This window comes from Prevotella sp. CAG:255 (assembly GCF_000431195.1).
GTDB classification, from domain to species: Bacteria; Bacteroidota; Bacteroidia; order Bacteroidales; family Bacteroidaceae; genus Prevotella; species Prevotella rara.
Window position 1 is genome coordinate 1 of the sequence record NZ_HF986784.1, and the last position, 44850, is coordinate 44850.

Consider the following 44850-nt stretch of genomic DNA (forward strand, 5'->3'; position numbering starts at 1 on the left):
AGTATAAGGATTTTCAATCCGATTACTTCCTATTTTTTGATTAAAAGGTATGAGTATCGGATTAAAAATCCTGATATTCAATGCTGTCGGATAGCATATCCGACAGAACATTAGCTTTGCTGTTTCGAAACAAAGATAGGAGTTTGTATCACCACAAGGCATTTGGATTTTTCACTTTTAACTTTTAGTTTTTTACTTTCGTAAGACGTTATTCACTTAACCGAGCAGAAAGTCTTTAACTATCTTCAGCGCCTCGGCCTTAGCTTTGTCCAGGTCGTCGTTGATAACCACCTTGTCGAACTTCGGGGCGAAGGTAAGCTCGAACGACGCACGGGCTATGCGGTCTTCTATCACTTCCGGGGCGTCGGTGCCGCGTCCTGTCAGACGGTTGCGCAACTCCTCTATCGACGGCGGCTGGATGAACACGCTGAGGGCACGGTCGCCATAATAGTTCTTTATGTTGCATCCGCCCTTCACGTCCACGTCAAAGACAACGTTCTCGCCTTTTTCGAGCTGTGCCTCCACCTGCTGCTTCAGCGTGCCGTAGTAGCGGTCTTTATATACTTCCTCATACTCGAGGAACTCGTCGTTGTCTATCCGGCGTCTGAACTCTTCGGGCGTAACGAAGAAATATTCAACGCCGTTGCGTTCTGTGCCTCTCGGGGCGCGGCTTGTGCATGATATACTGAAGGCCATGCGCAGCTCTTCGTGCGACATCAGCCAGTTGATTATTGTGCTCTTTCCGCTTCCGCTAGGAGCAGAGAAGATAATGAGTTTTCCGGGCATGGTTTTAAAAAGTAGTTAAAGGAGTTAGAGTAGTTAAAGAAGTTAAAGTCATTTGCGTTTCTCATCGGGAGTTAAAAGAGTCAGAAGTAGTTAAAGGAGTTAGAGCCATATGCTTTTATGCTTGCAGGTTAAAGTCATATATTCTTGACTTTATCTATATTTTTAAGCATCATACCCAAAAGCTTTCTTTATGATAAAGAACGTGCAATGGTAATGACTTTAACTACTATAACTACTTCTAACTACTTTAACTCCTAAAATTTAAAGTACATTAAGCACCTGTTCTTTTATCTGTTCCAGTTCGTCCTTCATCTTCACCACGATGTTCTGCATCTCGGCCTGGTTGCTCTTGCTGCCTGTGGTGTTTATTTCGCGTCCCATTTCCTGAGCTATGAAGCCGAGCTTCTTGCCCTGGCCTATGCCGTCGTTCATGGTCTCGCGGAAATATTTAAGATGGTTTGCAAGGCGCTGTTTCTCTTCGTTGATGTCGAGTTTCTCTATGTAATAGATAAGTTCCTGCTCAAGGCGGTTCTTGTCGTATTCTATTTCGGGTATGCTCTTCAGGCCCTCAACGATACGGCTGCGTATCTTCTCCACACGCGACTTCTCGTATGGCTCAATAGACGCCAGCAGACTGCCGATGTTGTCGAGCTTCTCGCTGAACTTGTTATAAAGGGCGGCACCCTCCTGCTTGCGGAACTCCACAAGCGCCTGCAGTGCCTGCTCAACGCCGCCGCGGGCAACGGCCCACTCCTCGTCGGTCAGCACCTCTGCCTCGGTCTTGCTCATAACGTCGGGCATGCGCACAAGTATGCTGAACCAGTCTTGCGGCTCAGGCATGCCGGTCTTGGCGGCAATGTCCTTTATCTGATGATAATAGTTCTCCACCAGCGCACTGTTGATAGGCGTGGCGTCGAGAGACGCGTCTTTCTCTATCCAGATTGAAAAGTCAACCTTTCCTCTTACGAGCGCCTTCGAAATCATCTGGCGCATCTCCATTTCCTTCTCACGGTATAGCGGCGCAATGCGCGTAGACAGGTCTAAGGCCTTACTGTTTAAAGATTTTATTTCTACATTAATCTTCTTCTCATTGAAGGTTACGACCGACTTGCCATAACCCGTCATAGATTGTATCATAACACTTTTGTAGTTAAATTTATGCAAAAGTACATATTTCTTCGGAAAAAAGCGTATTTTTGCACTTTATTTAAGAAGATATTTTTAATTATGTCGTGTATTTTGAATATTGAGACGAGCACCAACGTGTGTTCGGTAGCAGTAAGCCAGGACGGCGCCTGCATATTCAGCAAAGAAGACCACAGCGGCCCGAACCATGCAGTAAGACTTGGAACATTTATTGACGAAGCCATTTCGTTCGCCGACAGCCACGCCATTCCGCTCGATGCCGTAGCCGTGAGCTGCGGCCCCGGCTCATACACCGGCCTGCGCATAGGCGTTTCGATGGCCAAGGGCATATGCTATGGCCGCGACATCAAGCTGATAGCCGTGCCCACGCTCGAGCTGCTCACAGTGCCCGTACTGCTCACACATGAGCCCGAACCCGGAGCGCTGCTCTGCCCCATGCTCGACGCACGCCGCATGGAGGTCTACTCGGGCATATACGACCGCTCGCTCAAAGAGGTGAGAGGCGTGCAGGCCGACGTGGTGGACGCCGACACGTATAAGGAATTCCTCGACAAAGGCAAGGTGTATTTCTTCGGCAACGGCGCATGCAAGTGCATCGAAGCCATCAACCACCCCAACGCCGTGCTGATAAAAGGCATTGAGCCGCTGGCTAAGAACATGTTTCCGCTGGCAGAGAAGCGCATGGCCGAGGAGAAATTTGAAGACGTGGCCTACTTCGTGCCCTTCTATCTGAAAGACTTCGTGGCAAAGACACCGAAGAAACTGCTGTAAGCCACGGCGCAAAAGCGCACACGGGGCAAGGACAACAGAGACACATATCACACTACATTTAAACGGAATTTAAACAAAGAAGAAATGGAAATCGATGGATTAGACTACAATACACAGCGCAAGAAGCTCACGCTGCCCGAATACGGACGCGAGGTGCAGAAGATGGTAGACTACGCCATGACGCTCAGCGACAGAGAAGAACGTCAGAAATGCGCAGAGACCATAATATGCATCATGGAGCGCATGTTCCCGCAGAACAGAGAGAACATTGACTACAAGCAGAAGCTGTGGGACCATCTGGCCATAATGAGCGACTTCAAGCTCGACATCGACTATCCGGTAGACATCAACGAGGCAAAGAGCATAACCACAAAGCCTCAGCCCATGGAATATCCAAAACAGAAGAACCCCATAAAGCACTACGGCGGAATGGTGTTCGAGCTGTTTGAACAACTGATGAACATGGAGCCCGGACCCGAGCGCGACGAGCTTACGAGGCTGACGGCCAACCAGATGAAACGCAACCTGATACAATGGAGCCACGGCTCGAGCGACGACGAGAAAATAGCCTCTGACCTGGCACGCTTCACCAACGGGAAGATACAACTCGACCTCGACACATTCAAGTTTAATGTGGGAAGTCTGAAGGAACCCGGAGAAAGGAGAAGGAAAAGAAGATAACGCTAACAGCAACGTTAACCAAATCAAGACCCGAACATGGAATCTTTCATCATAGAAGGCGGACATTCGCTCAGCGGAACCATAACACCGCAAGGCGCCAAGAACGAGGCGCTTGAGGTGATATGCGCATCACTGCTTACGCCCGAAGAAGTAAGAATAAAGAACATACCTGACATTCTTGACGTAAAGAATCTCATTCTGCTGCTCACAGACATAGGCGTGGATGTAACCCGCATAAGCAGGAACGAATATTCGTTCAAGGCAGAGAACATCAACCTCGACTATCTGGAGAGCGACGAGTTTATACGCAAATGCGCTTCGCTCAGGGGCAGCGTGCTGATGATAGGACCGCTGCTGGCACGCTTCGGCAAGGCCGTAGTGACCAAGCCGGGCGGAGACAAGATAGGACGGCGACGCCTGGACACCCACTTCCTGGGATTCAAATATCTGGGCGCAAAGTTTCTGCACAACGACGAAAGAAACACATTCGAGATAAACGGCAAAGAACTTAAGGGCTGCTACATGCTGCTCGACGAGGCATCTGTAACCGGTACGGCAAACATCATAATGGCAGCCGTGCTGGCAAAAGGAACAACGACAATATACAACGCGGCATGCGAGCCCTACATACAGCAGCTGTGCCACATGCTCAACCAGATGGGCGCACGCATCAGCGGCATTGCATCAAACCTGCTGACGATAGTGGGCGTCGACTCGCTGCACGGAACCGAGCACAAGATACTGCCCGACATGATTGAGGTGGGCTCGTTCATAGGCATGGCAGCCATGGTGGGCGACGGCATACGCATAAAGAACGTGTCGCTGCGCAACCTCGGCATCATACCCGACGCATTCCGCCGCCTCGGCGTAAAGATAGACACTGAGGACGACGACCTCATCATACCGCACATGGACCACTACGAAATCGACTCGTTCATTGACGGCTCGATAATGACTCTGGCCGACGCCCCATGGCCCGGACTCACGCCCGACCTGCTATCGGTGCTGCTTGTTGTGGCCACCCAGGCAAGAGGCAGCGTGCTGTTCCACCAGAAGATGTTCGAGAGCCGCCTGTTCTTTGTAGACAAACTGATAGACATGGGCGCACAAATAATACTCTGCGACCCGCACAGAGCCGTGGTGGTAGGCCACGACCATAACGTAAGGCTGCGTGCCGGACGCATGACAAGCCCCGACATACGAGCCGGAATAGCGCTGCTCATTGCAGCCATGAGCGCCAACGGCACAAGCCGCATAGACAACATTGCGCAGATTGACCGCGGCTACGAGGACATTGAGGCACGACTGAACAACCTCGGAGCCAAGATTGAGCGCATAAGCTAAGCATAAAAGCGAAACAACAACAGCGATGATAAGACAAGAGGAAGTTTTCAAAATCGGCAAGATAGGCAAGCCCCACGGTGTGAAGGGCGAGGTGTCGCTAATGTTTGAGGACGACGTGTTCGACAGAGTCGACGCCGACTATCTCGTGCTGCTCATCGACAGCATACTCGTGCCTTTCTTTTTCGAGGAATACAGGTTCAAGAGCGGCGAGACAGCCCTTGTGAAGTTTTGCGACATCGACACCAAGGAGCAGGCGCAGGAACTCACCGGATGCGACGTCTACTTCAGCCGCAAGCTGGCAGAAGAGAGCCAGGACGCCATGTCGCTCAACGAGGCCGAAAACTTCAGCCTGCTCGACGCCAACAACGACAACCGCCTGATAGGCACGGTCAAGTCGGTTGACTATTCAACTGTAAACACTCTCTTTAACGTAGAGACACCTGACGGCAAGGAAATAATGATACCGGCATCGGAAGACTTCATCATTGACGTCGACACCGAGAGGCACATCATTGTGGTAGACCTGCCCGAAGGACTTCTCGACCTTGAATAAGCAGACGCCACGGCCCCACGGCCGCAAGGCGCGCCAAAGACGATACGGAACGACGAAAGACAAGAGAAACAAATTTAGAAGTTGGGAGAATTTAAGATTTTATGAAGAAACAGATAGCCATTCTCGGTTCAACAGGCTCGATAGGCACACAGGCACTGCAGGTGATTGACGAGCATCCAGACCTGTTTGAGGCTTACTGCCTCACGGCCAACAACAAAGTGAAAGAACTGGCCGAACAGGCACGCCGCTACAATCCGGCAGCAGTGGTGATTGCCAACGAAGACAAGTATGAAGAACTGAAAAGCCTGCTCGCCGACCTGCCCGACATAAAGGTGTATGCAGGCAAACAGGCCATAGACGAAATAGTGGAGGCCGGCCCGATAGACATGGTGCTCACGGCAATGGTGGGCTTTGCCGGACTTAATCCGACAATTCACGCCATCAAGGCACACAAGAAGATATGCCTTGCCAACAAGGAGACTCTGGTTGTTGCCGGAGAACTGATATGCGAGCTGGCGCAGAAATACCACGCACCGATAATACCCGTTGACAGCGAGCACTCAGCCATATTCCAAAGTCTGGCCGGAGAAGGCGACAACGAGATTGAAAAGATATTGCTGACGGCATCAGGCGGCCCGTTCCGCAACTTCACCAAGGAACAGCTTGCCACCGTAACCAAGGCCGACGCGCTGAAGCATCCCACATGGAGCATGGGCGCAAAGATAACCATAGACAGCGCCACGATGATGAACAAGGGCTTCGAGGTTATCGAGGCTAAATGGCTCTTCGGCGTTCCGGCCGACAAGATTCAGGTGCTTATCCATCCGCAGAGCATCGTGCACAGCGCCGTACAGTTTGCCGACGGAGCCGTGAAGGCACAGCTCGGAGTGCCCGACATGCGCCTGCCCATACAGTATGCACTGACTTACCCTGACCGCATTCACCTCAACGAAGACCGTCTCGACCTGTTCAAGCAGCCGCTGGAGTTCTTCGAGCCCGACTTAGACAAGTTCCGCTGCCTGGCGCTTGCCTTCGAGGCGATAAAGAAGGGCGGCAACATGCCGTGCATTGTCAACGCAGCCAACGAGATTGTCAACCGCGGATTCCTTGAGGACAAGTGCGGATTCACACAGATGAGCGACATCATAGAGAAGACCATGAGCCGCGTAAGCTTCAGCAGCGCGCCCGACTATGACACCTACGTAAGCACCGACGCCGAGGCAAGGCGCGTGGCTACCGAACTGCTCGGGGCACACTGATAAAGAAAGAATAAATAAAACAAGTAACATATTTTTATCCAAAAGCAAAACAATCCGACGGCGGCAACCGGCCGCAGAAAGAAAAATTAAGAAAACAGAGACATGGAAATATTTTTGATAAGACTGCTCCAGTTTATGCTGGCAATCTCTATTCTCGTGCTGCTGCATGAAGGCGGCCACTTCTTCTTTGCAAAACTTTTCGGCGTAAGGGTTGAAAAGTTTTACTTGTTCTTCGACCCATGGTTCCACCTCTTTGAATTTAAGCCCAAGAAAAGCGACACGACATACGGCGTGGGATGGCTTCCGCTCGGCGGCTACTGCAAGATTTCTGGCATGATAGACGAGTCGTTCGACACTGAACAGATGAAGCAGCCGGCGCAGCCGTGGGAGTTCCGCTCCAAGCCGGCATGGCAGCGACTGCTGATAATGGTGGGCGGAGTGCTCGTAAACTTCCTGCTTGCGCTGTTTATCTATTCGATGGTGCTCTACACATGGGGCGACTCTTACTACCGTCTGGACAAGATGACGATGGGTATGAAGTTTAACGACGCTGCCAAGAAGATAGGCTTTAAGGACGGCGACGTGCTGCTGCGAACCAACGAGAACACGCTGACAAAGTTTGACGTCGACATGTACCGCGACATAGCCAACGCGCAGACCGTAACCGTGATGCGCCAGGGCAAGGAGATACAGCTCACCATGCCCGAAGACATGAGCCTGCTGACCATGCTAAAGGAGCAGCCCGTGTTTGTAAAGCCGTTCATCCCGGCCGACATAGACAGCGTGATGCCAAACTCTCCGGCAGCAAAGGCAGGCATGATGAAGGGCGACAAGCTGCTGGCGATAGGCGGCAAGAGCATTGACTCATGGAACGAATTTGACGACCAGATGGCCGTAATGGGCGACATGCTCAGCGTGGCCAAGACCACAAAAGACAGCATGAAGGTGCGCACAACCACGGTAGTGTTCTGCCATAAGACCTCGCCCGAGAAGCGCGACACGGTGAAAATGGTGCTCAACCCTGACCTTACGTTAGGCGTAGGCCGCACATATCTGGCTACATACTACAAGCCCGAAACCGTAGAATACGGCTTCTTTGAGAGCTTCCCTGCCGGAATAAAATACGGTATCGGCGTGCTCCGCGGATATGTAGACGACATGAAATATGTGTTTACAGCCGACGGTGCCAAGTCGTTGGGCGGCTTCGGATCTATCGGCAGCCTGTTCCCGCCGACATGGGACTGGATGATGTTCTGGCGCATGACGGCATTCCTAAGCATCATCCTTGCGTTTATGAACATCTTGCCTATCCCGGCTCTCGACGGCGGCCACGTGCTCTTCCTGCTCTATGAGATGATTACGCGCCGCAAGCCGAGCGAGAACTTCCTTATAAGGGCTGAATATGTAGGCTTCGGCATACTGATTCTGCTGATGGTTGTAGCCAACCTGAACGACATTCTCAGATGGCTGGGATACATGTAATAATATTGATTAGGAGTTAAAGAAGTCAGAGCAGTTAAAGGAGTTAAAGCCATATGCCTTGTGGACTATTATAAACCACTTTGCACATATCTTTCCACTCCTGAATCTTAATCAGCTGACGCAGAACTTCGCCTGCGCTCTACACATGATCTTAACTTTATTCTGACGCGAATTAAAATAAAACGCCTTGAATATAACGAAACAAGAAAAAATGCCAAGTGGTTGATAATAAACCGCTTGGCATTTTTCTTTTTTATTTGCATACACACAGACATGCTTAATGAATCAGCCACAGCCGAATGCTTCGGCCCATAACTATATACTCATAAATAACGGCAGAATAAAACCAAATCCATGCTTTTTATATATTACGCCCATACGGCACGGACACATAAAATGCCGGAAAGGCACAGCCTACAAACGGCATCGGCTTCTGACAGCATGTAAGCTGCCTGCAGCTTTCATGCGGCAATGTGTCATCACAAAAATGTCAAGATTTTCTGCTGAAATAGAAAAAGCAAGAGCGGAAAACAGGTAGCTGCGGTAAAGTATATTTACATTTATATGCAAAAGGTATGCTTTTGAAAAATTAACCGGCAACTTTTTACTCAAAACCGGGCCACTTTTGCACCTCAAACAACCCTGTTTTTTCATTGAAATAATAGCTTTTTTGTCCCAATCAGGACAAAAATCTTTGCACACATCTACGCATAACGATGTAACACGCTATGCATCTGACACTTGCGCTTGCACACGAAAACGGCACGTTTTTACGGCCAAATGATTTTAATTTTCAAATATCTCAGTATGAGAGCGTCAGGCAAAATCAATGTGAAAGCAAAACCGCGGAAACTGTTACATATAAAAATGGCCGAGAAAAAAAAGAATGTACCCGACCGGGATTAACAAAAAAGACACGATAAACCATCCCGTCAGGCACATTCAGATACAAGCATCTTAATAATCAGAAGTCAAGGCCGCCACGGCATAATGCCTCTGCATGGCGGCTGTAAGGCATGCGTGCTTAGCGCTTTCTGCCCTCCTTCCGGCTGTTCATCTCGCTGAAAGTCTTTTTCTGGCTGTCGTCAAGCAGATTGCTTATCTTCGTGTTAAGCTCCTCCATCTTGCTTCTGCGCTCCTCGCGGCTTACGTCCTGACTGAAGAAGTCGGTGTAGAGCGACTTTATGTTCTGCTTCTGCTCGTCGCTTAGCTTCAGCTTGCTGTCGAGCTGCTCCATGCGTTTCTCCACTCTCTGTTCAGGCGTAAGCTTCTGTCCGCCCCTTTTCTGTGCGTCGGCGCTGATGCCGAACATGGCCGTCAGGGCCATCAGTAATAATAGTTTCTTCATGAGTTCTCGTTTTTTTTAGATGTTTAATTTAATCTCAAACAGCCCTTTGGCCGTAAGAGTTTTGCCATATTGCGTTATAGGTTTTGCTCCTTATGTCTGCATTTCTCTGCCGCCGTATGTCAGTCTGCCCCGCCCTGCCGCATCATGCTGCGCCTTAGGAAAGGCAGGCCGACAGCCGCCCGGCATTGATTTACAAACAACTAAAACCTAATTTAATGTATTCTTACTACGGCATACGCTGATGTCATAGCGGCCTCAGACGGCCTATCTTATCGTATAGACAAAGCTCACCATGGCATAGGGCTGCAGCACGTTGGCCGTGAGATAGTCGTAGTAGTTGCTGCCTACCGACTGTCTGAACGACTGGCTCTGCCCCAGTATGTCATACACGTCGAGCCTTATCTCGGCAGCATTGTTCTTCAGGAACTTCTTGCCGAGCGACGCGTTCCACAGGAAATAGTCTTCCGTGTCGGCGCTCAGGCCACTGTAGCCCGTATAGGTCAGCGTGCTGCGCAGAGTCAGTCCGGCCCAGAAGGTCCAGCCCACGCGGGCCTGTGCTATGTGCGTAACATAGTTGCTCGTGTTCAGGTCGGCAACAGAACTGAGGGCCTTGTTTATCGAGGCTGAATACGACAGCGTGAAGTCGAGCTTGTCGCTGATGTTGCTGCCTATCACCACCTTGGGCACAAACGTCAGTTCGCGCGTATTGCTCTTCACGCCGTTGAATATCGTCGGCACGCTGGCATAGTTGCCGGCAAGGCTCAGGTTGACGTTGCTGCGTATCAGGTCGAGCGGGAATCCGTATGTCAGCATGGCCTGCAGACTATAGTAACCGTCGAGGTTCACAGGGCGCGTAAGCTGTGCGCCCTTGTCCATCTCTATTCCGCCGGGCAGCGTGATGTCTTCTGTTGCCACGAAGGTGCTGTCTGCCACATATCCGTTGCGCAGCGTGGCGCCGAGCATGGCTATGAAGGTCTGTCCCGACATTGTTGTGAGCGTATATCTCAGGTTGAGCGTATGGTTAATCTGCTGGTCGAGCAGCGGGTTTCCGGTAGAGAGGAACAGCGGATTGGTGTTGTCGACAACCGACTGCAGCTGCTGCAGCGTGGGCGATGTAGAACTGCTGCGGTAGCGCAGCATGAACGAGTTGTTGCGGTCGAGCGAGTAGCGTATCATGGCCGACGGCAGCACAGAGAAATAGTTGTGCGATATGTTGTCGGCAACGGGATACGACTGTTCGCCGTCGAGCGAAGCCCACTGGAAGTCGGCACCGAGCGTGAAGCGCCATCTGTCGAGATTCCATCTCAGGCCCAGTCCGGCAGCATGCGTAAGATAGTCGGTCTGATACACGCTCGACATCTGGTCAATGAGCTGTTCGCCCAGGTCGGTCATGCCGTCGCTCTCAAACGTCTTCTTGTCGGCGTCGCTGTTGCTGTAAGAGAACTTATAGTTGGCGCTCAGCTGCACGTTGTCCACTATCGGCTCCGTATACATCAGGTTGGTGCGCAGCGATGTCTGCTTCTCGTCGTTGTCCTTGCGCTGCGAATATTCCGTGGCCGTTGTCGTGCCTTCCTCGGTCTTGCTTTCCTTATAGTCGGTGTAGGTGTCGCTGCGCTTGTCGGTTATCTGTCCGTTCACAGATAGCGACAGCGTGCGTCCCTGCTTGTTGAAGCGGTGGCGGTAGGTGGCGTTAAGTCCGGCGCTGTACGATTTCACGTCGCTCTCCGAGCTGCTGCCTATGCTGCTCTGCTGCTCGCCATACAGGAGGTTTTCGCCCAGATAGCTGCTCAGCGTGTTGCTGCTCTGATAGCTGAACTTAGGGCGCAGCTGCAGGGTGTTGTCGGCGTCTATCTTATATTCGAGGTTCATGTTCACGCGGTGGTTCCAGTTGGTCATGTCCGACTCGCTGTCCTGCATGTACGACATGCCCGGCAGTGCCGACTCGAAATACTCGCGCTGCAGATTCTCCTGATAGTCGTTAGACGACTGATTGAAGAAGTAGCTCGACGTAAGCTTCAGCTTGTCGTTCCATTCGTTCACATAGTTCAGGCCTATGCCGTTGGTCTTGGTCACACCGCCGAGCGAGCCCACCATGAAGTTGTCCGTGCTGCCGCGTCGGCCTCCGCCGCGCCTGCCCCCGCGCTTTGAGCTTTGCGCCGACATAACTCCCGACAGGTCTTCCTGCGAGAAGTTCTGCTGGTTGACATTGTTGCTCATTCCGAGTATTGACAGCCTCTGCGACTCGTCAAATATGTTGATGTTTCCGCCGGCGTTATAGCGGTTGTCCGTGCCGTATCCGCCGTACACCTTGCCGAACACTCCTTCCTTGTAGCCGCTCTTTGTAACGATGTTTATCGTCTTTATCTCCTCTCCGTCGTCAAATCCGGTAAACTCGGCCTGGTCGCTCTTCTTGTCGAACACCTCTATGCTGGCTATTATGTCGGCCGGAAGATTCTTCAGCGCAAGGTTTACGTCGCCGTCGAAAAACTCCTTGCCGTCCACCATCACCTTGCTTACGCTCTCGCCCTGGGCCTGCACCTCGCCGCCTTCAACCACAATGCCGGGCATCTTTGCCAGCAGCTCTTCGGCGGTGCTTCCGTCTAACACTTTAAATGCCGACGCGTTATACGACAGCGTGTCGCCTGCCTGCTGCGCACGTGTTGCCCTTCCCTCTACCGAAAGGTTTTCGAGCATGGTGGCGTCCTCGGTCAGACTTATGTTCATCACCTTGTTGTCACTGCTACCCAGGCTGACGCTCTTCTCATACGTCTTGTAGCCCATGTAGCTCACCTTTATTCGGTATTGTCCTGCCGCAAGGTTGTCTATTCTGTATTTTCCGTCCATGTCCGACACGCCAAGACGGGTCTTGCCGCCGTTGGGCGTTATCGACACCGTTGCTCCAGGCAACGGGTCGGACGTCGACTTGTCAGTAATCTTTCCGCTGACAACGGTCTGTGCCATTGCACCGGCCGCCGCCGAGCAGCATATCATCAGAAGCATCAGCAGTCTGACTATAAATCCAGGGTTTCTTTTCTCGTTCATTTTCATATCATTTTAGCGGTTTATGTTGCAAAGATATTGTTAAAACGGTGTTTTCTGCAACACAAATTCGCCGTGTAAGGGTAAACGACATATAAGTGAGGGTAAACGGCATGGCTCATTTTTCACGTTACAGAATATTTACACTATCTTTGCACCGGGAAAGATTTAGTAACGCAATAACGATAATTTATGCTAAGAAAGATACCTCTGATAACCGACCTTCTCTTTGCCTGCGTGCTGTTGCCGGCATTGTGTTTCCTGCTTCCCATAGAGCGATGGATAGCCAACAACCTGACGTTTGTCTGCATACTGGCGTGCTGGCTCTATGCCGTTTATTTTTTCAACCGCTATATCACGGTGCCCATGTTCTTCCAGACGCGCCGCAAGGTGATTATAGCCCTTATCCTGATTCTTGCCACAATATTGATTACATGGCTCATATCGCAGTATCAGATGGACTTTCCGCACAGGCCGGTGCGTCCACGCCGCGTAAGGACTGTGGCCAGGGCAAGGCTTCATCAGCAGGCAGTGTGGTTCCTGTATGTCGCAACCATCACCTTCAGCACGGCCGTAGGCCTGCTCACCGAACTTATCAGGCAGATTGTGCGCAGCCACGACCTCGAGACGGAGAAGAAGAAAGCGGAACTTGCTCTATACAAGGCACAGATTAATCCTCACTTTCTTTTCAACACGCTCAACACTCTCTACGGCATGATTGTGATGAAGTCGCAGCAGGTGGAGACGGCCTTCATGCAGTTTATCTGCCTGATGAAATACATGTACACCAACCCTACGAAGGAGGCCATACCCGTTGAAGAGGAGATCGACTACATACGACAGTATATCGAGATACAGAAATACCGCACCGAAAACAAGGACAGCATACAGCTGTCTTACTATAACGACAACAAGCGGCAGGGACTGCAGATAGTGCCCATGCTGCTTATAACCTTCGTAGAGAACGCCATAAAATACGGTCTGTCGTCTACCGACGACCGCCAGGTGTATATCGTCATAAGGATTGAAGACGGCACGCTGTTCTTCTCTACGCAGAACCAGAAGCCGACAGACCGGCGCGGCCATTCTGCCGGCATAGGCATAAGCAACTGCCGCAAGCGGCTCGAACTGGCCTATCCCAAGCGCCACAAGCTCGAGATAAACGACGCTGACGGACTCTACACCGTGCTGCTGAGCATAACCTTAATAAACTAACCACATACAACGACGACAGGAACAATGAGATGTATTGCCATTGACGACGAGCCGATAGCTCTCAACATAATCAGCGAGTTTGCCCGGAGAATGGGCAACATAAGCGTTGAAACATTCACCAACCCGCTCAAGGCGCTCGAAGAGATAAGGCGCAGCAAGCCCGACATAGTGTTCATTGACATAGAGATGAAGGGCATGAACGGACTCGAACTTGCACGTATCATTTCGTCGGACGTGATGTTCATATTCACCACGGCATACGCCCAGTTTGCCCTCGACGGCTTTGAGCTCAACGCCATCGACTTTCTTCACAAGCCGTTCTCGTTCAACAGATTCGAGGTTGCGGTGTCAAAGGCCATAAGGCAAAAGGACCTGCAGGAAAGGGCGCGTCATGCAGAGGAAGACTTCTTCATAGTGAAGTCTGAATATAAAAACATCAAGATAAGCTATGCCGACATCTCGTTCATCGAGGCGCTGAACAACTACATCAAGATTCATCTTAACCACGAGCGCCCCGTAATGACGCAGATGAGCATGAAAAACATTGAGGAGATTCTGCCTGAAAGCACCTTCATAAGGGTTCATAAGTCGTTTATCGTCAACAAGACGGCAATAATAAGCTTCACCAAAAACGACATAACGCTGGCCGGCAACCACACCATTCCTATCGGGAGGGCATACTCTGCCAACTTCGCCAGCTGCATGAACGGCACAGGCAACGCAGATAAGCAACAGCCGAATGAAAACAATTAGGTTCCGACTTGCCAAAAGCCGGAACCCAAACTAAAAACAGATTGATTTTCAGATACATGCGTCTGCGGCTGTAACAGCCGCCTTATATTTCAGTGTCTTTTATATTTAATTCTGCCTAATCGCCGTTTTCATTCTGCAGCACCTATTTCAAGCCTTACCGACTGCGGTTCGCTTTCGGTTACAAAGACTTTCTTAACCGGCGTAACGGCATCGTAAGAGCCGACTCCACCCTTCATGCAGCCGATGTAAATCATATTTGAGTCGTTGAGCGCACACGGCACCCTGAACATCTGTTCCCTGTCTGACGTCATCGTTATGGGATAGTCCATCAGCACACGGCCGTCGCGATAATAGGAGTTGAAGGGCAGCTCGTCGCCGCCATAGTTTATCAGATTAGACACGACAAACTTGTCATTGGCGTTTATCTTGCCGTCGCTGACAACGGTTACGTCTATCCAGCGCTTTAGCGGAACGTAAAGGTTATGGCTGTAGAACTTGCCTCTCTCGAAGTGGAGATTGTCATAATAGAAGCGCAACTTCTGATCTTTATTGTCGGCCTTTATGTCTTTCGGCATGATGTATTTTTCTTCTGAGAGCGAAGAAAGGTCGAAAATGAGGTAGAAGTTTCGCGACGCCGACGCATCGTTGCCGTTGTCCTGCAGCTCGTCGTCACGCAACTCGAAATACAGCCGATAGTTGCCGTCCTTGTCGGTAATGCCTTCTGCCTTGTGGCGTGTAGTCTGCTGACCGAGCCACACCGACTCATTATAATCCACACTCACCTTAACTCCGGCAAGCGGCGTCCCGTCGGCAGTGCGTGCCACACCGCTTATCATAGTGCTGCTCGCGGTAGGTCCTGAGATAAAGTCGTTCTCCTCATCGCACGACACGAGGCAAAGCACACATGCCATCAGCCAAAAGAAATTAATTAAGCTGCAAGTTTTCATATCCGCAACATTTAAGATTTTGTCTACATACTAAACTCATTTGTTTACAAAACCTTGCATCTGCGAATAAAAAAACTTGCAGCTTAAGCTATTTTAAAGAAAATATGTTACACAAACCAAGTATGCCAAACGCCTGTTTACTTCTGCCCTGACATCTTGACAAACGCCTTCAGCATGTCACACTTTGTGGTGTAATCGTCAACATACTTCGGATGTTCCTTCGCGAAATTATGCAGCGCTGTCATTGCCTTATACTGACTTGAAGCCGGGCGCGGGATGTATACGGGATTGTAGTCGCTGTCGTATTTCACTTCAAACCACGGGTCTTTGTCTACAAATGCCAGCGCGTAGAGAGCCTTGTAGCGCAGGCTGAGGTCGGAAGACACGGCACACTGATTGAGACATTCAACCGTCTTGCGGGCAAAGTCGAGCTCGCCGGTGCGTGCGCTGTCGTAAATGCTGTGGGCATAATGCGTAAGGAACCAGCAGTCGCCGTAGCATGATGCCTGATAATATCTTACGGCAAGGTTGTATGCCTGTTCGTCTTTATCCTTTCCCTCACGCGCAAGACTGTAGCCCGACTGCATCTGAATCATGTCCTTACAGTATTTCAGTTTCAGATTCTGCTTAGGCTCGCCCATCTCCGGACCGTCGGTGTCGGGCAGGTTAGGCAACTGACGGTTAAACCAGCGCGGCACGTCGTAAACTCTGTTTGCCATATACCAGCTTATGTTCTGTTTTGAAAGATAAGCCACAGACACGCGCTCAAGATAAGGCACTGCGTCGGCAAAGCGGCCCTCTGCCATATAGCGTGTGCCGATGAGGTCGTTGTAATAGTCGCTGTTGGCATACACCTGTCGTGCCACATACTGCTCAAAGGCATTGTCCTTGTCTGAGGTGAGATAAGCATAATATGCGGCAACACTGTCGGCAGAAGCTGTTGACAATGCATTAAAATACTCGTTGCCTGCTGTATAGTCCATGTTCCATGGCCAGTCTCCGCCCCACTTGAATCCGGCGTCAGAATGTTTTCCGCCGGCATTGAAGTCGAGAGCATTCTCCTCCATCATGCCATAAAGTGCCAGACTTACGTTCTGACGGCCTGCGGCGCTGAACCGCGGCGCGAGCACCCTGTAGGCTATGCGCTCCTTAACGTCGGTGTAGTGGTTGGCATACTCGGCCGACGAGCCGCGCTCCTCGGCTATCTTGCCGTCAAGCCAGCTGAATTCGTCTGCCATCCATGACATAAAGGCGGCATCGAACGGCGAGCCTGAAGCCCTGACGAGCAAGCGTATGCAGCGTGCGTTGTCCTTCATGCGCTGCGTGCCGTCCATGTTCATTGCCTTGTCAATGCGTGCCGAAGCATCAGCCGTGTTGCCGAGCAGATATTCAACCATAGCGGCGGCACTCTGCCACAGGCACGGCGACGATGTCTTGCCCTCGGCTATCACCTTGTCGGCAAATGCCACAAACTCCTTTGCCTCGCTGCCGGCTATCACCTCGGCGCCCTTCATCTTAACCCAGTCGGCGTCTACCTTGCCGTCTGTAGTCTCGTCGAGCGTCTCCTGAACGTTGTTCACAAAGTCCTGCACAAGGAAAAGCAGCGAATAGGCATTAGGCTCAGAGGCATACACGTTCTTTATGCCTGCGAGATTTCTGTATTTGCGCATTATCCACTTAATACTCTGCATGTCGCCCTGCTCGGCATATATGTTGCAGGCCTCAAGACGCTTGCCCGTCTTGTACAGGGCGCGGGCATAGATGTTGCGGGCAGCGTCGCGCCACACTCCCTTAGGCAGTGCCGATGCCGTTGAGTTCCAGTAATCAATGTTTACCTGATCATAGTTGAGCATCATGTTGGCACGCATCACCATGAGCACGTTCTGCTCCTTCATGCCTGAGCCCGAGTTCACGGCATTCCATGCGTTTTTCCTTATATATTGCAGGGTAGACTTGCGCTTGACAATCTGTGCCAAAGTGGGATATTCCCATGCGTCGAGACTCACCTCGTCGCACACGGTCAGGTATCTGTCGAGCAGCTGCATATATTTTTGCATGGCCACATCGCCGCGGCTGCGCGCCACAGAGTCGATTCTGTCATGATACCATTTGTAATACTGCGGTGAATTGTCTGACGGATCGCCGGCATAATTTTTCCAATAAGAGTTGATGCCACTGCTGAACGGCAACTCCATACTCTCGCGTCTGAACACGCTGAACACATAGCTGTTGTGAGTGGGAGCCTCGCTTACGCATGCCCAAGCGTCGCCACAGAGCGACAAGGCAAAGAGGCTAACGAAGATAAATTTTCTCATAATCTTCAGATTTAAATCGAGTTATATTCTGATTACTCATGTCAAAAAGTATAATTTCACTATTGGCGTCGGCTCGCTTGCGGCTCACGGCGTCCTTGGCCTTCAGTATGTCGGCCATCTCAACGCGGCGCTCAACGATGCTGTCGCCGGGCAGCACGGGCAGGTCGTCGTCGGCATGCATTATGCCCACATAGCGCCCGCGGCGGAACAGTATGCGCCAACTGTAGAGCGGATAGGCAGCAGCGAGAGGCAGGCCATATCCGGCAAGGCGCGGCATATAGGGCGCGGCGTCGTTCATGTCGAGTATGGGCTTGCGGCACGCAAGGTCGGTAAAGTCGCCCGTGTTATACATCATCAGCACGCCGCGGTCAACAGGCGGTGCGGGCTGCGAGAGCTGATGAAGGCGTATGGTGGCCGACAGTTTTATGCCGTCGGCGCCGGCCATTGAACGCAACTGCCGCAGAAAACTGAAATAAACAGAGCGCGTGCGCATGGTCCAGTCGCAGTCAATCTGTATCTCCTTAACGCCGCCTATGCCGTTGGTCTCGTTCATCTGTCGTACACGCCTGTATATCTTAGGTGCGAGCGATGTGTCGGCGGCAGCCATGCAGCTGTTGACGATATACACCACCGGCACCACTTCTACATCCTTGGGCACGGGCGTAAGAAAGCGCAGAGTGGCATTGGGCACAGGCATGCCGTCGTCGCCGTCTACCACATCGAAATAGCGCAGATACATGCGGCTGATGTTGTGGCGGCGCATAAACTGCTGCTTAACGCTGTCTATGCTGAGGGTGGTGCTCCAGTAATAAACCGAGCGCACCGCACTGTTGCCCCTTCTGCCGTCGCACGACAGCAGAAACACGGCCAACAGAGCCATGACAACGATATAGATAATATTTCTTTTCATCACGGCAAATATACTCAAAAATTAATTATACGTATATATTGTACGCAAATTTATAGAAAAATAACAAATCGGCGACACACTGAAATATGTACGCTTACAATCCGTCTTGTTATTATAATATGCTCTGCACATTAATTGATTAATGTAGAACGTTGTTTCTTCACTCTTCACTCAAAACTCTTCACTTAAAACAAAATGTCAAATGCCGTTTTATAAAAGGCCACGTTTTAGCCTCTAAAAGGTGGCCTTTTGCAGCCTAAAAGACGGCCTTTCGCAAGCTAAAAGGGCACCTTTTGGAAGTGTATTTGTATCGTACTGATTATCAATAAGTTACGAATAGCACTAAATGTACATTAAAATAAATCATGACCATGCAAAAAAATAAAGGCCGGAGCAACGCCTGCCCCGGCCTAATAATGGTAAAAAGGAATGTAACAATGTTATCCTAAAAACTTATCTACCTTTTCTGCTATATCGCGTCCGCTTGCCATAGCCCTCACCACGAGCGACGCTCCGTTGGCGGCATCGCCGGCTACGAATACGTTGGGACCAAACTTAGGCTGCTGTGGCTTAAGGAATCCCATGGCAAGCAGCACCATGTCGGCCTTAATAACCTCAGGACTTCCTACAGCCTCCATTATCGGGCGTCCGCCTTCGGGATTGGGTTTCCATGTAATCTCCTGCACCTCAACACCCGTCAGTTTGCCGTCCTTGCCGATAAACTTCAGCGAGTTGATGTTCCAGCGCCTTGTGCAGCCCTCCTCGTGCGAGGTGGTTGTCTTCAGCGTGCGCGGCCAGTTAGGCCATGGGTTGGCAGGGTCGTCGGGACCTTCAACGGGCTTAGGCATAATCTCTATCTGGGTTACGCTCTTGCATCCCTGGCGATGAGCCGTACCTATGCAGTCGCTTCCCGTGTCGCCGCCGCCTATCACGAGCACGTCTTTGCCCTTGGCACTTACCAGTTGGTCTTTAGTATATTCGCATCCGGCGAGCACACGATTCTGCTGTGCAAGCATGTCGAGCGCAAAATACACGCCTTTAAGCTCTCGGCCCGGTATGGCAAGGTCGCGCGCCGTGGGCGTTCCCGTGGCTATCACGTATGCATCGAAGCCTTCGGGCAGTTTGCTAACGTCGATGTTCTGATTATATTTAAAGGTTATCCCCTCCTGCATCAGCACGTCTATGCGGCGGTCTATCACGGCCTTGTTGAGCTTAAAGTTAGGTATGCCGTAGCGCAACAGTCCGCCGGCATCCTCGTTCTTGTCGAACACCGTAACCATATAGCCCTTCAGGTTAAGGCGGTTGGCAGCCACGAGTCCGGCAGGTCCGGCTCCTATCACAGCCACCTTCTTGCCGTTGCGCTCAGGATGATGTATGCGCACATAGTTCTCCTCAAAGGCGTGTTCGGTTATCGCAGCCTCATTCTCGCGATTGGTTGTAGGCTCATGCTCCACAAGATTGAGCACGCAAGCCTTCTCGCAGAGAGCCGGACAGATGCGCCCTGTGAACTCAGGAAAGTCATTGGTAGAGTTGAGCAGCCTGTAAGCCAGTTCCCAGTCGCCTTTATACAGAGCGTCGTTCCACTCCGGCGGCTTGTTGCCCAGCGGGCAAGCCCAGTGGCAGAAGGGCACTCCGCAGTCCATGCATCGCGATGCCTGCATGCGGCGGTCGTTAGAGTTGAGCGTCTGCTCCACCTCGCCAAAGTCATGTATACGGTCGTGCACCGGCCTGTGTCCCGCTTCCTTGCGGTGTATAGTCAAAAATGCTTTTGGATTTCCCATGTCTGTTATGTTATAAATTCTTTTGAAATTATTTTGTAGGAGGCAAGAAGTTAAGGAGAAATATCCCTGGGCGCAACGAAAAAGACAAATGCATTATTCTTTAGTAGTTAAAGGAGTTAGAGTAGTTAAAGGAGTTAAAGTCAATAGCCTTGCTGCTTCTTATCACCACTCTGCATTTGGATTTTTCACTTTTAATTTTTCATTGCGCCCTGCGCCTGTTCTTCACTTAGAATTAATAGTCTCTCTGCATGTCGGCAATCTTCTGCTGGAGCTTTCTTACCTGCTCTTCCTGCAGCACGCGCTTGTATTCTATTGGCACCACCTGCACGAAGTCTTCAACATAGCGATTCCAGTCGTCGAGCATGGTGCGTGCCAGCTTAGAGCCGGTGTAGAGATAATGCTGACGTATCAGTTCGTGCAGTTCCTTGCGGTAGTTGCTTTCGTCAACAAGGTTGATTTCAACCATGTCCATGTTGCAGAAGTAATCGAAGTTATGGTTCTTGTCCCAAACGTATGCCACTCCACCGCTCATACCGGCAGCAAAGTTGCGTCCGGTCTCGCCCAACACTACCACGCGACCGCCCGTCATATACTCACAGCAGTGGTCGCCGGCGCCCTCGATAACGGCTATCGCACCCGAGTTTCTCACTGCGAAGCGCTCTCCCACCTTTCCGTTTATATATAATTCGCCGCTTGTAGCACCATATAAGCCCGTATTGCCGGCAATGATGTTGTCCTCAGCATCAAAGTTACTGCGCACAGGCGGCAGTATGGCTATGCGCCCGCCGCTGAGTCCCTTGGCAAAATAGTCGTTGGTCTCGCCCTCGAGCTTGAAGCTTACGCCGCTTACGAGGAATGCTCCGAAACTTTGTCCGGCACTGCCCTTAAACTTTATGTTGATGGTTGAGTCGGGCAGTCCGTCGTATCCGTACTTCCCGGCAATCATACCGCTGAGCATCGTTCCAACGGCGCGGTCGGTGTTCTTTATGGCGTAATCGAGGTTAACCTCTTCTTTTTCCTCTATGGCTTTCTGCGCCGAGCGTATTATCTGACGGTCGAGTATGTTGCCGAGGTCGTGGATCTGTGCCGTGGTGTGATACAGCGAGCAGTTGCCGCTCTCACGGTTGAGCAGACGTGTGAAGTCGAGCATAGACGGCTTGCTGCCCTTCTCGGTTTCTTTCCTGACAATCAGTTCGGTGTGTCCGACGATGTCGTCGAGCCTTGTATATCCCATTTCGGCCAGATACTCGCGCACCTCACGGGCGAGGAAGGTGAAATAGTTTACAAGATATTCATATTTTCCGATGAAGTTCTTGCGCAGTTCGGGGTTCTGTGTGGTTACGCCGAGCGGACATGTGTTGAGGTTGCACTTGCGCATCATGACGCATCCGAGCACGATGAGTGCCAGCGTTCCGAAGCCGAACTCCTCGGCACCGAGCAGTGCCATGAGCACAACGTCGCGTCCGGTCTTAAGCTGTCCGTCCACCTGCAGGCGCACCTGACCGCGCAGTCCGTTCTTAACCAGCGTCTGCTGTGTCTCGCTTATGCCTATCTCGGGCGATATTCCGGCAAAGCGCATGCTTGATGCAGGCGATGCTCCCGTGCCTCCCTCGGCACCGGAGATGACTATCAGATCGGCCTTTGCCTTGGCTACGCCGGCTGCAATGGTGCCCACGCCGCTCTCGGCAACGAGCTTCACGCTTATGGCTGCCTTGGGGTTGACGTTCTTCAGGTCGAATATCAGCTGCGCAAGGTCCTCAATAGAATAGATGTCGTGGTGAGGCGGAGGCGAGATAAGCGATATGCCGGGTATAGAGTGGCGTGTCTTGGCTATAATCTCGTTCACCTTAAATCCGGGCAACTGTCCGCCTTCGCCGGGCTTTGCACCTTGTGCCACCTTGATCTGAAGTTCTTCTGCATTGACAAGATACTCGGTTGTTACGCCGAAACGGCCTGAAGCAATCTGCTTGGTCTTGCTCGACAGCGAAATCCCGTCGTATTTTGAGTGGAAGCGCTCGTTGTCCTCGCCGCCCTCGCCCGTGTTAGAACGAGCGCCGAGCTTGTTCATAGCAAGAGCTATGGCCTCGTGTGCCTCGCGGCTCAACGCACCAAAACTCATGGCGCCTACGACAAAATGCTTGACTATGCTCTCTACAGGCTCCACCTTGTCTATGTCTATCGGATTGCGTTTGAAGTCGAGAAAGTCGCGTATGAATATAGGCGCATCTTTCTCATCTACAAGACGCGTAAACTCTTTATATTTCTTATAGCTGCCCATGCGCGTGGCAAGCTGAAGGGTTGATATGGTCTCAGGGTTCCACGCATGCTTTATTCCGTCCTTGCGATAGTGGAAGAGTCCGTGGTTGGGCAGGAAGTCGGTGCATACCGTCTTTGCGAATCCGGCGTCGTGCATGGCAATGGCGTCGCGCGCGATAGTCTCAAGTCCGATGCCGCCTATGGTCGATGTCTCCGTGCCGAAATATGTCTTCAGCAGACTCTCTGACAGTCCGATACTCTCAAATATCTTTGCTCCGCGGTATGAACGGATGGTTGATATGCCCATCTTTGCCATTATCTTGAGCAGGGCTTTCTTCACGGCCTTGATATAGTTGGCCTCGGCTGTCTCATAGTTTTCCTGCACCTTGCCGCGCTTAACGAGATCGTCTAATATGGCAAATGTCATGTACGGGCATAGAGCCGAAGCTCCATAGCCGAGCAGCAGGGCTGCGTGCATGGTCTCGCGTATCTCTCCGCTCTCAACGATAAGGGCGGTCTGGACGCGCTTGCCCACTGATATCAGATAGTGGTGAACGGCACTAACGGCCAGCAGCGACGGTATGGCAGCATGAGTCTCGTCGATGTCGCGGTCGGTAAGTATGATATAGTTGTAGCCGTCGTCAACGCTGCGCTCTGCCTGCTTGCAAAGGTTGTCGAGAGCCTCGCGCAGTCCGTCTTCTCCCTTTGCGCACTCGAAGAGTATCGGCAGCTTCACGGTATTGAAGCCCTTGTAGCGTATGTTGCACAGAATGTCGAGCTGGGTGTTGTTAAGTATCGGGTGAGGCAGACGCACCATCTTGCAGTTTGTCTCGTCAGGAATAAGTATTCCGGTGCCCACACGGCCGATATACTCCGTCAGCGACATTACGAGATTCTCGCGTATAGAGTCGATGGCGGGGTTGGTAACCTGTGCAAACTGCTGACGGAAGTAGTCGAAGAACACCTGCGGACGGTCGCTCAGCACCGCAAGAGGCGTGTCGTTGCCCATTGACGCGGTTGGCTCCTGACCGTTGACACACATTGGTATTATGGTGTTTTCGATGTCTTCCTCGCCGAAACCGAACATCAGTTCGCGGCGCACAAGATTGTCAACGGCGTTGCTCACCTTACGTCCGCTCTTCAGCTTTTCGAGCTGTATGCGGTTGGTCGACAGCCACTGGCGGTACGGATGTTCTGCTGCCAGACGCTCCTTTATTTCTCCGTCATAATATATTTTGCCTTCCTGCGTATCGATGAGCAGTATCTTGCCCGGCTGCAGGCGGCCTTTCTCGGCTATCTCAGACGGTTCGAAGTCCATGACGCCCACCTCTGACGCCACAACCATCATGTCGTTGCGGGTTATGGTGTAGCGTGCCGGACGCAGGCCGTTGCGGTCGAGCATTCCGCCGGCATAGCGGCCGTCGCTGAAGAGCAGCGCCGCCGGACCGTCCCACGGCTCCATCAGTATTGAGTGATACTCGTAGAAGGCTTTCAGGTCTTCTGATATGGGATTCTTGTCGTTGAAGCTCTCGGGCACCATAAGCGCCATGGCATGAGGCAATGACAAACCGCTCATGACGAAAAACTCGAACACATTGTCGAGACTTGCCGAGTCGCTCATGCCCGGCTGTATTATCGGTGATATGTCTTTTATGCTTCCCAGCGCCTCAGAACTAAGCACACTCTCGCGCGCCTGCATCCATCCGCGGTTTCCGCGTATGGTGTTTATCTCGCCGTTGTGGCACAACAGGCGGAACGGCTGCGCCAGGCTCCATGTAGGGAATGTGTTAGTAGAAAAGCGAGAATGGACAAGAGCCAGTCCGCTGGTAAAGTAATTGTTTGTCAGGTCGGGAAAATACTGGCGCAGCTGGAGGCTCGACAGCATACCCTTATATATAATGTTCTTGCTCGACAGCGAGCAGATGTAGAAGTCTTTGTTCTTAACACGGCGCTCAATGCGCTTGCGGATAAGATACAGCGTGCGCTCGAAATAAGGCACACGGTTGTCTGTAACGCCGGTAACAAACAGCTGCTTTATGTCAGGCTCGCTAGCCAGTGCCGTCTCGCCGAGGCAGTCGGGATTTGTCGGAACGTTGCGCAGGTGCATAAGCGACAGCCCCTCGCGCTCTATCTCCTCAATCATTATGCTCAGTATGTCCTGCTGCTGAGCCTCATCCTTAGGCAGGAAGACGAGTCCCGTTCCGTATTTTCCCTTTTCAGGAACCGGTATTCCCTGCAAGAGAATAAACTCATGAGGTATCTGCAACATTATTCCGGCTCCGTCGCCTGTCTTGTTGTCGGCACCCTCGGCACCGCGGTGTCGCATGTTCTCGAGCACTTTCAGGGCGTTGTCAACAAGTTCATGGCTTTTGTTTCCATGTATGTTGACAACCATGCCCACGCCGCATGCGTCATGCTCGTATTCCGCATTATACAATCCTTTTCCCATAATTAATTGCCTTTAAGTTAATCTAAAAAACTAAATACTTAGCAAAGTGTTTGCAAAAATACAAAAATACTTTCTTTCTGAGAACATTTATTCAAAATAAATTCGACATTTTTTCATCAATAAATTTACAACACTTACAATTAGGCGAAATAATACCTGCAAATCAAGCATCCGTTAAGCAAAATTCGGAATATTCATTACAAGTTGGAATAAAACCTCAAAAAGTACATTTATGCAAAATGCTTTCAATAAAGAAAGCACGGCAACCTGATGATAAATGAAAAATAAAATTGATGCTGCTATAAGCAATTTGTAATAAAAATAAGGAAATAAAATTGGTTCATTTTGGTTCAAATCATTCTTTGCATCAATTTTTTTATAAAAAAATTAATATTTTTGCAGACACTAAACGTCAATAAGACAAACTAAATGGATACAAAATATACCGAAATAGAGTGCCTTAAACTTGAAATTGAAAAGAGGATGGGTAAGCCGTTGAAATCGCCGACCGACTTCAATCAACTTTCGCTGAGACTACAAAAGGAACTGAAAGAAGAGATAAGCATCTCTACAATAAAGCGAATATGGGGATACGTAGAGGCAAAGCACAACACACGATACACCACCTTATCAATACTCAGCCGCTTTATAGGATACATCGACTGGTATGACTTCTGTTTGTCGCTAAGACGTAGAAACATCATGGAACGCGACGCCATGCCGGAAAAACAGATCCGCACAGCAAGCCTTAAGACGGGCGACAAAATAGAACTGGGATGGGCTCCCGACTGCACTTGCGAGATAGAATACATAGGCGACAGCTGCTTCCGCGTGGAGGAATCGTCAAACAACAAACTCTGCAAAGGCGACACTTTCAAGACACTTATATTCAATCTGAACAAACCGCTGTACGTGTCGGAACTAGAACACGGCGACAGCAAGCAGTGTACTTACATAACAGGAAAGGACAACGGACTGACAACCCTGCAACTTACAATCGGACAGTCAGACGCCAAGGCAAAATAACAACCTGTAAGACAAAACCGCGCAAAAGCAGCGACTGCATAACACGGACATACAAACGATTAATACGTTCTGAACCGTTATGAACCAAACTGCATGCGCATTATCTTTATATTTATTTATATTTTTGCAGAACAAGAGACGAATAAATGTCAAATACAGAACAAAAAACAACACATGAACGTAAAAAAGATATAGAGGTTAATAAATTTAGGAAATGTTTTTTAATAGGTTAGTAAGACTTGTTTTAACCGATGTTCTTTAGACCGTGAGGCCTGAGGAACATCTTTTTTTATGAACCTACGCAACGGCCAGACAACAACGGCGCACATAATAACCAGGATTTTGCCTATCGTCTTGTAACATTATTATATAATAATAGGTGCAGCTGCAGCGCACAAAGGCAAGCCTGAGTAAACATAAAGCAGGAAAAAGCCCTCTTGAAGCCAACCAAATTGGTCCTTCCGCAATTTAGTTGAAATAATCTCTTTGCGTTATGTTATAAATGTTATAAGATGGTGTTTAGTGAACTAGGCTTCAACTAAATTACGGAAGAACCACCAAATTCAGGAAAGAGTTACGACAAAACAACGTAAAAAGATTTTCGGAAGAAACTCGTCACTCGTCACACAGGCACATAACATTCTGACAGACAAGCCGTTACGGTGTGACGAGTTGAAACTGCAACTCGTCACATTAAAGGCAGAAAAGCCCAAAGGTGACGAGTCTGGCAGGCAACTCATCACGTCATAACACGCTGATAACCAACGCAATAGACAGGAATGTGACGAGTGATGAGTTTTTGCCGAAACATTTTCGGCATTCTTCACCTGCCTATCCGTGTGCATTTCGACCTGAAACAAACTACAGACGACAATAACTATACAGATGACCGGAAAACATAATACGGACGAGAACGGCTATGCTTATACGGAATCAAGACAGCATATACTGCACAACGGGCAATTTTACGTCAAGCGGTTAATTTATAAAAGCTGCCCTTTCGCACAACAAAAGGACACGTTTCGGCATGCAAAAGCTGGCATATTGAAACATGAAAGGACACATACCGCAATGCGGCATATATAGCTCACTGCAAATAAAAACTGATAAACGGGGACTAAAAGACACGGAACAAAACGCATCAGCAGACGTAAGGGCATAAAAAAAGGACTCCGCTGAGTCCCTGTCTTTTGTTAACCTTAAATCTAATACTATGAAAAACACAGTGCAAAGATATGAAAGTTTTAACCAAATTGATATCTAAATATGATAAAATATTTACAAATAGGCAGTTTTATTGACATAAATCAACGAAACTGCCTATTAAAATCAATTATTTCTTATAGTTTTTCAAACCAGTGTTGAGGAAGTCGGTGTAATGGCCGATATTCTCGTCATAGCTGTAAGAACCTGCAACAGGCATACCCTTGTTGTCGAGAATAACATAGAACGGCTGTGCATTTGCACCGAACTTGCTGCGCTGCAGATAGCTCCACTTGTCACCCACGGTGCGGAGCTTGCGCTTACGTCCGTTCTCAACCACCTCGATAGGCTTGTCAAGCGGCTGCTTGTCGTCTACATAAAGTGAGATGAGGATGAAGTCGTTGTTGAGCTTGTCGGCTACCTGAGGATCGGTCCATACGGCTGCCTCCATCTTACGGCAGTTGACACATCCGAATCCTGTGAAGTCAACAACAACAGGCTTGCCCTCAGCTGCAGCTGCTGCCATGCCCTGCTCGTAGTCCTTATACTTAGGCTCAACTTCGTTGTGATAGAGGTTGAAGTCCTGAGTGTTGATAGGAGGAGCAAATGCGCTGACTGCCTTACAGGGAGCGCCCCAGAGGCCCGGGATAAGATATACTGTGAACGCAAGCGAAATCATACCGAGCACGATGCACGGAACAGGCATTGCGTCTGTGTTGCCCTGGTCGCTCGGGAACTTGAGCTTGCCGATAAGGTAGAGGCCGAGCATGCCGAAGATGATGATCCAGAGAGCGAGGAACACTTCGCGGTCGAGCAGTCCCCAACCGTAAGCGAGGTCGGCTACAGAGAAGAACTTGAGGGCGAAAGCCAGCTCAATGAATCCGAGCACGATCTTGATGGTGTTCATCCAGCTGCCTGACTTAGGAGCCTGCTTGAGCCATGTGGGGAACAGGGCGAAGAGTGTGAACGGCAGAGCCAGTGCGATGGCGAAGCCGAGCATACCGATGGCAGGACCTGCGATGCTGCCAGATGTGCTGACCTCAACGAGCAGGAAGCCGATGATAGGACCTGTACATGAGAATGAAACGAGTGTAAGCGTGAACGCCATGAGGAAGATGCTCAGCATACCGCTCGTTGACGATGCCTTGTTGTCAACCTTGTTTGTCCATGATGAAGGCAGAGTGAGCTCGAACCAGCCGAAGAACGACAGGGCAAACACTACCAGCAACAGGCAGAAGAATATGTTGAACACGGCGTTGGTGGCCAGCGCGTTGAGCGAGCTTGCACCGAAGATGGCCGTGATGGCAAGTCCGAGGGCAAGGTAGATAACGATGATAGAGATACCATAGGTTATGGCGTCGCGTATACCCTTCTTCTTATCCTTTGTACGCTTCAGGAAGAAGCTTACGGTCATAGGTATGATAGGCCATACGCAAGGAGTGAACAGAGCCACGAAACCTCCGACAAGTCCCATCAGGAAGATATATATCCAAGAGCGGCTTGAACCTGTGTCGCCGCCGTTGAAGTTCTGCAGTTCGTCGATAACAGGCTTCCAGAGGTCGCCCTGTGCGTTTACAGCGGCTGTGTCAGTCTGCAGCGAGTCGGCTCCTGCCATTGCTGCTGCGGCTGTTGTGTCTGTAGCCTCAGCCTCGGTAGTTTCCTCTGCTTCAGGAGCGTCGGCAGGTCCTTCGCCGTTGAATGCGAACTCAACCTGTGTGGGCGGGATACAGTTTTCGTCGTTGCATGCGCCATACTCAAGATATCCGCTTACTTTGTATGTCTTGCCGACAATCTTGAATTTCTGCACGAAAGTAACGCTGTTTTCGAAGTAGCGCAGGTTCATGCCGAACATTTTGTCAAACTGGCTTATCTCCTTTCCTCTGTGTGAGAGTTTGCCGGCAGCCTTAACGCCTTCGGCCTTCTCTGTGTGCAGAGTGGCAGAAATAGGACCGTCAGCAGGCAGTCCGGTTGAATACACGTGCCATCCTTTGTCTATCCGCCCTGTAAAAATAACTTCAAGCTCTGTGGGCGACACTTTTTTCTGGCTCACCTTAAAGTGAACCGGGTCTTGCATCTGTGCTGCAACGGCCAGTGTGAACATGGCGAGCAGCGCTGTCAGGAATGTTGTTTTTAAAAGTTTCATTATTTTTTCTGGGTTTTATGTGTCATTATATCAAGCACGAAGCGGTCTGTCTCGTCCATGCCTCTCTTGCCTATTTCTGTAAGGTTGCGTATGCTCTGGTCTACGTCGTCGTCGATGATGCCCTCTACTGAGGTTACATGCTTGTTCTGTATGGCGAGCATGGCGCTCATCACTGCCGTGCTCACGCCTGTAGTAAGCTTTAGCGCGCAGCTTGGCTTTGCGCCGTCGCATATCATGCCCGTGAGGTTGGCTATCATGTTCTTCACGGCATACGACAGCTGCTCATAGCTGCCTCCCATAAGGTAAGTTATACCGCAGCTGCTGCCCGTGCTGGCAACCACGCATCCGCAGAGGGCTGAAAGTGAGCCCAGATGCTGCTTGATGTATATGGCAGTAAGGTTGCTTATGATGAGGGCGCGTATTGTTTCTTCTTCAGTGTTATGGTTTTCGGCTGCAAACACTACCACCGGCATGGTGGTGCAGATGCCCTGGTTGCCGCTGCCGCTGTTGCTCATCACGGGCACCATGGCGCCGGCCATACGTGCGTCGCAGGCGCAGCTTGTGGCCGAAAGTATCTTTGAGAATATGCTGTCGCCCATTATGCCCTTGCCCAGCGGGCTGCACATGGTCTTGCCCAGCGTGTGGCCGTAGTTCTCGCGCAGGCCTGCTGCTGCGGCAGTCTCGTCCATGCGCTTGGCGTCGAGGATAAATTTCAGCTCCTCGATGTCGGTCTCGGTGGCAAACTCGTAGACCTTGCGCAGAGTGAGCTCCACTTCAACCTGCTTTGCCTCCTCTTCTCTCGGGGCCATATTGTCGAGCATCACGTCGGCATCCTTGCGCAGATAAACGAAGTTGGTGTGCATGTGCATGATTCTTGCCTCGGCCTCATGACCGCCGGCGCTGCACTTCACGGCAATATAAAGCTTGTCGGGCGCATCCTCCTTCAGGCTTATGTGTATTCTGTCTTCGGCGATATACGCCTTGCCGCGCTCAACGGCCTCCTTGTTGCTGTCCTGCAGCACTTCGAGCTCAAGCTCCGGACGGCCTACTATGGCACCAAGAGCCACGGCTATGGGCAGGCCGATCATGCCTGTTCCCGGTATGCCCACTCCCATTGCGTTTTTCAAGATGTTGGCACTAAGCTCTATGTCTATGCTCTCAGGAAGAGTCCCGAGCAGCTCTCTGGCCTTTGCCACACAAAGAGCTACGGCTATAGGCTCTGTACAGCCTATTGCCGGCAAAACCTGACTGTGAATCAGGGCTATAATAGATTTTCTTTCTTCTGTTGACAACATTGCTAAGATTTTTAGGTTATACTTACAAGCTGCGAAGTTACAAATTTAAGTGGAAAAAATTTATTTTTAACAAGGAAAATTACGCAAATGTTACAAAAAAGTTGGGCGGCAACACGTCTGCGCCACTAAAACTGCTTACATTTTGTAAACTTTAAGCATAAAAATACATTTTCAGGCGGAATGCTCACGCCAACCGTAAGCCGGCAACACCCGGCACAGACACCGGCAAGGCGTTTTGCAAAAGGCCACGTTTCGGACTCTGAAACATGGTCTTTCATCATGCAAAAGACCATGTTTTGCAAGGCAAAAGGGCACGTTTTGCAACACGTCTGCTAACACGCTGACAATCAGAAGGATAACAATATGTAAGCTGTCCGCCCGTACCACAGCATCTGACGGCCTTTGCAGCACGACAAGATACAGACCGGCATGATAAAAACATGACAGAAGCGGCGCGCCACGAGCCACGCCCGAAACACGCCGACGAGACGGCATAGAGAACAAAATTTAGCACGGCTGGAGGCAAGAACTAACTATTTTTAGCACTAAAAAGTTGTTGATTTGAAAAATAAAGCCTACCTTTGCCAACAAGAATAAAATGAATTAACATAAGGAAAGGCAAGATCAAGGATTCCGACATTGAGAAACATGCCGGAATCTTTCGTTTTGTCTGTCCCAAAAATAATAATAATCTTTAAAACCAATAAATTATGGCTTACATGTCACAAGAAGGCTACGACAAGTTAGTGGCCGAACTAAAACATTTGGAAAGTGTCGAACGTCCCAAGGCGTCAGCGGCAATTGCAGAGGCCAGAGACAAAGGCGACCTGAGCGAAAATTCAGAATATGATGCAGCTAAGGAGGCACAGGCACATCTTGAAGACAAGATCAACAGGATTAAGCTTGCTATCTCTGAAGCCAAAATTGTTGACACATCGCGCCTGAGCACAGACTGCGTGCAGATTCTGTCAAAAGTGGAAATGACCAACCTGGCAAACAACGCCAAGATGAGCTACACCATCGTGAGCGAGAGCGAGGCAAACCTGCGCGAAGGCAAAATCTCGATAAAGACACCTATTGCACAGGGACTGCTCAACAAGAAGGTAGGCGACGAGGTTGAAATAAAGATACCACGCGGAACCATAAAGCTGCGCATAGAAAAGATTACCGTAGAATAAAGCTCATGAGATACAGCTGTCATGAGGCTTTAAGGCAGGCAAGCCGAAGACTCCTGACACTGAAGCCTCATCACACACGACATCCATAAGCCCTAAGGACCTTACATACAATAATATAAAAACATAACATCATGGATATTTTCTCAAAAATAGCTGCAGGCGAAATACCCAGCTACAAATGCGCCGAAAACGACAAGTTCTACGCATTTCTCGACATCAACCCGCTTGCAAAGGGACATACGCTGGTGATACCGCGCCGCGAGGTTGACTACTTCTTCGACCTCAACGACGACGAGATAGCCGAAATGATGGTGTTTGCAAAGAAAGTGGCCGTGGCTATAAAGAAGGCCTTCCCGTGCCGCAAGGTGGGCATGGCCGTGCTCGGACTCGAAGTGGCACACGCACACATACACCTCGTGCCCATGCAGACAGAGAAAGACATGCTCTTCTCTAACCCCAAGCTGAAACTTACAGAGCAGGAGTTTAAAGAAGCTGCAGACAAGATATATGCCGCTTTCTGCGAGTAATACGACAGAAACATGAAGCCACGAAGGCGGCACAAGAAAAAAAGAGTGAGGAGCGTCAGGCACAAACAAAGCCAGGCGCTCCTCACTCTTTTTATATATAATAGGCGGCAGGACTAAATAAACTCGTCGCCATACTTTACCTGCACCTCATTGATATACTTGCGTATAAGCGCCGACGAATCCTCCTTCTTGCATATAAGCAGCACGTTGCCCTTCTCGGCCACGATATATCCGTCGAGCCCGTTTATTATGCCCATGTGGTCGTCAGGCAGCTTAATGATGTTGTTGCGGCTGTCGTCGGCTATCACACGCGAGCCGATAACCACGTTGTCGCCCTCGCCCTTGCTCATGCTCTCATATATAGAGTGCCACATGCCAAGGTCGGCCCAGCCGAAGTCGCATATCATCACATACACATTCTCGTTGTGCTCAAGTATGCCGTAGTCTATCGACAGATTTGGATACGATGGAAAGTTCTCCCTGACAAACTCAAGCTCGCGCTCCATGCTGTATTCAGCCCCCGAAGCCTCAAGCTTCCTCAGCACAGGAGGGAATATGCGCTTAAGACACTCGCAGAGATAATTAACGTTAGAAAGAAACAGCCCTGTGTTCCAGTAGAACTCGCCGCTCTCCATGAACATTCGCGCAAAGTCGCGGTCGGGCTTCTCCGTAAACGACTTAACCTTAAACACATCGTCACGCTCAGAAGGCTCGCCCGTCTGTATGTAGCCATAGCCGGGCTCAGGTCTCGTAGGCCTTACGCCCATTGTCAGCAGGCAGTCGTGGCTGCCGACAAAGTCGAGACCGTTGATAACGTCAGTCTTGAACACATCCTCCTTGAACACAGCCTGGTCCGACGGCACCACCACGAGACGCGCGTCGCGGTCGGCCCTATGCAGGATGCGGTATGTAGCCCAGGCCACGCTCGGAGCCGTGTTCCTGAAGATAGGCTCACTGAGGATATGCTCCTCGGGCAGCTCGGGCAGCTGCTCCCTCACCAGGTCGTAATAGATGTGGTTTGTACTGATATAAATATTTTCAGAAGGAATAAATCCGGCCATGCGGTCGTAAGTCTGCTGAAGAAGCGTGCGTCCTGTCGAAAAGAAATCCAAGAACTGCTTAGGACGGTCTTCGCGGCTGCAAGGCCACAGGCGGCGTCCTTTGCCGCCGGCCAAAATAAGACAATAATTGTTTTTATTCACACTCATTGTATTTACAGATTGTTTTACGAATACGAAGATAAGCATTATTGTCTGTATAACCAATTATTTTAAGTTTTTTCAATTAAAAATTTGTCAATTCAGAATTTATATTTATCTTTGCAGCCGAAAAGAAGCCCAGATGGCGGAATCGGTAGACGCGCTGGTCTCAAACACCAGTGGGGCAACCCGTGCCGGTTCGACCCCGGCTCTGGGTACTAGAAACAGCTAAGTATTTGGTTATCAATACTTGGCTGTTTTTATTTTATATAAATAATGTTCTGCTTATATTTTAAACAAAGTATCTCAAAGCCTACATCCCGACATGAATGTCGGCAAGTATGCTCCGTTCTATTTCTTCCACCGGTTCATCAGTGTATCTCTTCACGATGGTGTGACGGCTCAGATAGTCGATGCTGTCGCACAGTTCGCGCAGGATGGTGATCTGGTGTGAGGACAGCAGCAGAGTTTTGCCCCCGGCTTTCAGCGAACGTATGATTTTCTTCAGCTGAATACAACCGTATAAGTCGACACCGTTGAACGGCTCATCAAGTATATACAAGTCGTTGTCCTGCAACAGCAGAGCCATAAGCGCCAGCTTCTTTTTCATGCCGGTAGAATATTCCGATGCATACCTATGCAACGGCAGTTGAAACATCTTATTTGCTTCTTCCACCCTTGCTCTGTTGATCTTCTTGCCTTTTGCTTTTATGCAAAAATCGAGATACTCATATCCGGTAATCAGCGAATAGAAATGAGTCTCGGCCGGCAGATAACCGATTGAGATGCCTGACGCCTTGTCTATGCTGCCGTCATAACCGGTAAGTCCCATGATGCAGTTAAACAGCGTTGTCTTGCCTGCCCCGTTCTCACCGGCAAGTCCATAAATCATCCCCGACTGATAGGCTACCGACAATCCATGCAAGACCATTGTCTTGCCGTAGTTTTTTGACAAATCTGTTATCTTTATCAGCTCCATATATTTTTTAAATTGTCTTTAAGGAATACACTGCATAATACGTTTATCAGAACAAACGGAACTAGCAGAAGCGGAATAAAACAAGTAAAGAAAAACAGGGGTATAAGCACTATCAACTGATATACGGCCAGTGATGCTGATGAAAACGACATATGGCGCACCATGCCCATATTGCACAAATATAATATGCTTCCCGATATTACGGAAACAGCAAACAGCAGATTATCACCGCTGAAGGAAAACGAAAGTATAATTCCGACAAAAGGCACGGCTGTTATTACGGCGTTCCAGACGCTTGACAAGACAAGATGCCGCTGAAAAGCTGAATAATTGAGATAAAAGGTTAGCTCCTGCCGCTGCGGAACGGATGCAAACGACATTGTCTGAACTATTCCCCATACAATCAAGGCTACCTTTCCGATACGGATATTGGCATGCAGCGCCCCTATGACCGTAACTATGAGCAAAAGGAAATAAAGCCAGCCATACATGCGGAACATGCGGATATACTCCAGGCCGCCTTTGTAGAGAAAAGGCAAGGGGACGGGCACAGACTTCATCTTTATGGTCTTTAGCTTAGGCAAAAGAACGGCAGTTGTCATGACGGCTGCGGCAGCGGCATAATGACTTCTAAGACATTCAATCACAACAAACGGCAAACCTATCAATATATATTCAGCCATGAGGAGTAAAGCAGGACATTTAACTTGCTGCGACAGAAAGTCTTTGTCTTTACGTTCGTTATGATAGCATAGCAGGCATAAAATGACGGCAGCGGGCATAATCCAGCTGTAGCTTGTCTTTATCAGCACATAAAGAGCCAAAAACATAAATGCCGCCAAAAGCAGACTTACGACAACGCCCAGTCGCCTTAAAATCCGCCAAAGCTGTTTCAGCCGTAATCCGAAATAGAGAACCGCTATCATTGTTTCCTCATCAATTCAAGAGTTTAATCTCTTCTTATTTTTGTCTACAAGTTCCAAAAAGGATTGCAAGTGTGCTTAAAGCCACGCCGACAGCTATTCCTAAAGCCACTCCGATCTTAATATTATCCATAGCTGCGCCGGCTGCTGTGCCAGCCATAATCCCCAATGCCATAATCGGGCCGCAAATCAAATAATATTTCTTCATGAACTTTATTATTTTGTTGTTATTTTAGAAATGCAAATGTACAAAAAAAGGAGCGATTCTTGTTACTTAATCGCTCCTTTTCTTAGGTTATGTTTAATAATAGTATAAAATTATGCTGTTGTCATTATTTATTCTCACCAATCTCAAACGGCTTCGTTGCCGTGGCGTTGCCATACTGGATGTAGAGCTGATATTTGCCCGGTTTCATGTCGGTAACATCTATAAGATATGGTGCAATATACTTCACAGCCTTAACCACTCGCTCCTTGCTGTCGAAGATCACCACCTTTGCCGGATCCTGCGTGGGCAGAGTGAGGCGGATGCCCGAATTGTTAGGATTGAACGTAACGCGGGCCTCTTCAAGAGCGTTGGCATAGTTGACGGGCAGCTCCGTGATGTCCTTCGGAGAGAACCTTACCATCACCCTCAGCGGCGCTCCCTTCACACCGTCCGGTCTTACATATACAGGAATCTCCGTACCGGGTTCCACCTGCATCATGTTAAGTTCTACGTTGAGCGAGCCATTGTTTGAAGCATCCATGCCCAGCGTGGTATTCTCGAACACGAAGGTTACTTCCACGGGCTTGTTGTCAGGATTGTCAGCCGAACGGGCCACACCCATAATATAGCCTTTGTTCTTAACGACGTTGTCTGTCTGCATCTTCACCCACGCTGTCTTGCCGGGCTGCTCTGCACGCGAGCGTGTGCTGTATTCGCATATATAGAAAGCTTTCTTAGAGTCATTCAGGCTATAGCCCAATGAGTTGAGGTCGCTTATCTTTGAAAGGCTCACGTTGGCCGGGAACGATATAAAGTTCCACTCACCCGGCTTGAAAGTATATTTCAGTATAAGCTTCTTAACCGTTACAAAGCCTTTGTCGACCACCACCTGTCCGCGTGACTCCGGATCGGCATACACTGTCAGCTGGTCTATCTCGTCACCATCGTTCAGGACAAGTTTTCCGTCTTTTGCCACAGTCTTATTATTGCGCACATAGAAGCGGCACTTAGTTATAGGCGAGGTAAGATATTCGTCTGTACCTGGCTGCACGGCCGCAATCTCTATATATGCCGACTTATCCACCGGTATGGTATGAACGTTCAGCACATTTCCCTCTATGGTTGCATATTCGCTTCCGGCTGTTATATAGTAGAGCCCGGTACCGCCTGAAGTGAATCCTGCGTCAAGCGTATGTGTAAACGGCTTGCCGTAGGCCAATATGTCAGTTTCAGGCCATGTAGCTTTCTGAGCTTTTCTTACATCTTTTTTAAGATAAACACGTCCAAGCGGGAAGTTCATGTGATCCTGAGCGTTATTGTCAATTATATTACCCGTTATGACAATATTTGTCTGTCCGTCTATAGGAACTTCATACTTACGCAGATATATACCATCAGCCGGTTTCACCGGATTGGTCTTGGCATACATTGTCTGTGTCTCCTTCACTTCGCCGTTTACGGAAAGAGAAAAACGGATGTCGCCGCTGCTCTTGTCGTCCTGAATTCCGTAATACGTAAAAAAGCGTGAGTACGGACTGTCTTCAGCAAAGTTGAACGTGAAGCTGCCGTTGGCATGAGTGCTGAAACTCTTATAGAATCTAATACCGTCAACAGGGAACGGATTTCCACCATCAATGCCTTCGTCAAACTTTATTCTATTATCATATCCGCTTGTAGCAGCATTCCACTTGACATCCTGTCCGATCCATTTAAAACGCTCGACGCCATTGTCCTCTATCAACTCAGAAAGATACTGTGCTCCGGTTACAGTGATAAATTTTGCACGATATGCATATCTGTCAGTTGTGTCAAGCAGAGGCACCGTGAAGTTACGGTTGAGCGTCTCCGGTATTGGCAGCAGATAATATCCGTCTGACAATGGTATATTGTCTGAAGACACAGTACTATTGCCGTCACGCAGACTGAAGGACACTACCTGAACATTCTGTATTTCCTCGCCTCCGGCATTGACCTTAGCCAATATCATACGGCCCGAGACACCGCCGTCGGCACTTGGAACAAGTCCTATCAGCTCAATGCTCTGGGCCTGTGCAGACAGGCCGAGCAATGAGAACAATAAAACAATTATATATCTTGCTTTCATTATCTTACGTTTATTTTGTTTGTATAATCCTTGTTAGATGTGCGCACACGCACGATGTATGTGCCTGAAGGCAACTGATGAGAGTAGCTGTCTGAAGACGTTGTCGTGTAGACGCATCGGCGTCCGGCTGTGTCGAACATTTCTATTACCGACTTGCCTGAGAGACCTTCTATGCGGCATGTGTTTCCATCGATGCTTACCGAAGGCTTGCCGCCGGCAACCTGCCCTACGCCAGTGGTCTCCTCATGTACACTAAGCACGAGTGCAAAGCGCGACTTGGCTTCATCAACATTATTGACGTCAAATTCATATCCGTTGCCGTCGAGCAGACTCCATCTCTGACCTGTTGACTTGTCAAGCAGTTCTGCCTTGTCGTTAAGGCCATAGCCATAAGATTTTATTGCAGCTATACGGAACTTTCCTGTAGACGAGAGTCGCAAGTAAAGCGGTATCTCAACCTTCTTGCCCGGAAGCACGTTTACCGACAGGTTGCGATTTCCGCAGACAGTGGCAATCTCGTTGGTCTTAGAGTTGAGTCCTCCCCACATCTTCACGGCATCCTCACCGAGAACAAATCCGGCAGAAGTTTCATCCTGCAGCTTCACCTCAGTGCGGTCGGCCAGCTTGTCTGAGTCGCCTTCATAGAGACCGATACGCAGCATCTTGCTTTCATGCAGCATGTAGTGGTCGAACACGCGGCGGCTTATGCTTGTATTCTTAGCCTCTGGTGTTATCACAAGACTTGCACCCGCCTGACGTGTCTGCACGAAGAACGGCTGGAACGGCATCAGCTTCTGAGTCTCGTCATAGTTCTCAACCATATCCCAGGCTGTATATGTGTCGCTTTCAGGATTATACTGGTAGAGATATTTCACCACCTCATCCTCATTCAGCACGACATTATGCTCCTTCGTAAGGTTTATGTTAGACAGATACGGATTACCAATGAGGTTCCATCCTGCGTCAAACTCGCTCTCGCTCGGATAATATTCAAGCATATCTGCATAAGCTGCGTTGCCGTTGCTGAGCAAGCTGCCTAGAGATGTGTTCACGATACCCTCCGCACCTCCGTCAGAGTCAATCTTTATCTTAACGCCGTCGCTGAGCACACCCTGCAACAGCTTAGCCTTTACGCCAAACGACACGTATGGCGATGTAGCCTCTATCACATTAGCTCCGTCTTCATTGTCAGCCAGCGACAGCTCTACAATAGGCTCGAGCGCAACGTTGAGCTTAAGTTCGCTATTGTCGGTAACTCCCGAAAGCTTTATTGTAACAGGATTAACAGCCAGACTGTTAAGGTTGTCACGATTAATCGTCACAATGATATCCTGTTCTGCCGGACCGTTAAGGTCGAGTTCTGATATGTTTGCAGAAGCATATTCTGACTCAACTACAGACACCTGCACCTTGCTTGTCGGATTCTTGCTTATCACACGGCTCTTTACAGTTATCTTGTTGTTAACGTCGCTTATAATTATAGTGTCGCCGTCAGCATGACCGTCAACCGACAGGTTTACCTTTACAGGATATTCACCCGCAGCACCGTCGTACATCAGCATCATCTCACATCCGTCATTAAGGGTAGTGCCGTCAACCTCAAACTTCATTCTGCCGTTATCCTGACTCGACATCGGAACAAACGTTGAGAATGGTTCTGTAGATCCTATCGGACGCAGAGCCAACGTAACCGCCGGTGCCGATTCAGCCTGCTGCATAGCGAAGCTTACTGTTGCCTTCTGGCCAGATGAGAACACCGACGCCTTGCTCATAGTCAACGTATAGAACGAGTTGCTCAGCGGCGTAAGCTCTGCATGGTCAGCATTTGCATAGTTATAAGGTGTTCCGTTCATCACGCCAATGCCGAAGCTTGCGCTTACTCCCTGCGGAGCTGCCACATGAACGGCCTGACCTGCCTCTGTATCCTGACTGTTCTGGCTGAACGTAGCAGTGGGGTGATATGGCATGTGAGAGAAGTCTTCGTTAGACGTTGTTCCATACAGAGTGAGCTGAGTGCCCGTAACAACATCATAAACTTTTCCATCCTCGTTCGTATGATCCATATCGATGAACGACACCAAACCCGGCTCGTCAAGACGCGGATTGTTCAGCATATACTTGCGTATCTCGTCAGACGAGAGCGCACGGCTCCACAGCATCACCTGGTCTATTGCACCCTTAAACCACTTGTCGCCCTGATAGTTCTGTCCAAGAAGCAATGCCGAATTTATCTTGGCAGTAGGCACGCTTGTCGAACGGAAATACTCTGCTCCATTAAGATATACATGGAATCCGTCTGAAGCTGCCACAAGTGCCACATGCATCCAGCGGCCTACATCCGTAGACTTGAAATAATGTGTGGTAGACCATCCGTAATATCCGTCATTCCAGTGGAAACGCAGGTTCTTGTCTGCAATATGTATTCCGCAAACTCCACCGTTGCTGCCGCGGAAGAATATCAGAGGCTTAACGCTCTTAAGCATATCCTCGTTGTCTACACGCACCCATCCCATCATGGTGACATTGTTGAGTCCGTTAAGACTTCCGCTTATCTGAGACGACTGCACAGCAGCTCCGCCACTTGTAAATGTCATGGCCTTACCCGGATCCTGTGGCAGCATCTTGTTGTTCACAGTGATTACCAGCGGCACCATTGTACCGTTCTTGCTTTCGATGGTATCCTTAAGAGTCTTGCTACCTTTCAGCATTTCTACGTCAAGCTGCAACTTTGCCACAGCCTTGCCGTTGACAAACTTCATGTTATCAGCAACCTTGAACAGTCCTGTTCTCGAGCTGATTTCATAAATTCCTTCAGGCTCATTCATTCCGCCTACAAGGCGCGCATTTACATCATATGCAACATCGCTTTGATCATAAACGTCGATTTCGTTTCCTTCCCAGTTTCCGGCGAGCGAAGGCTCTACCGCAGCCTTATTCTCAAGCACGGCGAGCATCTTGTCTGCCAGTCCGGCAGCTTTCACCCCTTTGGCAACGAGCGTCTTTCCGCTTTCGCCAGCCTCCATGTCGGCCATTTTCATCCACACCTTCTGGTCTTCATACAAGCCGCAGGCATAGAGCTGATACTGCTTTCCGCTATGCCATGACAGAGGCAGCTCTATATCAAGAGTCAGCTGACCGGCATCAGAGAACGGACGTATTTGGAACACCTCGGAAGCAGCAACATAATACTGAGTGTTGACACCCATGCTGTCCGGATGCAGGTTTGCATAACGATATACACCAAATTCAGGCGACTGATCGCCCGAAGGCGTAAGATATATCGCAGTACCGTTGCCTGTTTCATAGGCTGTACGTCCCTGAGGAGTCTTCACCTCTGACTTGACTGCACCTACAGCCACCGGCATCTTCACATAAGAAGTAACGGCCTGAGTACGCGGAGCCATTCCTGCACGCGAGAAGAGCTCATGCTCCTTGTCAAGCGCTCCGGCATTGAAGTCGTTGTAGTAAACCAAGGCGTCAGCCTCCGATGTGTCATGAGAGAACATGGCGCGCTTAACATCGTTCGCGTTGAGCGCACGGTTCCATATCTTCAGTTCGTCTACACTTCCCTTCATCGCCATGCTCTCAAATCCGTCGGCAAAGAGCGACAGGTTGACAGCACTGTTGAGCGGAGCCCACTGCACTATGCGCGGAGCCGAAGCCACCTCGCTGCCATTTATATATAATGTAACATTTCCGTCACGGTCTTCGCTCAAGGCTACATGCGACCAGCGTCCCTTAGTCAGCGCTCCGCCTACAAGGTCGGTCTGCTGAGTCTCGTTTGTGTCGTATGTTGCACGGTCGAACAGCTGTGCAGGCGCATAGCGGAACTTCAGCTTGCCCTGATCCAGGAGCAACGCCCATCCGCGCGTATCGCGCTGCTGCTCTACAGGACGGTTACACAGAATGACACCGTCGTTCTCCGGATTAATCCAGAAGTCTATGGTAAAGTCATTAAAGAAGTAGTCAACATTTCCCAAGTCAATACGACCGCTACCGTTGCTGTAAAGAGCCTGGCCAGGCTTCGGAGTGTAATCAACAGCCGTTGCCTTTGCCGAAGACGACTTGACTGTATATTCAGCCGACTCAGTTGTTACGTCCGGCGACTCGCGCAGGGTCAGTTTCAGCTTAACTCTGTCTCCGTCCTTCAGGTTAGACGTGAAATACTGATACGGATTGTTCACGTCTGTTCCGTTTACATACCATGTATAGTCATAGTAAAGCGGAATAGTCCACTTTGTATCAATTCCGAATGTACGGCGTCCGTTGACATTAGAAAGTTCTTTCAGCGCAAAGCCATTCTTGAAGTAGCGGTCAGCCGGATGCTCAAGGTCAGCTACCCACACGCCACGTCCGTAATCGCCTATCACCATTTCCTGGGTGGTATAGTTCAAGGCAAGACGCTTTGCCGAAAGCGGATTATATCCCTTAAGCCACAACGACCATTGGCCAGTATTGTGGTCGCGCAGATATATACCTGACGAAGAGCTGAAGAAATACAGATCTCCTGTTCCCTCATGGAAGAATATATCGTCACACGAAATTGACGGCAGACCCTGCGAGAGGTTTTCGCTGTCTCCTGTTGTAAGATCATATTTAAGCACCTTTCCGGTCTGTGCAACATATATAACGTTGCTGTTATTCGGATCAGCAGCAATCCAGGCATTAGTAAACTTAGCCGGAACTTTAGAGCCGTTGGAACCGATCACCTTGACAGTCTCAAACGTATTGCCATTGTCTGTCGACTTGACAATTGTGTGGTTGGTGTTCAGCACAAACAGTGTAGGCTTGTCGCCGTCACGTGTTATCGCAAAATCACGCGCACCTGTTCCCGCACCGGTCTCATCCACTGTATTTGCAGACAGGTTTATCGTCTTGCGGCCGAAGTCCTCTATACGGAAGAACGACTGGGCATTGTTTCCCGGATTGTGAATCAGATACCAGTAGCCTGTACATACATCAGCCATCGAATAGCCTTCATACCAAGAGCTGAGCGATACGCCTTCAAGGCCTCCGCCTCCGCTTCCTGAGAAATAGCATGTGCCGGCATAAGGATTAAGGAAGGCTTCCGTACCCTCATATCCGCGCCAGTTGCCCCAGCGTCCGTAGCGGTATGTCTGAGCGTCCACATCCTGTGTGTTGCCAAGCATTGTCTGGTCGCCAAACTCGTTTACCTTAATAGAATAGTGCAGCTGATTGCCCATCGAGCTGTTTATGTTAGTCCACTCATGATTGTTTATGTCCTTATCCTTTACCAGAAGTCCCGCATCAGAGCCGCGGAACACGCGTCCGCTGCGGTGAGACACGATGCAGTGGTTGTCTGCATTATGACGTGCACTCGTAGTTGTATAGTACTGTCCGTTGTCGGCCAGAGCCTTAAGGCGGTTACCCCATCCGAACTCTCTGAACGTATGTCCGCCGTCACTGCTTATTGCAGAACTCATTGAGCATCCGTAGAGCCACTGGGGATCCTTAAAGTTTACGCCAAATCCGCCGAGCCAGCCCCATGGCGACTCGTTTCCGAAGGCCAGTCCGCTGCCGATACCATTTATAGGCTCCTGCAGCGTGCGCCATGTCTTTCCGCCGTCGTCTGAACGGTAAACAGCAGAATATACGCCATAGCTGACGTTACGCGACGCTGTTGCAAACCACATCTGCAACGGGTTGTCGGGATTCACTTCAAGGAAACTCTGGGTTGTAGCCTTAAACGGGAACTCGTTCACCTGACTGTAACGCAGTTCTGTTCCGTCCTGATTATACACGTCGAACGTCATGCGCTTTATGTCAAAGCTTCCATCGCTCTTCGGAGTAAGTCCGTCTTCAGAGTAATATATACTGCGTGATGTCGGTATATATATAATGTTGCGGTTTGTGGGATGGAAGGCAAAGTTCTGGAAGAACGAGCCCTTCATTCCTGTCTCAGGGTGTGTCTCCTTCAGGTTATCCGGCAGCACAATCTGCTTCCAGCTGACACCCTTGTCCTCGCTGTACCACAACTGACTGCCGAGATAATTCGCGCCAGACTGTATTGCGCCGATAAACTTCAGTTTTCCCGACGCATCTTTAAAGGCATAGCCGCGCTTAAACGACTTATGCGTAGCGCCCTGCACTCTGGTCCAGCTCTGTCCGCCGTCCGTAGTTTCATACACAGCACTACTGCCGCCGTTCTTCATGAAGGCAAAGAAATGGTTCCAGTCATCCGGGTCTACGGGTATAGCCGAATGTGAGCAGATCTTGCGGAACTCACGGTCGGGTATTCTGTCCGTAACGCAGTCCCATGTCTTGCCAAGATTATCCGTACGGAATATTCCGCCTCCGTCAGGGATAACCATCAAGGCATCAGGGTCAGTAGGATGCACTACTATCCAGTGCACACGGCCCGTATAAGGTTTCTGCTGCACGGGGCGGAAGTAGCCGGGATTACGTATACCCCTCATCCTGTCTTCAGGCGTATAAGGTATTTCGGGATAATATGTCTCAAGCTGTTTTGAATAAAGGCGACGAACCGACTTCATTGTCTCGCCGTAATAAGCCGTATCCACAAACTGATAGATAGAGTCGCTGCCCGGCGTGTGGCCAAAAGTAGGAAGCCACTGCTTGGCATACATACCATACTCGCGCGAACCGCGCACCTTTCCACGATTCGTTTTTATGTATCGGTCCATAATCCTTGTTATTTCCTGCGGGAACCATCCGTCGCGCGCAAGCTTGATGTAGACCTCATCATTCAACAAATCCTCCTTTTTCACCTGTTCATAAGCAGAATCGGGTAATGTGGAAACAGCACGTTCCATCTTCGAACGCTTCTTGTCGTCAACGTTCTTCTCGCGGCCCAGATGTGCCTGCATGAACACGAACGGCAGCAGAAGCGCCACTAATCCTGTCAATCTTTTTCTAACCATAATACCTTTATTTCTGTTTATATAAGTTTTTGCATCAAATAATCTATTATCTGTTTCTCTGATGTGTGTGCAAAATTATACATTTGTAGCCAATTTAAAAAATAAATGAATGTCCGCATGTTACCAAA

The 44850-nt window shown here is 49.8% G+C and carries 28 protein-coding genes and 1 tRNA gene; 12 read left to right on the forward strand and 17 right to left on the reverse strand.

What is annotated here, in order from left to right; translation table 11 throughout:
* Nucleotides 1–216: 216 nt before the first annotated feature.
* Complete coding sequence (gene gmk / locus QVO66_RS03540) at nt 217–786, reverse strand: guanylate kinase (RefSeq protein WP_021854027.1); 570 nt, start codon at nt 784–786, stop codon at nt 217–219.
* A gap of 261 nt (nt 787–1047) precedes the next feature.
* A complete protein-coding gene (locus QVO66_RS03545) occupies nt 1048–1923 on the reverse strand; it encodes a YicC/YloC family endoribonuclease (RefSeq protein ID WP_021854028.1) in 876 nt (291 codons plus the stop codon).
* Between the two features lie 90 nt (nt 1924–2013).
* Between QVO66_RS03545 and tsaB the strand changes: the two genes are divergently transcribed.
* From tsaB to rseP, 6 genes are all read left to right on the forward strand, one after another.
* Complete coding sequence (gene tsaB, locus QVO66_RS03550) at nt 2014–2703, forward strand: tRNA (adenosine(37)-N6)-threonylcarbamoyltransferase complex dimerization subunit type 1 TsaB (protein WP_053398249.1); 690 nt, start codon at nt 2014–2016, stop codon at nt 2701–2703.
* Between the two features lie 84 nt (nt 2704–2787).
* The gene (locus QVO66_RS03555; protein ID WP_021854030.1) at nt 2788–3384 is read left to right on the forward strand and encodes a DUF4290 domain-containing protein; all 597 of its coding nucleotides are present in this window, start codon (nt 2788–2790) and stop codon (nt 3382–3384) included.
* 36 nt (nt 3385–3420) lie between these two features.
* The gene (gene murA / locus QVO66_RS03560) at nt 3421–4728 is read left to right on the forward strand and encodes a UDP-N-acetylglucosamine 1-carboxyvinyltransferase (protein WP_021854031.1); all 1308 of its coding nucleotides are present in this window, start codon (nt 3421–3423) and stop codon (nt 4726–4728) included.
* A 25-nt stretch (nt 4729–4753) separates the two neighbouring features.
* Complete coding sequence (gene rimM, locus QVO66_RS03565; protein WP_021854032.1) at nt 4754–5281, forward strand: ribosome maturation factor RimM; 528 nt, start codon at nt 4754–4756, stop codon at nt 5279–5281.
* A 101-nt stretch (nt 5282–5382) separates the two neighbouring features.
* Entirely contained in the window at nt 5383–6540 is a 1158-nt protein-coding gene (locus QVO66_RS03570) for a 1-deoxy-D-xylulose-5-phosphate reductoisomerase (RefSeq protein WP_021854033.1), read from the forward strand.
* A gap of 102 nt (nt 6541–6642) precedes the next feature.
* Entirely contained in the window at nt 6643–8022 is a 1380-nt protein-coding gene (gene rseP / locus QVO66_RS03575) for an RIP metalloprotease RseP (protein WP_288172541.1), read from the forward strand.
* Between the two features lie 1024 nt (nt 8023–9046).
* Here rseP and QVO66_RS03580 read toward each other — a convergent pair.
* Nucleotides 9047–9370: a hypothetical protein gene (locus QVO66_RS03580; RefSeq protein ID WP_021854036.1), complete on the reverse strand. Its 324-nt coding sequence runs from the start codon at nt 9368–9370 to the stop codon at nt 9047–9049.
* 264 nt (nt 9371–9634) lie between these two features.
* Complete coding sequence (locus QVO66_RS03585; protein ID WP_021854037.1) at nt 9635–12412, reverse strand: TonB-dependent receptor; 2778 nt, start codon at nt 12410–12412, stop codon at nt 9635–9637.
* 189 nt (nt 12413–12601) lie between these two features.
* Here QVO66_RS03585 and QVO66_RS03590 point away from each other — a divergent pair, with 189 nt between their 5' ends.
* Together QVO66_RS03590 and QVO66_RS03595 are read left to right on the forward strand one after the other, a co-directional pair.
* A complete protein-coding gene (locus QVO66_RS03590; protein WP_021854038.1) occupies nt 12602–13624 on the forward strand; it encodes a sensor histidine kinase in 1023 nt (340 codons plus the stop codon).
* Between the two features lie 24 nt (nt 13625–13648).
* Nucleotides 13649–14377: a LytR/AlgR family response regulator transcription factor gene (locus QVO66_RS03595; RefSeq protein WP_021854039.1), complete on the forward strand. Its 729-nt coding sequence runs from the start codon at nt 13649–13651 to the stop codon at nt 14375–14377.
* Between the two features lie 128 nt (nt 14378–14505).
* Here the strand turns inward: QVO66_RS03595 and QVO66_RS03600 are convergent, their stop codons facing one another.
* From QVO66_RS03600 to gltB, 5 genes are all read right to left on the reverse strand, one after another.
* Complete coding sequence (locus tag QVO66_RS03600) at nt 14506–15324, reverse strand: carboxypeptidase-like regulatory domain-containing protein (RefSeq protein WP_021854040.1); 819 nt, start codon at nt 15322–15324, stop codon at nt 14506–14508.
* Between the two features lie 137 nt (nt 15325–15461).
* The gene (locus tag QVO66_RS03605) at nt 15462–17639 is read right to left on the reverse strand and encodes a hypothetical protein (RefSeq protein ID WP_021854041.1); all 2178 of its coding nucleotides are present in this window, start codon (nt 17637–17639) and stop codon (nt 15462–15464) included.
* On the reverse strand, nt 17617–18549 hold the full coding sequence (locus QVO66_RS03610) for a hypothetical protein (RefSeq protein WP_288172543.1): 933 nt from the start codon (nt 18547–18549) through the stop codon (nt 17617–17619). Before QVO66_RS03610 ends, QVO66_RS03605 begins: the two co-directional genes overlap by 23 nt.
* A 440-nt stretch (nt 18550–18989) precedes the next feature.
* Nucleotides 18990–20330 carry a glutamate synthase subunit beta gene (locus QVO66_RS03615; RefSeq protein WP_021854043.1) on the reverse strand — a complete coding sequence of 447 codons (1341 nt, stop codon included), beginning with the start codon at nt 20328–20330 and terminating at the stop codon, nt 18990–18992.
* Nucleotides 20331–20562: 232 nt separating this feature from the next.
* Nucleotides 20563–25035, reverse strand: coding sequence for a glutamate synthase large subunit (gene gltB, locus QVO66_RS03620; protein WP_021854044.1), 4473 nt, complete (start codon nt 25033–25035; stop codon nt 20563–20565).
* Nucleotides 25036–25464: 429 nt separating this feature from the next.
* Here gltB and QVO66_RS03625 point away from each other — a divergent pair, with 429 nt between their 5' ends.
* A complete protein-coding gene (locus QVO66_RS03625; protein WP_021854045.1) occupies nt 25465–26061 on the forward strand; it encodes a hypothetical protein in 597 nt (198 codons plus the stop codon).
* A gap of 1333 nt (nt 26062–27394) precedes the next feature.
* Here the strand turns inward: QVO66_RS03625 and QVO66_RS03630 are convergent.
* Nucleotides 27395–29407 (reverse strand): protein-disulfide reductase DsbD family protein, encoded by a 2013-nt coding sequence (locus QVO66_RS03630; protein ID WP_021854046.1) that lies wholly within the window; start codon nt 29405–29407, stop codon nt 27395–27397.
* Nucleotides 29407–30702: an L-cysteine desulfidase family protein gene (locus QVO66_RS03635; RefSeq protein ID WP_021854047.1), complete on the reverse strand. Its 1296-nt coding sequence runs from the start codon at nt 30700–30702 to the stop codon at nt 29407–29409. The genes QVO66_RS03630 and QVO66_RS03635 overlap by 1 nt, the downstream gene beginning before the upstream one ends.
* A 710-nt stretch (nt 30703–31412) precedes the next feature.
* Here QVO66_RS03635 and greA point away from each other — a divergent pair.
* Together greA and QVO66_RS03645 are read left to right on the forward strand one after the other, a co-directional pair.
* Nucleotides 31413–31880, forward strand: coding sequence for a transcription elongation factor GreA (gene greA / locus QVO66_RS03640; protein ID WP_021854048.1), 468 nt, complete (start codon nt 31413–31415; stop codon nt 31878–31880).
* Between the two features lie 128 nt (nt 31881–32008).
* Nucleotides 32009–32407 (forward strand): HIT family protein, encoded by a 399-nt coding sequence (locus QVO66_RS03645; protein ID WP_125104994.1) that lies wholly within the window; start codon nt 32009–32011, stop codon nt 32405–32407.
* 113 nt (nt 32408–32520) lie between these two features.
* On the opposite strand, the gene QVO66_RS03650 is transcribed toward QVO66_RS03645, so the two are convergent.
* Nucleotides 32521–33615 (reverse strand): mannose-1-phosphate guanylyltransferase, encoded by a 1095-nt coding sequence (locus QVO66_RS03650; protein ID WP_288172546.1) that lies wholly within the window; start codon nt 33613–33615, stop codon nt 32521–32523.
* Nucleotides 33616–33742: 127 nt separating this feature from the next.
* Between QVO66_RS03650 and QVO66_RS03655 the strand changes: the two genes are divergently transcribed.
* Nucleotides 33743–33824: transfer RNA gene (locus tag QVO66_RS03655), tRNA-Leu, on the forward strand.
* Nucleotides 33825–33919: 95 nt separating this feature from the next.
* On the opposite strand, the gene QVO66_RS03660 is transcribed toward QVO66_RS03655, so the two are convergent.
* The 5 genes from QVO66_RS03660 to QVO66_RS03680 form a co-directional block, all read right to left on the reverse strand.
* Nucleotides 33920–34585: an ATP-binding cassette domain-containing protein gene (locus QVO66_RS03660; RefSeq protein ID WP_021854051.1), complete on the reverse strand. Its 666-nt coding sequence runs from the start codon at nt 34583–34585 to the stop codon at nt 33920–33922.
* Nucleotides 34576–35511, reverse strand: coding sequence for a hypothetical protein (locus QVO66_RS03665; protein ID WP_021854052.1), 936 nt, complete (start codon nt 35509–35511; stop codon nt 34576–34578). Before QVO66_RS03665 ends, QVO66_RS03660 begins: the two co-directional genes overlap by 10 nt.
* A gap of 34 nt (nt 35512–35545) precedes the next feature.
* Nucleotides 35546–35716 (reverse strand): hypothetical protein, encoded by a 171-nt coding sequence (locus tag QVO66_RS03670; RefSeq protein ID WP_021854053.1) that lies wholly within the window; start codon nt 35714–35716, stop codon nt 35546–35548.
* 124 nt (nt 35717–35840) lie between these two features.
* Nucleotides 35841–37820, reverse strand: coding sequence for an NPCBM/NEW2 domain-containing protein (locus QVO66_RS03675; RefSeq protein ID WP_021854054.1), 1980 nt, complete (start codon nt 37818–37820; stop codon nt 35841–35843).
* Nucleotides 37820–44722 carry a LamG-like jellyroll fold domain-containing protein gene (locus QVO66_RS03680; RefSeq protein ID WP_021854055.1) on the reverse strand — a complete coding sequence of 2301 codons (6903 nt, stop codon included), beginning with the start codon at nt 44720–44722 and terminating at the stop codon, nt 37820–37822. Before QVO66_RS03680 ends, QVO66_RS03675 begins: the two co-directional genes overlap by 1 nt.
* Nucleotides 44723–44850: the final 128 nt, after the last annotated feature.

What these genes read in the sequence shown, in the direction of transcription:
- rseP (WP_288172541.1), top strand. Translation starts at nt 6,643, where the DNA reads ATGGAAATATTTTTGATAAGACTGCTCCAGTTTATGCTGGCAATCTCT.
- QVO66_RS03680 (WP_021854055.1), bottom strand. Translation starts at nt 44,722, where the DNA reads ATGGTTAGAAAAAGATTGACAGGATTAGTGGCGCTTCTGCTGCCGTTC.
- QVO66_RS03545 (WP_021854028.1), bottom strand. Translation starts at nt 1,923, where the DNA reads ATGATACAATCTATGACGGGTTATGGCAAGTCGGTCGTAACCTTCAAT.
- QVO66_RS03580 (WP_021854036.1), bottom strand. Translation starts at nt 9,370, where the DNA reads ATGAAGAAACTATTATTACTGATGGCCCTGACGGCCATGTTCGGCATC.
- QVO66_RS03585 (WP_021854037.1), bottom strand. Translation starts at nt 12,412, where the DNA reads ATGAACGAGAAAAGAAACCCTGGATTTATAGTCAGACTGCTGATGCTT.
- QVO66_RS03665 (WP_021854052.1), bottom strand. Translation starts at nt 35,511, where the DNA reads ATGATAGCGGTTCTCTATTTCGGATTACGGCTGAAACAGCTTTGGCGG.
- rimM (WP_021854032.1), top strand. Translation starts at nt 4,754, where the DNA reads ATGATAAGACAAGAGGAAGTTTTCAAAATCGGCAAGATAGGCAAGCCC.
- QVO66_RS03590 (WP_021854038.1), top strand. Translation starts at nt 12,602, where the DNA reads ATGCTAAGAAAGATACCTCTGATAACCGACCTTCTCTTTGCCTGCGTG.
- QVO66_RS03660 (WP_021854051.1), bottom strand. Translation starts at nt 34,585, where the DNA reads ATGGAGCTGATAAAGATAACAGATTTGTCAAAAAACTACGGCAAGACA.
- tsaB (WP_053398249.1), top strand. Translation starts at nt 2,014, where the DNA reads ATGTCGTGTATTTTGAATATTGAGACGAGCACCAACGTGTGTTCGGTA.
- QVO66_RS03615 (WP_021854043.1), bottom strand. Translation starts at nt 20,330, where the DNA reads ATGGGAAATCCAAAAGCATTTTTGACTATACACCGCAAGGAAGCGGGA.
- QVO66_RS03610 (WP_288172543.1), bottom strand. Translation starts at nt 18,549, where the DNA reads ATGAAAAGAAATATTATCTATATCGTTGTCATGGCTCTGTTGGCCGTG.
- greA (WP_021854048.1), top strand. Translation starts at nt 31,413, where the DNA reads ATGGCTTACATGTCACAAGAAGGCTACGACAAGTTAGTGGCCGAACTA.
- gmk (WP_021854027.1), bottom strand. Translation starts at nt 786, where the DNA reads ATGCCCGGAAAACTCATTATCTTCTCTGCTCCTAGCGGAAGCGGAAAG.
- QVO66_RS03605 (WP_021854041.1), bottom strand. Translation starts at nt 17,639, where the DNA reads ATGAGAAAATTTATCTTCGTTAGCCTCTTTGCCTTGTCGCTCTGTGGC.
- QVO66_RS03600 (WP_021854040.1), bottom strand. Translation starts at nt 15,324, where the DNA reads ATGAAAACTTGCAGCTTAATTAATTTCTTTTGGCTGATGGCATGTGTG.
- QVO66_RS03555 (WP_021854030.1), top strand. Translation starts at nt 2,788, where the DNA reads ATGGAAATCGATGGATTAGACTACAATACACAGCGCAAGAAGCTCACG.
- QVO66_RS03595 (WP_021854039.1), top strand. Translation starts at nt 13,649, where the DNA reads ATGAGATGTATTGCCATTGACGACGAGCCGATAGCTCTCAACATAATC.
- gltB (WP_021854044.1), bottom strand. Translation starts at nt 25,035, where the DNA reads ATGGGAAAAGGATTGTATAATGCGGAATACGAGCATGACGCATGCGGC.
- QVO66_RS03625 (WP_021854045.1), top strand. Translation starts at nt 25,465, where the DNA reads ATGGATACAAAATATACCGAAATAGAGTGCCTTAAACTTGAAATTGAA.
- QVO66_RS03675 (WP_021854054.1), bottom strand. Translation starts at nt 37,820, where the DNA reads ATGAAAGCAAGATATATAATTGTTTTATTGTTCTCATTGCTCGGCCTG.
- QVO66_RS03670 (WP_021854053.1), bottom strand. Translation starts at nt 35,716, where the DNA reads ATGAAGAAATATTATTTGATTTGCGGCCCGATTATGGCATTGGGGATT.
- QVO66_RS03630 (WP_021854046.1), bottom strand. Translation starts at nt 29,407, where the DNA reads ATGAAACTTTTAAAAACAACATTCCTGACAGCGCTGCTCGCCATGTTC.
- QVO66_RS03635 (WP_021854047.1), bottom strand. Translation starts at nt 30,702, where the DNA reads ATGTTGTCAACAGAAGAAAGAAAATCTATTATAGCCCTGATTCACAGT.
- QVO66_RS03650 (WP_288172546.1), bottom strand. Translation starts at nt 33,615, where the DNA reads ATGAGTGTGAATAAAAACAATTATTGTCTTATTTTGGCCGGCGGCAAA.
- murA (WP_021854031.1), top strand. Translation starts at nt 3,421, where the DNA reads ATGGAATCTTTCATCATAGAAGGCGGACATTCGCTCAGCGGAACCATA.
- QVO66_RS03570 (WP_021854033.1), top strand. Translation starts at nt 5,383, where the DNA reads ATGAAGAAACAGATAGCCATTCTCGGTTCAACAGGCTCGATAGGCACA.